Below are 54,835 nucleotides of genomic sequence, written 5' to 3'. Positions count from 1 at the left end.
CGGACAGCGCGTACTGCTCGGGGGTCTGGCCGATCAGGGCCAGTTGCCGGTGTGGCGGGCGCAGCCAGCGGGAGAGCCCGGTCAGAGCGTCCAGCCGTCGGGAGGCGGGAGTGGCTACCCGGCCGGTGCCCGGCGGCTGGTGCAGACGACGCAGCGCCGGGCCGAGCGCCGGCGTCGCCGGGACCAACTCCCGGACCACCAGGAACACGCCCAACCCGACCCCGGCGCCACCGCAGACCGCCATGGCGAGCTGCCAGTTCAGCATCATGCGATCACCTCGCCGGGATCGGGCGCCGGCAGGAACCGGGACGGCCGTTGCGGCTGGCTCATCGAGCGCACCCAGGCCAGCAGGCCGATGAAGGTCGCGCCGAGGGCGGCCATCACCACCTGACCCACCGGCGTGCCGTACGGCTTGATGTACTCGGAGTTGAGCAGCCCGTACGCCAGGGTCGCCAGGGTCATCCCGGTGAGGAAACGGACCGCGAACCGGGGTTGGGTCCGCTTGGCCTCGATCTCCCGACGGGTGGCCACCTCCGCTGATGCCGCGGTGGCGATCGAGCCGAGCACGTCGCCCAGCCGCTCGCCCCGGTCCGACAGGTGCAGGATCAGCGCCGCCACCACCTGGTCACCGACCGGGTCGGCGATCTCGTCGGCGAACGCCAGCAGCGCGGATCGGGCCAGCCAGCCGGCCTGGAGGCGAGCGGCGAGCAGTCGTACCTCGTCCTCGATGCCGGGTGGCACGCTGCCGATCGTGCCAATGATCGACTGTTGGAGGCCCTGCCCGGTGCCGGAGACGTCCTTGAGTCGGCGGGTCCACTCGCCCACCGCCTCGATCCGGGCGATCGCCCTCTTCTCGGCCTTGCCCACCCCGAACAGCCACGGGGTGCCGGGCACCGCCACCGCCACCAGCAGGCCCACCACCGGCAGCCCGGTCAGCAGGAACGCCAGTGCGCCGGCAACCACCGCGGCGACCAGCAGCATCTGGTAGGCCCGCTGCTCGGCCGGGGTGGCGCCCGGTCCGCGCCACAGTCGACCCGGACCCCGGCCGCCTCCCGGACGAGGCCCGGGGGGTCGGCGGGTGCCGACGAGCGCGACCACCGCCAACAGCAGACCGGCCACACAGGCGGCCCCGGAGACCACCGCGATCACCTCAAGGCTGCCCAGCATCAGGTCACCGCCGGGCCAGTCGGGTCTGTCGGGGCCGTCGCCAGGCACCGGCGCCGGCCTCGACCCAGCGGGTCAGCAACCGCGCGTCGTAACCGACCCGCAGCAACTGGTCGCGGACCCGCTCGGGCAGGTGCCGGGGGACCGCCCGACCGTCCGGGCCGGGGCCGAAGACCGTGGTGGTGGTGATCCGTCCGGCTTCACCGGCCCCGATCACCTCCTCCACGTGCGAGACGAACCGGTGTTTACGCCCGCCGATGGCGGTCTCGTCCTCGACGGTGACGTAGACGATCAGGTCGAGGGCGTTGCCGGCCATCCGACGGGCCTGGTCGACAGTCATCTCGCGGCCGTGCGCCAGCGCCAGCTCGACGATCCGTTCACCCACTCCGGCGGCCGTGCGAGCGTGGATCGTGCACATCGAGCCCCGGCTGGTCGTCATCGCCTGGAGCATCGGCACGATCTCCCGGGACCGCACCTCACCCACGATGATCCGCAACACGCCCATCCGCAGCGACAGGGGGATCAGGTCGGCGATCGTCACCTCACCGGCCGGACGCCCGTCGAAGCCGCGCTCGCCGTGCCCCTCCCGGGCCTCGAAGCTCATCACCGCCCGGTGCCGCTCCCTGCGGCGGGCCGGCAGCAACTCCCGGCTCTCCTCCAACAGCACATACGGCTCGTCGGGCGGGATCTCGTTCATCAACGCCCGGATGATCGTGGTCTTGCCGGCACCGGCCAGCCCGGCGACCATGATGTTCAACCCGGCGCGCATCGCCGCGCGGAGGAAGTCGCGCAACAGCGGGTCGATCATCTCGTCGAGGTCACCCCGGGCGCCCGCGATGTCGTCGAGGCTCACGTCCAGGGTGTTGTGCTTGCGGATCACCGCGTACGGGCGGTGGCTGACCAGGAACACCGCCGCCAGTCGACTGCCGTCGGGCAGTTGCAGGTCGAGGGTGGGCTTCACGGTGGACAGGGACCGCTCGGTCGCACCCGCCCGGCGGGCCGCCGCCTGGAGGATCTCCACCAGCTCGGCGTCGCTGTCGGCGATCGGTTCGGCCCAGTCCACCCCGCCGCCGTGCCGGGCGATGCGCACCTGGTCGCAGCCGAGGATGTGCACCTCCTCGATGGTGTCGTCGACGAGCAGCGTCTGTAGTCGACCCAGCCCCACCAGCTCGGCGGTCACCTGGTCGAGCAGCAGGCGCTCCTCACCGGCGGCCATCGGGGTGCCGGCCCGTCGGACGAAGTCCGCGTACGCGGCGACCACCATGACGGCCAGCCGGGCCCGCTCGGTGTCCTCCTCGTCGACTGTGAACTCCCGGCCGCGCTGCCACAGGGTGAGCCGTTCGGTGAGTTCCCGGCGCAGCTCCCGGACCACCTGGAAGTCCGTCCGGGGGCGGGGCGTGGACGCCGGCGGTGGCGTGGCGGTCGGCGTCGGCTGCGGCGTCGGCATGGACTGGTGGTGCCGGCCGTTCGGCACGGCCAGCGGCGGCTCGGTGGAGGTCGCGCCCGGCGGCTGTTGGCGAGGATCCGCGGAGACCGGCTCAAACCGCATCCGGGACTCCCTGCTGCACGGGCCAGGCCAGCCGGGCCTGCCGCCGCTCCAGGAGCGCGCCGATCGGCACCTCCAACGCGGTGGCCGCGCGCATCAGCGGCCGTCCGGTCCGTATGGTCCCGCCCAGGGCGAGCACCCCTGCGGTACGCGGATCGTGTGGCAGCCGTGCGATCACCGGCAGTTTCAGGGCGCGACTGATCTCGGCTCGCCCGTGCCCGCCGCCGACCAACAGCAGCCGCAGGGTGCCGGCTGGCACCCGATGCTCGGCGAAGTCCCGTTCGATCGCGGTGATCACCGCCCGGGTGCCGGAGAGGTCCGGCAGTTGCGCCCGGGTCACCAGCAGCACCACCGAGGCTGCCCGCAGCACCGGCCATGGGGGTGCGCCCACGTGCAGCCGGCCACAGTCGACAAGCACGTCGTAGCCGGGGATGCCGCGATCGAGGGCGTTGAAGTAGTCGGCGAACCGCTGCCAGAGCGGGGTGACGCTGCCACCCTGGGCCGGGTCGACGATCCCGGGCAGCAGCAGTCGTTCCCGGCGGGGCGCGTCCAGGTCGACAAGTTGCGACCAGAACGCGGTCTCCAGGTTGCCGTCGCGCAGCTCCCCGACGGCCAGTTCGCCGATGCCGCGGGGGCCGTCCAACTGGCCGCCGAGATAGCCGGCGAGGATCGACCCGCCGGCCGGGTCGCACTCGGCGAGCACCAGCCGTCGGTGCCAGGCAAGCGTGCAGGCCAGCGCGGAGGTCGTGACGCCGGGCGAACCCTTCGCCGACACCAGCGCGATGATCGCCATGCTCAGGCCGCCTCGGTCAGCACGACGGCGATGCGCGCCTGCGCGGTGAGGGCCACCACCGCGGGCACGTCCCGGGTGGAGAGCGCCAGGTACAGCACCTTGTCGGTGTTGGCCGGGCTGACCATGTCGATCACGATGGCGGGGAACCGGGTGCCGGCGGCGGCCGGGTCCCCGTTGGCGCTGCGGTTCGGGGTGCTGATCAGCAGGACCTTGTCCCCGGGGTGCAGTTGCCGAGCCGGCACCTGGGCGGTCTTCAGGCCGAGCGCGATCTGCTGCTGGTCGGGGCCGAGCAGCGGGTCGTCGGTGACCTGCCCCAGGGTGAGCAGCGTGCCCGGGACCAGCTTCACCGCGGCCCGTTTGCCGACCACCTCGTCGAGCCGGCCGGCGGGCACCGGGCGCAGCCCCTGCCCGCCGGCGACCTGCACGGTGACCAGGTCGGTGGCGCTGATCTCCCGGCCCACCTCCACCTGCCGGGCGACCGCGAGATAACTGCCGGTGGCCCGGACCGAGGTGACCGCGAACGCCGCGCCCAGCCCACCCAGGGCGATCAGGAGTACGGCGAGACCGAGCAACCCCGGGCGGACCCGACGTTGCCGGACCACCTTCGGCGGGCTGACCGGTGCGTCCACCGACCCGGTCCCGTTGTGCGTCGCGAGACTCATCGGGTCACCACCTGGAGCTCGTTGATCTGGATCTGTACGACGTCGCTGTTCCGGGTCACCAGGATCTCTCCGCTCTGCCCACCGCCGCTCCAGGTCACCTTCCAGTGGGTGGTGGCGGTGACGTCGTAGGTGCCGGCCTTCTGGTAGCCCTTGTGGTAGCCGCAGGTCGGGGAGGTGCGGCCGGCAAGGTCCTTGTTCGTCGCGACGTACGGGGTGCCGGCACCGGGGCAGGACACCTGATCGCCGTTGCCCATGTCCCAGACGATCCGGTCGACCTGCGCCGTGATCTCGACTGTGACGTCCCGATCGGTCTCGTCGGCGTAGAGCGGGCCGAAGTAGGCGTTTTTCGGGTCGGACCACATCCACACCGGCAGGCCGACCAGGCCGGGGCCGTTCCTCTTGCGGGGTGCGACAGCCAGCGGCGCCCGCTCCAGCGTGATCTTCGCCAGGGCGCGGCGGGCCAACTCCTCCGGGTTGGGCGGTGCGCCGAAGCCGGGCGGCGGCTCGCGCAGCACCACTGTTATGTTGCCCACGTCCGCGCCGCCGTTGCAGGTCTGCACGTACCAGTGTTGGCCCTCGGGTGCCTCGTCCTGCGGCTCGGCCAGCTTGTAGTAGCAGCCGTCGCCGCTGTTGAACCAGCCCTTGAACTCGTCGTAGCAGGGCACCGTCCGCCCGTCCCACCGGCAGACTCCACCACCACCGCCACCACCGTCGTCATCCCCGCCGCCGTTGTCCCCGCCGCCACCGGGACCGCCCGGCTTGCCGGGTTCGTCGTCCCAGACGCTGCAGTCGGGCTGGTCGGGCGGGCAGCTCGCCCCCGGGCCGGCGCGCCGGGCGGCGGCGGCCGGCAGGGTCGTGCCGACCACCAGGAGGAGCGCGAGCCCGATGCCGGCGAGGGCCCGCCGAGCTGTCGCGACCCCGGGGGTACGCGCCGGAGCGACCCCTCCTGCCCAGGTCAGCATGGCTGGTCCCGGTGCAGCGTGCCCGCGTTGATCAGCCAGCGGCCGTCGGGAAATCGGGTCGCCGTGGCGGTGGACAGGTGCCTACCGCCCCCGCTGCCCGGCACCACGCGCTTGTTCCTGGTGTAGACCAACCGGTAGCCGGTCATGTCCAGGCAGTCCTGGATCTCGACGGTGGCCGGGTTCGCGTCCAGGCTGACGGCGGTCACGGTCGGGTCGGACTTCAACGTCCCGGTTCGCACAGCACCGTGCTCCTTAGCATCACGAATGGACAATTGCACCCGAGTCAGAAGTGGATCAGCGAGAAACCGGGACAGTTCCGGCGCGTGTGGATCGCTGCGCCCACTCGCCGCCCGCGAGGCCGCCAGATAACCGGAGTACGCGTCGAGCGCCGCCTTTTCGGCAGCGCGCCGTTCGACGTCCGGCTCCGTCCGTTGCCCGTCGTCCTGGGCTGCCGCCGGCCCTTCGACGGCCTCCTGCCCGCCGGCGCAGGCGGTGACCGGCACCACCGCCACGACCGCCAGCAGGCAGATCGCCGCTCGTCTGAGCTGCCGTCCGCGCACCGTCGAGCCTCCTCGTGGTCGCCCGGCGCGGTGACGGATCACCGCCGCTGGGCATGCGGAAGCGCGCCCGGATCAGCACATCCGGAGCCGATCATTGCGCCTCCGCATTCACCGTTGCGGATCTTCTACAAAAACAAGGTCCCGTGTCGTCGGATTGTGAAGGTGAGGCTTGCATCACACCCAAGGGGCGAGCATAAGCTGACGCTCGCCGATGCAACAGAGGCAATCAAAGCGAATACACTGCGTGATGACAGGTGGTGGTGGCAGGTGCCCGCACCGCGTCCGGCCCGATGGCCCGGCGAAAGATCGTCAGTGGCCGGGTGCCGGTGGGCGGCTCTGGGTCGACGGCGCCTCGTCGGCGGTCCCGGGAGTGGGACATCGCGGTCTCATCCCGGCATCCGGACGGGGTTGCCGACCGATCGACGAGCTGTCGCGACCGGCGGGGTGCCCGGCCCCGATCCCGCCGGAGGCACCCTCGGATGGTCGACGGGGAAGGTCGGTTTCTGCGCCATCCGCCACACCACGGCGATCGTACCGTCACTATCCGTGTTTGCCGCTGCGGCGGGATGTCGGGGTGCCCTGGCGGTGACATGGCGCTGACCGGCCCCCCTGCGGCAGTCCCCGGTCGGGAAGATCCACCCGAGCGGAACCCGCCACCCCCGGCGTCCGGTGGCCCGACGACACCCGCCCGCCCGTCACCAGCCGCCCCCGGGGCAGCCGCGACGACGCCCGCCGGCTCGGCGCACACGACCTCCTCGCCCCCGGGGGGTCACACACCTTCGGCCGCACGCTCCCCATCCGTGGCCCACGCCCGGGGTTCGACCGTGCTCGCGTTCCTCACGGTCAGCCCGCTGCTGCGGATGGCCGCGCTGAGCCACGCCGTACCTCCGGGCCTGCCGAACCGGACCGGCTGCGACGCCTGCGGCGCGCCGGTCGGCCTGACCCGGCCCTGGCCCGCGCTGGGCCCGGCGGCCCGGTGCGGTCGCTGCCGCGCACGGACCGGCCCACCGCCGGGCACGGTCGAGCTGGCCGCGCTGACCGCGGTGCTGCTGCTGGCACTTGTCGGCCCGACGGGTGGGGCGCTGCCGGCGCTGGCCTGGTGGCTCGGCTGGACGATCCCGGCGATCTTCGTCGACCTGGCCGTGCACCGGCTGCCGGATCGACTCACCCTGCCAGCGGCGGCCGGGACGTGGCTGTTGCTCGGCGTCGCCGCCGCCCTCGCTGGCGAGCCGGCGCCGTGGCTGCGGGCTGCCGCCGCCGGCGCGGGGCTGGCGCTGTTCTTCGCCAGCACCACGTTGCTGCTGGGCAACCGCGGCTTCGGGCTGGGTGACGCCAAGCTGGCGCTCGGTGTGGGAGCGCTGCTCGGCTGGTACGGCTGGCCGGTGCTGCTGCTCGGGCTGCTGCTCGCCTTCGGGCTGTCCGCCGTGGTGAGTCTCGGCCTGTTGGCCACGGGTCGGGCCCGCTGGAGCACGCACCTGCCGTTCGGCCCGTTCCTCCTCCTCGGCACGGTGGGCGCGCTTCTGCTGCCCGGCTGACCGCCGGCTCACCGGCGGGTGCGGCTCGCCAGTTTCGGGCTCGGGCGGTCGGCGCGCTCGGATCGACGGCGCAGCACCTCGGCGGCCGGGCGGGCCAACAGCGGGGTCGCCACCACGGCCACCAGCGCACCGAACAGCACGCCCGCGATCACGTCGTGCGGGTAGTGCACGCCCACGAAGACCCGGGAGAAGGCACCCAGCGCGGCCAGGGGCAACGCGACCAGACCGAGTCGGCGGGAGAGCAGCAGCGTGGTCACCGCCAACGCGCCGGCCACCGTCGCGTGGTTGCTGGGAAACGACCAGTCGCCCGGGGGTGGGCAGGTGCCGGCGATGATCGCCCGGCCGACCATCCGACAGGGGCGGTCCTCGTCCACCACGGTCTTGAACCATTCGCTGCCGACGTACGCCAGAAGGGCCGGCAGCGGCGCGATCAGGGCGAGTGCCCGGTCGTGCGGACCGCCGGACCGGCGGGCCAGCGCGGCCATCAGCAGCAGCGCGCCGAGCAGCAGGATCACCCCCTCGGTGGCGTGCCCGACGAACCACTGCACCGGCTCTGGACTGCTGGCGGCGGCGTCGACGATGTCGCGGTACCACTCAACACTGATCTCTGGGACGTCCGTGCTGCCGTTGGCGGCCATGCCTCACCTCACCTCACGTTCATACCTCGTTCACCTTCGGAACACCCTAGGAACACGGCAGAGGGCACCACAGCTGACGAAGGTCGGCCGGGCCTCCTGCCCTTCGTCCAGCATTCGTTGAGCCTGCTCTGCGCGGCTCGGCCACCGACCAACCGCCGCCCGGTCGCCGCCCCACCCGCCGCGCGGCCGACTGAACCGCGCTGGCGGGCTCCGGTCCGCGCGGCTGGCTCGGTCCGCGCGGCTGGCTCAGGTTGGCGCGGGGCCGCCAGCCATACGTTCGCGGACGGCCTCCAGCGCCTCGAAGGTGTACGCCCAGTTGTGGCACTTGAAGCTGCGGAGGCCGTCGATCGCCGTGTGGCAGTCGGCGCAGCGCACACCGGCGATGGCGGCCGGGATCTCGGTGTTGACGTACTTCCGCTCGCCCAGGATGACGGTGGCGATCATGGTCTTGTCGTGCAGGCCGGAGAGCGCCGACGAGACGATGTCGTACCAGGTGACCCGGCGACCGCATTTCGGGCAGTCGGGTTCGTCGCCGCTGACCCAGAGCGGGGCGCCGATGCTGCGCGCCGGTATGCCGAGCAGTTTCTCCAGCCGCCGGACGTCCGATTCCGGGGTGGTCCAGCGATGCCGACCGGGCAGCGACGCGGGCGAGTCGTACACGGCGCGGAAAAGGTCGTGGTCGACCTGCACGGTCTCCCGCTGAGCGGTCATCGGCGTCCCTCCTCGTTGAGTCGGTGCCCCCACCGTGGTCAGCGACGACCATGGGCGCAGCCGGATCAACGACACGAGGGGGCGGTGGGTCGTCGTCGTGGGGTGGACATTCGCCGGCCGACCCGGTTTCGCCTCCGCCCGTCGGCGTCGGGTGGTACGACGGACGCAGGGCGTGCGTGCCAGCGGAGGGAGCGCCGATGGCGAGCAGGCCCGAACGGCTGCTGCGGCGCGGTGACTCGCCGCTGAGCGCCTCGTTCCTGGAGCTCTTCTTCGACCTGGCGTTCGTGCTCGCCCTCAGCCAGTTGGCCGAGCACCTGCTGCACAACCTCACCCTGGGCGGCGTGCTGCGTACCGCCCTGCTGTTGGTCGGGGTCTGGTGGATCTGGTTGACCACCACCTGGACCGCCGACTGGTACGACCCGGACACTCCGACCATTCGAGCGGTGCTGGTCGTCGCGACGCTGGGCAGCCTGCTGGCCGGGGTGGCGATCCCGCAGGGCCTGCACGGGCGCGCCGGGCTGTTCGCTGGCGCGTACGTCGCGGTCCACCTCGTCCGGGGCATGATCACCGTCTCGACGCTGCGCGGGCATCCGCGCCAGCGTCGGGCGCTGCGGATCCTCTGCTGGTACAGCGTCACCGCAGTGCCGTGGATGGCCGGCGTGTTTCTGCCGGAGTGGCGGGTGGCGCTCTGGGCGTTGGCCCTCGCGATCGACCTGTCCGGCCCACGGCTCGGCTGGCCCACGCCGGGGATGGGTCGCGCCCGGCCGGAGGAGTTGCACCTCGCTGGCGCGCACTTCGCCGAGCGCTACCAGCAGATCATGATCATCGCGCTCGGTGAGCTGGTCCTGGTCGCCGGCCTGTCGTACTCCGACACCCGCCTCGACCCCGCCGAGACCGCCGCATTCCTGCTGGTCTTCGCTACCGCCGTGCTGATCGGCCTGCTCTACGTGACGCCCGCCGGTCAGCACCTCGGCTCGGCCATCGAGCACGCCCCGTCCCGGCTCGGCGTCATCGCCGGGTACCTGCACCTGGTGATGATCTCCGGCATCGTGGTCACGGCCGTCGGGGCGGAACTGAGCATCGCCCACCCCACGGAGACCGGCGACAAGAAGGCTGTCATGGTCATCGTGGGTGGGCCGACGCTGTTCCTCGTCGGGCGGATCCTCTTCTCGCTGGCGATCCACCGGCGGCTGTCCTGGCCTCGCGTGGGTGCCCTGTTCGTACTGGGCGGCGCGGCGGCAGTCGTGCGGATGCCGCTGCTGGCGGTCAGCGCGATCGCCACGGCGGTGGTGCTCGTGGTGGCGGTCCTGGATCACGCAGGCATCATGTCCTACCGTCGACCCAGATCTACTGACTAAAGTCAGATATATGGACTCTGCCCTCGTCGCCGCCGTGCGGCGGTTTAACCGCACGGTCACCCAACGTGTGGGTGCGCTCGACGACGAGTACATGGCCCAGGGGCGCCCCCTCGGTCAGGCGCGTCTGCTCTGGGAGATCGGCCCGGCTGGCGCCGAGGTCGCCGCGCTCCGGGCCCGGCTCGGCCTCGACTCCGGCCACCTGAGCAGACTGCTGCGCACCCTGGAGAGCGACGGCCTGGTCACCGTGGCGTCGGCCGACCAGGCCGGGGGCGATGGCCGGGTACGCACCGCCACGCTCACCGACGCCGGCCGAACCCAGTGGGCCGATCTCGACAGGCGGTCCGACGATCTCGCCACCTCGATCCTCGAACCACTCACCGAGCACCGCCGGCAACGACTCGTCGCCGCCATGGCGGAGGTCGAACGGCTGCTCATGGGGTCGATGGTCGTCATCGAGGCGTGCCCGCCGAGCGACCCGCGGGCGCGGGCGTGCCTGCGGGCCTACGTGCGGGAGATCGGCCGACGACTCGACGACGGGTTCGACCCCGCACTGAGCAACCCGGTCCACGACGAGGCACTCGTCCCGCCCGCTGGCGTGCTCCTGCTCGCCACCCTCAACAGCGAACCGGTCGGCTGCGGCGCGGTCAAACTCCAGCCGGGCGGCCCGGCCGAGCTCAAACGCCTCTGGGTGTCCGACACCGTGCGCGGGCTCGGCATCGGCCGACGGCTCCTGGACGAGTTGGAGCGGTACGCCGCCGACCATGGCGCGACGGCCGTCCGGTTGGACACCAACCGCAACCTCACCGAGGCGATCGCCATGTACCGCGCGGCCGGTTATGCGGAGATCGAGCCGTACAACACCGAGCGCTACGCCCACCACTGGTTCGGAAAGCAGTTGGGGCGCTGAGGGCCGCATCGGGGCTGCTACCGCCGCTCGAAGCTCTCATTCGACGGAGTGGAGACGGTGCGCGATGCCGGCGAACGACCGGATGAGTTCCGTCTCGCTGCCGGTGCGCCAGATCAGCCCCCACCGGCCCGGCGGGGCGTCCGAAATGGGCACGTACGCGATGTCCGGCCGCGCGTAGTAGCGGGCGGCCTGCGCGTGCACCGGTGAGACGGCTTCGCCCGTGACGAGGATCGGGATCATCTCCTGAAAGTTGGAGACCGACGGGCCGATGCGGAGCAGACGCCCGCTGGGTGTGCGCAGCGGCACCAGGATCTCCCGCCAGTAGTCCGGCCGGGCCCCACCCATGACCGTCTCGTCGGCCAGGTCCTCGTAGCAGACCGACTCACGGCCGGCCAGCCGGTGGGATGTCCCGACGGCGAGCACGATGGGTTCGCTGTAGATGACCGGGCCGACGGTGAGGTCTGGCTCCCGGACGGGTAACCACACGATCTGCACGTCGATGTCGCCGGCGCGTAGCTGACCGAAGGGGTCGCCGAAGTCGACATGCCGCAGCTGCACCTCGCACTCGGGGGTGGCTCGCCGCGAACGCGTCGAACAACTCGCGGAAGTCGTGGAGGTTGACGGCGATCGACCCGACCCGCAGCACCCCGGTCCTGCCGCGGGCGGCGAGCCTGGCCCGCTTCATCCCCTCGCACAGCCCTCGGTACATGGGCCGAATGTCGTCGACGAGCCGTCGGCCGATCGGTGTCAGTGCCACCCGCCTGTTGTTCCGCTCGAACAGGGCGGCTCCGATCCCCTCGACCCCGACGAGTTGGTCGCGCTGATGGCCCGTGCACTGGGCGGCACCCTGGACGCGCACAGCCGTACCGACCTGGCGCGGATGTCACCCCACGAGGCCGCCGTCAAGCACTACGAGCAGGAACTCGCCACGTACTCCAGCCCTCGCGAATGGTGGCGGATCGGCACGTTCGGCGAGCGCGGTGAGCCTGTCGGTTTCGTCATCCCAGCTCGCAACGCCTACCACCCGGTGATCGCCTACCTCGGCGTCGTGCCCGAACACCGGGGCCACGGGTACGTTGTCGGACTCCTCGCCGAGGGCACCCGAATCCTCGCCGCCGAGGACGTCCCCCGCATTCGCGCCGCCACCGACCTGGGCAACGTGCCCATGGCGGCGGCGTTCGCCCGCGCCGGCTACGTCAACTTCGAGCGGGCCATCAACATGGCCTGGCAGTGACCGGCAACCTGTACCCCCGCTCGGCGGGATAGCGGCGCGCGCCTACCGGGGGCGGGGCTCTGTCGGGTTGCCGTGGGGTTCCCGGTGCGGGGCCGCTGGTGCCCGCTCGGCACCAGCGGCCCGTCGGTTCGCTCGATCAGCCCTTCACCGCGCCCGCGGTGAGCCCCTCGGTGAGGAAGCGCTGCCCGAAGGCGTACATGACCACCACGGGGATGCTGACGAGCAGCGACGCGGCGGCGAGTTGTCCCTGCGGCACGACGTCACCGGCGATCATCGACTGCATCCCCACCGGCAGCGTCTTGTACTCGTCCTTCGTGATGAACACGAAGGCGAAGAGGAATTCGTTCCAGGCGTTGGTCAGGGTGAAGAGCGCGACCGCCAGCAGCCCCGGCTTGGCCAGCGGCAGCACCACCCGGCCGAACGCCTGGATGCGGGTGCAGCCGTCGACGAGCGCGGCCTCCTCCAGCTCGACGGGGATCGACGAGAAGTACCCCACCAGCAGCCAGGTGGCGAACGGCAGCGTGAACGTCGGGTACGTCACCACCAGAGACCACAACGAGTCGGTGAGCCGCACGCCGATGAGCATCTGGTAGAGCGGGATGAACAGCAGCGCGCCCGGCATCACGTAGGTGAGCAGCACCGTGACGGTGAAGCCCTGCGCTCCGCGGAACCGCAGCCGGGCCAGCGCGTACCCCGCCAGGGCGGCGCAGACCAGTGCCACCGCCGTGGACGCCGCGGACACCAGCAGGGTGTTGAGATACCAGCGGCCGAACGGCTGGTTGTCGAACAGGGCACCGAACTGTTCCAGGGTCCACGGCGTCGGCCAGAGGTCGTCGGTGCGCATGACGACCTGGCCCTCGGACTTGAAGGCCGTGACGGCGATCCAGTAGAGCGGGCCCAGCACGAAGAAGAGCAGCCCGGCCAGCGCGACCCAGGATCCCAGGCCCGACACGATGGACGACGACCGGCGACCGCCCCGGGACTGGAGTGTCGAGACCACCCGGCCGACCGCTGCCGCGACCAGCAGGATCACCGCGAGGACCACCGCCGCCTTCCAGAAGATCCGGGGTGATGCCCAGGCCAGCAGGCCGGTGACCGCTGCGGCGACCACCCATGGCAGCGCCCTGCGCGCCGTCGGGGCCCACCGTCTCGTCCCGCTCCACCGCGCGGCTGCACGTCGCCGGGGCAGCTTGCTGGTGGTGTCCTGGCGCAACAACCGGACCAGCACGAACACCAGCCCGCCGATGATCGGCAGCATGACCAGCGTGGCCGCTGCCCCCGCGCCGTACTGCAACTGCAAGATCGCCTTCGAGTACGCATTGAGCACGTACGGCGCGGTCACGTCGCCCGGACCGCCCTGCGTCAGCAGCCAGATGAGGTCGAAGTTGTTGAACGTCCAGATCGACGACAGCGTCACCGTCACGGTGATCACGTGGCGCAGTCCGGGCAGCGTCACGTTGACGAAGCGCTGCAACGACGAGGCACCGTCGATGGTCGCCGCCTCGTAGAGGTCCGCCGGGATGGCCTTCAACCCCGCCAGGAAACACACGGTGAAGAACGGCACGCCCTTCCAGACGTTGACGAGGATCACCGACGGCATGGCCAGCGACGGGTCGGAGAGCCAGCCCGCGGGCCAACTGTCGACCAGGTGCGCGCTGGCCAGCAGCGGCCCGATCCCGGTAGCGGTGAGCAGCGTGTTGACGCTGCCGAAGATCGGGTCGAGCAACGCGCGCCAACTGAACGCCGTCACCACGGTCGGCACTACCCAGGGCAACAGGAGCAGCCCGGCCAGCACGGCCCGCCCACGGCGTCGGTGGTGCAGCAGCAGGGCCGCGGACAGCCCCAACACCACCTTGAAAACCTCCGCGTACGCGGTGAAGACGAACGAGTTCACCACGCCCGTGTGGAACTGCTCGTCGCCGACGAGAGAGAGGTAGTTGCCCAGGCCGACGAACACGGTGTCCTGCCCGTGCCGTTCGGTGGTGCTGGTGACGACCGAGCGGATGATCGGCACGATGACGAGACCGCCGACCAGCAGCGCCATGGGTGCCAGGAACAGCGCTGCCATCTTCCAGTCACGACCCAGCCGCCGCTGGGTCGCCGTGAGGGAGCCAGATCCCGGCGGCGGGGAATTCCTCGCCGCCGGGACCCGTGCCGGACGGACCGACCTCACTGCGGCAGCCCCTGCTGGTTGAAGATCTGCACCATCTTCGCGTGGGCGGCCGTCACGGCCTGCGCCGGTGCCGTGCCCTGAACAATCTGCTGCATCATGTCGGTGAGGACGTAGGCCGACCCCACCGCCTGCTGGCCCGCGCTGGCCTTCTGCGGGAAGGCCAGGCCGTTCTTCGTGTTCAGCGGCAGCTTCAGTTCGGTGATCCTGCGCAGCATGGGGAATGCCGGGTCGCCGCTGGTGAAGAACGGGTCGGCGTCCCAGACCTTCTCCCAGGCGGGCATCACCAGGCCGGGCGCCTCCTTCGCCACCCCGAGCAGCGCGGGCGCGCTGACCAGGTACTGCGCCAGGAGCTTGGCGAGCGCCGGATTCTTGGCACCCTTGAAGATGACGAAACCCTGCGACTGACCGAGCAACAGCGGATTGTTGGTCGCCGGGCCGATGCAGTCGGAGAACACGTGGGTGTTCGCGTGCACCGGGTTCTTCTTGGTCCGGGAGTCCGCGTAGACGCTGAACTGGTTGCGGGTGTAGCCGAGGACGCCGGCGAGCCAGTTCTCGTTGTTGCTGGTGTCGGTCCAGCTGGCCACCCCCGGTGGCAGCATCGGCTTGTACTTGGGATTGGTGTAGATATCGCCCAGGAAGGTCGCCGCCTGCACCGTTTCGGGGGAGTCGAACGTGACCTTCCTGCCGTCGTTGGAGGCGATCGACCCGCCGTAGGCGTTGATCAGCGCCTCGATCATGCCGTTACCGTCACCGGAGCGGTTCACCGTCATGCCCCAGCCGAACCGGCGCTTGGTCGGATCGGAGATCTCCAGGCACAGGTCCCGCAGCTCCTCCCAGCTGTAGATGTCCTTGGGAGTGATGCCCTTGTCCTGCATCCAGTCCTTGCGCAGGAACGACCCGATCCCGATGAAGTGGTACGGGATCGCGAACCACTTGCCGTCGAAGACGCAGTAGTTCTTGGCCTCGGCGCAGGGTTCGCCGTACTTGGCGGTCAGCGCCTGGACGACGTCCGTCACGTCCTCCAGGTCACCGAGCGCCTGGAACTGTGCGACGAACCGGGAGTCGGTCATGAACGCCAGGTCACGGGCCACCCCGCCCTTGACCTCGGCGTCGATCTTGGCAACCACGTCACCGGCGTCGGCCTGGACCAGGCTGTTCTCGATCTTCGTCCCGGTGGTCTCGGCGAACTTCTTGATCGAGCTGTCGAGGGCGTCGTTCGCCGCCGTCGAGTACAGCTTCTGCGACAGCATCCCCACCGAGGAGCCCTTCATCGACGCCGCGGCGTCGACAAGCTCCTGCGGAACGTCCGGCTGCACCTTGCTGGGTGAATCGGAGCTGCCCCCACACGCGGCCAGACCTGCCGCACCGAGCACCCCCACCCCCATCCCCAGAAAGCCGCGCCGGGACCACGCCGGATTGTCCTCCATGGACATTTGCCTCCTTCATCTCCCCGCACCGCTGCACGCCGAAGGCGCGCTTGACGAAAACCGCGATCCTCGTGTTCCAGGTGTGTCCCGATGCCGGCGACCTCGCGTGCGCCGCCCGCGTCGATCAATGCGTCCGCGTACTCGTCGGTGGGGTTGGTGGGGTTGCCCTGGTGGCGTCGCCGGCCGGGTGGCGCGACAAGCACGAGGCATGCGGCGACCGGGCCGAGTGAGTGGCGCTGGCGTTCCAGTTCGGTCGGGTCACGGACCACCGCCGTTCGAGATTTCGAACTGAGTTCGAGATACCGCATCGAGTGGACGCGACGCTAGAGCAGGCCGTAAAGGATGTCAATGTTTCGATACTGTTTCGGCCGAAACGGCAAGGTGCTATCGGCGCTGGGCCCGGTAGCCCATCCGGGCCGAGAGCGTGGCCGCGCCCTCGCGAACCAGCCCGGTCCACCGCACGTGCGCCTGCGGGGTCCAGCGGATGATCGGCGCGGACAGGCTCATCCCGGCGATCGTCGCACCGGAATGGTCCCGGACCGCCGCGGCGACGCAGCGCATGGCGCTGTCCGACTCGCCGATGTCCACCGCGACGTTCTCCGCCCGGACACGTTCGAGATGCGCGCGGAGGCGGTCCGGGTCGGTGATGCTGTCCGGCGTCATGCCCGGCAGGGCATCCTTCGTCAGCAGGGCGTCCAGACCCGCCTGATCGAGCTCCGACAGCAACACCTTGCCCACCGCCGTGCAGTGGGCCGGCAACCGCCGGCCGACCGCGGAGACCATCCGGACCGGGTGCGTGCTGTCGAACTTGACGAGGTAGATGACATCGGCGCCGTCGAGCACGGCCACGTGGACCGCCTCGTCGCACGCGGCGGCCACGTCCCGTGCGACACACTGTGCCTCGCGGACCAGGTCGAGCCGGCCGGCGAACGCCGCCCCGAGCTGGAACAGCGGCATGCCGAGCCGGTACTGCACCGGCTGACCCGGGACGGAGATCAGGTACGAGCGAGCCTCGAGCGTGACGAGCAGTTCGTGGACGGTGGTGCGGGGCAGGTCGAGCCGCTCCATCACCTGGCGGGCCGACAGTTGGGGGTGGTCCAGGAACAGTTCGAGGATGTCGAGTGCGCGGATGACCGCCGATACCACACGGGGCATGTCGATAGTCCCTTCGAAATGCCGGACCCGTGTCAGCGAGATCCACACGGACCAGCACCTGAAGAGGATAACTGCGTCAGCGCCCGACGCCAGGCTCCGGAGTTTGGCGCCGCGGGCGACGTGGAGTGTGGTCGACCGCGCGAGACCTGGTCGCGGACGGGTCGTGGCCCGGGCCGTCCGGCCTCTATCGGAGCACGGGAAGCTTCGACGTTCGCCGATCGGCCTGGGCCGCCGAGGCGTCTCGCCGGTCCTCCGGCACACGGCGACGTTGCAGGGCACCCGAGCGACTACCGGCCTGACGACGGGCCCGTCGGCACGGGCCGGACCATCGAGGGCCGCGCCATTCGAGGCCGACAGGCACCGGCGCTCGCGTCGGCTCCTTGCTGCCTGGCCCGCAAGTCCTGCCTTGTTCGCCCCGTCACTCACGCGCGTTAATGTGTCCCGTGATCGTATGGCTCAACGGCACCCACGGAGCGGGCAAGACGACCACCAGCTCGCTGGTGCAGCAACTGATCCCGGACTCCCGGGTGTTCGACGCCGAGAAGGTCGGCGAGACGCTGATGGACATCACGCCGGGGCTGCCCGAGACGGACAACTTCCAGCACTGGCCGCCGTGGCGGCAGCTCGTCGTCGAGACCGCCCGCCGCGTGCTCGACTACACCGGCGGCACTCTGGTGATACCCATGACCGTCCTGGTGGAGCAGTACTGGCGCGAAATCAGGGCGGGCCTCGCCCAGCACGCGATCCCGGTAAGGCATTTCGTCCTCCACGCTGACCAAGACACCCTTCGCCGGCGAATCGAGGGAGAACACCCCGTTCCGTCGCCGTTCCGTCTGAAGTACCTGGAGCCCTACGCCGAGGCGGCCCGCACGTGGCTGCACGCCGAGGCCGAGGTCGTCGACACCACGCACCTGACTCCCGCCCAAGCCGCCACGCAGATCGTGCGACGAGCCGCCGGGGAAAGCCCAGGGGCCTAGCCTCAGCGCCCGACGACCGGCACAGCCCTACGAATGACGGCAGACGTAGATCAGCTTCGCTCGTCTGGACCCGGGGGGCGGACATCAACCCGGGCACAGGTGGTCGGGTAGCCTGAAGCGCAGAGGGCTGTTAGCTCAATGGTAGAGCTGAGGACTTTTAATCCTTAGGTTCTGGGTTCGAGTCCCAGGCGGCCCACCAACGGCATGTGACCTGGGAAAAGCCTGCTTCTCCGGTGACCCGGCCGATCTGCCCCCTCACACGTTGATCGGCTCGACCCGCCGGCGAGGGGTCCAAGCCGCGCACCTGCGGCTCGGACCCCTTCCGCGGCCGGTCCGACGGCTGCTGCTCGGGCTCGATCTCGTCAGGGCGCCAGCGGTTGGCCGGTCACAGGAACTCGCTGCGATAGGTCGAGGCCAGTTCGGCACCGCGGCGGCGGCGTTCGGCGAGTTCGTCCGGTGAGAGCTGCGGCGGTGGTGCGTCCTTGCCCGCGACGACGTCGCCGACGCGGGTGAAGTACTCGTCCTGTCCGGCCGGGGTGCACATGCAGAGCATGTGGGCCGGCGCACCTGAGGTGTTGCGGAAGTTGTGCGGTGCGTTGGCCGGGATGTTGATCGTGGAGCCGGCCCGCACGACGTGCTTCTCGCCGCGGAAGGTGAACTCGATCTCGCCCTCGAGGATCGTGAACATCTCCTCGAAGTCGTGCCGGTGCGGCGGCGGGCCGCCGCCGTCGGGCACGCGCATGTCGATCAGGCAGTACGCGCCGTTGGTCTGCTCGCCCGTGATCAACATTCCGTAGGTGTTGCCCACCAGGGAGATGTAGGTCGTGGCGGGATCGTCGGGGTTCGCCACGGTCAGCGAACGAGTGGGATCGTCGTCGGGAATCATCGTGATCGTCTCCTGGGTGTGTGGTCGGTTGGTTCGAGCGGCCGGGCGACGGCGCGCCCCCCGAGGCAACTCGACGGGGCCGCTCGTTTGATGCTCGTGCAAAGCACCGCCACCTCGCGCGCTTTCCTGTGGCTGGCCGGGACTGCTACAGCCGCGGCTCCTGCGCCTCAGCCACTGCGCGCACCGGTGCGGGGCAGCCGCCACGTAACGACGCCACGGTGGGGCGAAGGGACCGGTGAGGATGGGGCGCCGCGGGTCAGGCCGTGGGCGCGAGAATGACGGTCTTGCCCGGCAGTTCGCCCGCGCCGGCCCGGGCGTGGAGTGCGGGCAGGTCGGCCAGCGCGACCCGCTGGGCGACCTCGACGCGCAACTCTCCGGTGCTGATCCGAGCGGCCAGGTCGGCGAGTTGGTCGGCGTCGCTGCGGACGAACAGGTCGATGCCACGCACATCGCGCGCCTCGTCCGAGGGGGCGGGCATCCAGACGGTGGTGTTGACCAGGGTGCCGCCGTCCCGGATCAGCGTGACCAGCGCGGCCAGCCGTTCCGGGGAGACGGGCGCGAGATTGAGTACGAGGTCGACCGGCTCGGTCACCGCCGCGGTCACGTCGGTGGTGGTGTGGTCGATCACCTCGTCGGCGCCGGCAGCCCTGACCCGCTCGGCGCTGCGTGGGCTGGCCGTGGCGATCACGTGGGCACGGACCTCCTTGGCCAGTTGCACCGCGTATCCGCCGACCGCTCCGCCGGCGCCGTTGATCAGCACCCGCTGGCCGGTGGTCAGCTTGCCGTGGTCGAACAGCGCCTGCCACGCGGTCAGGCCGACCAGCGGGAACGCCGCCGCGTCGGCCAACGGGATGTTCGCGGGTGCCCCCGTCAGGATCTCCGCCGGCGCGATCACGTATTCCGCGGCCGCCCCGGTCCCCGTCATCGGCAGGAAGCCGACGACCCGGTCGCCGACCGTGACGTCGTCCACGCCGTCCCCGAGCGCGTCGACGGTGCCGGCGACGTCGAGACCGGGAGTGTGCGGCAGCTCCACCGGGATCGGGCCCTGCATGTAGCCCGCGCGGATGTTGCCGTCGACGCCGTTGAACGAGGTCGCGGCGACGCGGATCCGGACCTGCCCGGCTCCGGGGGTGGGCTGCTCGACATCCTCGTAGTGGAGAACCTCGGGACCGCCGAACTCGTGGAAACGTACTGCCTTCATTGCTGAACCTGCCTCTGTGAGCGTCGTCGATGTACTTCGCACTCGGAGCGGCTGCGACGCGGGGATGCTCCCTGCGGTCTGCTTCGAGTTGCGAAGGCACCCAGCCCCGCCTCACCAGGTCCACCCGGAGGCAGCCACTGGATCAGCGCTTGCTGGAGACGTCACCCACCTTCACCGGTTCCGGCGCGGTTAGCCTGGGCCGGGCTGGCCCACCCTGATGATGGTCGGGTCCCCGGAGTCGCCGACGATCTCCGCGAGACGCGCCGCATCGGCCGATCCGGGAGCCGCGGTGAGCAGCAGAGCCGCCAGATCGTCGCCCGGGATGGCGAGCAGGCTGCCGACGAGCGTGACGGCACCGCCGTCCGGGTGAATGAACGCGGCACTGCTCTCGTAGGCCGTCACCGGTCGTGGCGCGCGCCACAAGGTGTCGAACAGGCGGCTTCGGCTCCGCATCTCGTCCACCAGCGCGGCGAGCGAGGCGTCGGCGGGGTAGCGCAACAGCGCGCTCTGTAGGCGGGCGGCGAGGATCGATTCATGATCGGTCGCGTCGTCCGTGGACTGCTTGAAGCCGTGGAACGGATCGCAGAACGTACGCCACGCGATGTTCCACTCCCAGGGTTGCCCGGTGAGCTCCCAGTGCCCGAGGGCCATGAACGCGCTGTTCACGGCGACGAGATTCATCGCCGCGTCGGAGACGAACATCGGCGTGTCCGTGAACCGCTCCAGCAGCCGCATCGCGCCCGGACCGATCTCGTTCGGCACCTGCCCGTCCGCAGCGGCGTACCCGGCCAGCGCGCAGAGCCGCTCGTACTCCGCCCGCCCGATCCGTAACGCACGGGCGATGGCGTTCACCACCCCGGCTGACGGATGGCTGCGCCCCTGCTCCAGCCGGCGTACGTAGTCCGCGGACATCCCCGCCAGCTCGCCGAGCTCCTCCCGCCGCAGCCCCTGCACCCGCCGACGACCGATCGGCAGCCCGACAGCCGCAGGCGCCGTGTTCTCCCGCAACTGGCGCACCGCGGCACCGAACGCGTGACGTTCCACCGCCCAATTGTGCCCGGACAGTTCGGACGTCGTGATCAGTCGGCGGCCCAGCGGTGTTCGGGCGCTCGTCGTGATCAACTCGCGTTCCCGGAAGTCGGGCGGTCCCGCCCGCTGCGACACCGCGAGTTCCAGAAAGTCGAGTGGATCAAGCCGCGTGGTCGTGCGCCCGCGCGGTCGCGGACCGGGAGTCCGCGAGACCGCCGGCAGGGGCGGCGTCGGTGGTTGAGCGGCGACTGGGCGGGTACGGGGTCGAGCATGCGGATCGTGGTGGTGGGGGCGAGCGGCAATGTCGGTACGGCGGTGCTGCGGCGGCTCCGTCAGGAGCGGGACGTGGAGCTGGTCGGGGTGGTCCGGCGGGTGCCCGCACCGGATGCCGGTGAGCCGTACGACCAGGTTCGGTGGCACTCCTGCGACATCGGGGCGCCGGGCGCGGCCGGGCAGCTCGCCGAGATGTTCGCGGGTGCGGACGCGGTGGTGCACCTGGCCTGGCAGATCCAGCCCAGCCACGACCAGCGGGTGCTGCGTCGGACAAACGTCGAGGGCAGTCGGGCGGTGTTCGACGCGGTGCTCCGGGCCGGTGTGCCGGCGGTGGTGTACGCCTCGTCGGTCGGCACCTACGCCCCCGGTCCGAAGGACCACCCGATCAGCGAGCGGTGGCCGGCCACGGGTGTGCCCGGCTCGTCGTACAGCGAGCACAAGGCGGAGGTCGAGGCACTGCTGGACGGGATCGAACGTGATCACCCGACGCTGCGGGTGGTGCGGATGCGACCCGGGTTGATTTTCCAGCGGGCGGCGGGCGCGGAGATCACCCGCTACTTCCTGGGCCCGCTGGCGCCGGTGCGGCTGCTGCGCTTCGGCCGGATCCCGCTGGTGCCGACGAACCGACGGCTGCGGATGCAGGCGGTGCACGCCGACGACGTGGCCGATGCGTACACCCGGGCGGTTTTGGGTGAGGTGCGCGGCGCTTTCAACGTCGCCGCGGACCCGGTGCTCACCCCGGAGTTGGTGGCTCGGCATTTCCACGGTTGGACGGTGCCGGTCGCCGCGCCGGTGCTGCGGGCGGCGGCGGCGCTGACCTGGCGGGCGCGGCTCCAGCCGGTCGACGCGGGCTGGGTGGAGCTGGGCCTGAACGCCCCGCTGATGTCCAGCGAGCGGGCGGAGACCGAGCTGGGTTGGCATCCCAGGATCAGCGCGCTCACCGCGCTGAAGGAACTCTTCGCCGGAATGGCCGACGGCGACCACACGGCAAGCCCACCGATGTCCGGCGCACGCGACCTGCCCGGCCGTCCCGCCGCCCTCCTGCACGCCCGCCCGCCCGGCGAGGGAAACCCCTACTGACCGCCGGTCAGGAGAGCGTGGACCCCGTCACCGTGGGGTTCTGGGCGCCCAGGAAGAAGATGCCGGGGAAGCCTCGGGTCTCGAACTTTCCGCTGGGGTTGCGGCGCAGTGTCGAGTTTTCGATCCGCATCGTGCCGGTGCGGTTGTTGCTGACGAAGAAGACCGCTCCGCCGCCCTCGTTTGCCCTGTTGTTCTCGATGATCGTGCCGGCGGTCCGGACGGTGAACTCGTTGCCGTCGCAGTAGATCGCGCCGCCGCTGCCGCCGCCGGGCGTGCCGGACTTGGCCGGGTTGGCGCCGCTGCCGATCGCCTCGTTGTGGCTGAGCACGCTGTTGAGCACCACCCAGGAAACGCCGATGCTGCTCAACGCGCCCCCGTTGGAGCAGGAGCCACCCTGGCCGGCCGCCCCGCCGAAGGTGCTGCTCACCACGTACACCGGCTTGTTCTCATACTGGCTGAGCACCCGGATGGCCGCGCCGCCCAGGTCGGGGCCGGTGCGGTCGCAGCGGTTGCGGACGAAGCGCGAGTTGACCACCTTGAGCCGCCCGCCGCGGACGAAGATCGCACCACCGCCACCACCCTCGGCCTTCTCGCCTGTGGAGTTGCCGTCGGCGAAGGTCAGGTTCTGCACGGTGAGTTGCGGATGGTCCTGGTTCTGGCAGTGCGAGGTGGTGAAGCCCTGGGCCTCGTCGCAGGTGTTCATATAGAGGATGCGGCGCTGGCCCTGGCCGCTCAGGGTGACCCGGCCGCCGCCGTCCAACACGATCTTCGGTCCGTTGGCGTTGCGGACCTTCGCGGTGGCGGTCATCTTGATCGTCACCGGGGCGGGGCCACAGTTGAACGTGATGACACCGCCGGCCGCGACGGCCTGCACGACCGCCGCGGAGGTGCAGCTCGCCGGGGTGCCGGTGCCGATGGTCCGGGTCGGCTTCGAGGTGTCCACCGCCCGTGCCTCGGCCGGAACGGTGGCGTGGCCGTTCGGGTTGCCGGCCGCGAGCACCTTCGCGGCGGGCTTCGGGCTCGCGCTGGCCCCCGGGCCGCCGAGGCCGTCGCGGGTCTGCGGCGATGCCTCGCCCGGCGCACCCGTCGGCGGGGTCACCGGCGAGGCGGACGAGCCGGCCTCGAAGGCCGGGGCCGGGTCGTTGGACGCGCACGCGGGCAGGGCCGCGGTGGCGACACCGAGGACGAGCAGAGCGGCAAGCGACGTCAGGCGCACCCCGTGATGCTAGGTGGTGTGTCAAAGCCCCCGGCCTGCCTGCCTCGGCTCGACGAAGACGGGGCACGCGGGTCAGGCGTGGGAGAGGGCGAAGGCGGTCAGGAAGCCGGCGACGGTGATGAGACCGACGAGCAGATGGGCGTTCTCGAAAGCCTCCGGGACCATGGTGTCGGTGATCATGGCGAGGATCGCCCCGGCGGCCAGCGCCGTGATTCCGGCCAGCACCTCCGGGGGTGCCCCACCCAGCAGCGTGTTGCCGAGCAGCGCCGCCGCCCCGCTGATCAGCGCGATCCCGATCCAGAGCAGGAAGACGTACCGCCGGGACCGGCCGGCCTGACGCATGCCGGCCGCGCTGGACAGGCCCTCCGGAACGTTGCTGAGGAAGACCGCCGCCACCGTGACCAGGCTGACCGTGCCGCCGCCGAGCAGGCTCGCGCCGATCACCACGGATTCCGGTACGCCGTCCAGCAGCGCGCCCACCGCGATCGCCGACCCCGAGCCGGGCTGCTCACCCTCGGAGGGCTGCTGGTCGCCGGAGCGCTTCCGGTGCCGTGCGCCGTGCCGGGCGAGGGCCAGGTTGGCAAGCGTGTAGATCACCGCGCCACCCGCCGCGCCGAGCGCGGTGGGCAGCAGCCCGCCCTGCGCGTGCGCCTCGGCGATCAACTCGAACGACACCGCGGAGAGCAGCACGCCCGCCCCGAACGCCATGATCGACGCGATGACGCGTTGCGGCACCCGGGCGAACCAACCGACTGCCGCCCCGACCAGCAGGGCCGACCCGGCCAGCAGCCCCCACCCACCCGCCTGTAACCACTCCGGCATTCGCGGGACCGTACCCACGGCCGCCGGGACGACAAACCCGATTGTGAGGAAGGCTCAGAAGTCGGCGAAGACGTACGGCACCCGGCGGGGGAAGATGTCCCGCAACTCCGCGGCGGCGTCCACCGGCACCTCGCCCAACCCCCGCAACGGCAGCTCGGCCGGATCCAGCACCCCGTACGCCAGGGCGGAGAGCCCGGCCGCGGTGAGGGTGGCGGTCGGCGCGCGGCCGGCGGTGTCGGCGACCAACTCCAGCGCGCCGGTCGTGCCGTCCAGCAGGTGGGTGCCGGCCAGCCAGCGGTCCCCGGTCAGCTCGATCCGCACCCGACCCGGGCCGGCCGGCAGCCCGCGCAACGCGTCAAGCGACAACAGCCGGGCCATCGGGGCGGACGTACCCGGCACGGCCACGCGTGCCTCGACGTGCACGTCCAGGTCGGTCAGCCACAGCTCCGGCAGCTCGTCCGGCGGGACCTGCACGGTGATCCGGTCGACCTGGTCGACGTGCCGGGCGAAGAACTGCAACAGCAACGCCCGCGCGAGCGGATCCGCGACCAGCAACTCGTTGCCGTGCAGCGTGCCGCCGTGCTCGTCGATCCGGTAGGTCACCGCGCCGGTGACCTCGCCGTCGACGCGGGCGGTGAGCAGCCAGTACTCGTCCCGCTCCCGCATCCCGGCCGCCCGGTAGTCCGGGAAGAGCGCGAAGCCGTGCCACTGCGTCAGGCAGCGCTCGGTGAACGCGCGCCACACCGGATAGCCGGTGCCGATGCGTTCCCAGCCGACGTCGCCGGGCAGCTCCGCGCGCAGCAGCGAGCCCAGGTGGGCCGGCGAGAAGGTGACCCTGCGCGGCTTGGGCAGCCCGACATAGCCGAACCGGGCGTAGAAGCTGGGCCGGAACGGGTAGAGCGTGCTGACCGGGTGGCCCTCGTCGCGTACCTCGTCGAGGAGTTGGTGCAGCAGTGTCCGGACGTGCCCCTGCCGGCGGGCCAGCGGGTGGGTGGCGACCCCGGCGACACCCGCCATCGGCAGCACCGTCCCGCGCAGGTTCTGCCGCATCGGAATGGACGAGGCGGCGGCCAGCGTGACGCCGTCCTCCTCGGCGATCAGCGTCCGGTTGCCCTCCTGGTAGGGCAGGTAGTCGCGGAACTCGTCGATCCGTGCGGCACCGAGTGGCGAGGACTCGAAGGCGTACGCGGCCAGCGGGAAGCTGGTGGTGAGACGCTCGTCGGCGGTCACCCGGCGGATGGTCATCCGCCCATCTCAACCCGTCGTGCTGGCCGGGGCAACCGGATTGGCGGTATCCGCCCCGGTCGCGCGGGCCGGCGGGCCGGTCAGCCCACCGGCAGGTGCCGCAGGTGTCGGCGGCGGCGCATCCGGACGCTCGCCACTGCCGCCACGCAGCCGGCGAGCAGGGCGGTGACGACAAGCCCGTGCAGCAGGCCACGGGAGAGGTAGCCCTGGTCGGTGTGGTCGACCGCCCAGGTGGCGATCTCCCGGGTCGACCAGAACGGCGTCAACTTCGCCCCCGACCCGGCCGGGTCGATGAGCATCTGCACCGTGATCACGGTGAGCAGCAGCAGCGTTCCCTCCATCTCGCGGGGCAGCAGCGCGCCGATCAGCATCCCGAACGGCGCCGCCACCCCGACCGCGCAGAGCAGCGCCGCGGCCAGCCCGCCGTAGCGCAGGTCCGCACCGTCGATCATGGGGAGCGCGAAGAACGGCACGGCGATGATCAGCCCCACCACCCAGAGGCCCAACATCCGACCGAGGTAGAGGTGGTGGGGCAGGTAGCCGGCCAACCGCAGTCTCGGCTCCAACTCGCGGGCCCCGGTGGTGGCGAAGAGCGCGGCGGTGCTCACCGCCCAGCCCACCCCGAGCAGCAGCGAGCGGACCGACTGCCCGAGGTAGACGTCCCGCCGGATCAGGTAGAAGGTCAACGGCATCAACAACAACAGCAGGAGTACGCCCCGACGCCGCAGCAGCTCCCGCAGGGTCATCTCGGCGACTGTGACGAGCCGGTTCACCGGTGGCCTCCCTGCGGCACGGGCGCCTGCCCCCGGGCCACCTGCGCCGGCGTCAGGTCGAGCACGAGGTCCACCCGGTCGAGTTGGTTGAGCAGATGGGTCACCACCACGATCGCCGTGCCGGTGTCCCGCAACCGGCTGAGCTGATCCCAGAAGTTGACGTAGGTGCCCTGGTCGAAGCCCTGGTACGGCTCGTCGAGCAGCAGCACGTCCGGGGTGTTGAGGGTGGACATCGTCAGGTTGAGCTTCTGCCGGGTGCCACCGGACAGGTGGCGGGCCTGCACGTCCCCGCTCGCCTCCCAACCGAGCTGGCGCGCCACCCCCCGACCGGCCCGGCGCGCTGCCCCCCGGGCCACGCCCTGGGCGGCACCGATGAGCACGAAGTGCTCGTCGGCGAAGAGGAAGTCGGCGGTGCCGCCGGCCTGCGGGCAGTAGCCGAGCCGCCCGGAGACGGTCACCGAACCGGCGTCCGGGGACATCAGCCCGGCGCAGATCCGCAGGAACGTGCTCTTGCCACAACCGTTCGCGCCGACGACGGCGGCGATCTGTCCGGCCCGGACGGTCAGCGTGGCGTCGCGCAGCACCGTTCGCCGCCCGTAGCGCTTGGCGATGCCCTCCGCGTGCAGCCGGACCGGCCCAGGGCGTGGTCCGGGTGCGGTGCCGATGCTCTCCACCACCGCGCCCGCGTACTGCTGGGGTGGACCGAAGACGACCCAGGGGTCGCCGCCCCCCTCGCGCAGGTGGGTGGCGGCTTCGGCGACCACGTGCCGGGCGGCGTCCGCCGCGACCCGGCGCTGGTGCAGCTCGACTGTGAGCGCGCGCAGCCAATCGTCGGCGTTCACCGGGTGACCCCCTTCGTGACGATGTCGTTCACCGGCCGGACGAAGGTGAGCCAGGCGTTGCCGCCCGTACGGAGTGCCGCGTACCCGTCGTCGGTGAGCCGGTAGTACTTGCGGGCCGGCCCGGCGGTGCCCTCCCGCCACTGCGCGGTCACCAGGCCGGTCTTCTGGAGTCGCAGCAGCACCGGATAGAGCGTGCCGCCCTGGATGGGCCCGACGCCCGCGGCGTCGAGCGCCTGGGCAAGCTGGTAGCCGTAGGACTCGTGGTCGGCCAGCAGGGCCAGCACGCAGATGTCGAGCACCCCGCGTAGCCACTGCCCGCGCCGGTCGGAATCCACAGGACCGGACAGTAGCGGCGCTAGCTAGATGGCGCAACTACCTAGTAGAGCGGCCCGGACCCGCCACGGCCGCCGCCGTGGACCGTCAGGCGGAATCCGGCGAGGTCAGCGAGCGACGACGTCGGAGACCACGACCGTCACGTTGTCCGGTGCGCCGGCATGGTGGGCGAGCTTCACCAACTGCTCGCCGCACTGCTGGCGATCGGCGTACATGCCCAGCGCCGCCGCGATGGCGTCGTCCTCGACGTAGTCGGAGAGCCCGTCGCTGCACAGCAGCAGCCGGTCGCCGGGGACCACGGTCAGCACACCGACCGCCGGTGGGGTGTCGGCGCCCTGCACGGCCCGGGTCACCAGGGACCGCTGCGGGTGGTGGCGGGCCTGCTCCGGGGAGAGGGTGCCCTGGTCGACAAGTGCCTGGACGAACGTGTCGTCCCGGGTGAGCTGGGTCAGCTCCCCGTCGCGCAACAGGTAGCAGCGGGAGTCGCCGACCTGGGCCAGGACCAGCGTCTCGCCGGCCAGCAGCGCCGCGGTGAGCGTGGTGCCCATCCCGTCGCGGCTCGGGTCGACCGTGATGGCGGCATGGATGCGCTGGTTGGCGGTGCTGACCACGGCACGCAGGGCGTCGGCGGCACCGTCGGGATCGGTGGGCGGGGCCAGCTCGTCCAGGATCCGGATCACGATCTCGCTCGCCACCTCGCCCGCGGGCAGCCCGCCCATGCCGTCGGCGACGGCGATCAGGCGGTCACCGGCGAGGGCGGAGTCCTCGTTGTTGGTGCGGACCAGGCCGATGTCGTTGAGGATGACCGAGCGGAGGATCAGCGTCATGGGGTCAAGCTTGCCAAGAACACCCCGCCTTCGTCTCTACGCCTCCTGCGTGCGTCGAGAAATGATTGCGATTTTCGTCGACGGTGCCGACGGTGCGTGACCGATCGGCCGCGCCTCAGCGGCGTGGATAGCGCAGCAGGAGGCTGGCGGCGACCTCCTCGTCACCCACCGCCGCGTAGCTGTGCGGCACGTCGGACACCCAGCGGAGGTGGCCGCCGGACGGCGCGGTGAGTGGCGCGTCGGCCGGGCCGGCGCGCAGCACCCCGGCGAAGACAGTGACGTGCTCGGTGACCCCGGGCTGGTGGGCCGGCGAGAGCTGCACCGGGCCGGGCGCGACCCGCATCCGGTACAGCTCGTAGGTCGCGTCGGTGTCGGTGAACACCTCCAGCAGGGTGGCGGTGACCGCGGTGCCGTGCGCGGTGGGCCCCGCGGCCGGCTCGGCCAGCAGGGCGGTGAGCGGTACGCCGAGTTGCGCGGTGACCGCCCAGAGCGTCTCCAGGGTCGGGTTGCGGGTGCCGTTCTCCAGGCCGGAGAGGGTGGCCTTTCCGACATTGGCGAGCCGGGCCAGGGTGGACAGTGAGATCCCCCGCTCCTCGCGCAGGGCGCGAACCCGGCGGCCGACGACGGCGGGGTCCACGTCGAGGCCGGGGCGGCGGGCTGGTGGTGACTGCGGCACCCGGCTATCGTGCTACACACTGTCGTTCCGTAAACGGAACGCTTGGGGAGGGTGGCATGGCCGGACGCGTCCAACCGGTGTTGGCCGGCGTGGTGACCGCCCTGGTCGGCTTCGCCAGCTCGTTCACCGTCGTGCTGGCCGGGCTCCGGGCGGCCGGTGCGTCGGACGCGCAGGCCGCCTCCGGGCTGCTCGCCCTCTGCGTGGCGTGCGGGCTCGCCGCCGCCTGGCTGGGCTGGCGGCACCGGATCCCGATGAGCGTGGCCTGGTCCACGCCGGGCGCGGCGCTGCTGGTGGCCACCGGTGCGCCGCCGGGCGGATGGCCTGTCGCGGTGGGCGCGTTCCTCGTCTCCGGAGTGCTGATCGTGGCGGCCGGGCTGTTTCCGCCACTCGGTCGTGCGGTGGCCGCCATCCCCAAGCCGGTGGCCGGCGCGATGCTCGCCGGGGTGCTGCTCCCGCTCTGCACCGCCCCGGTCCGCGCGCTTGTGGAGCTGCCCGCCGTGGCCGGGCCGGTGGTGGTCGGCTGGCTGCTGCTGCACCGCTTCGCCCGCCGCTGGGCGGTGCCCGGCGCGTTGCTGGTGGCGGTGGTCGCGATCGCGCTGACCTCGCCGCCGACCGGCCTGACCGGTGCCACGCTGGCCCCGTCGATCGTCCTCACCGCGCCGGCCTGGGAAGCGTCCGCCCTGGTTGGCCTCGCCCTGCCGCTGTTTCTGGTCACCATGGCCGCACAGAACGTGCCAGGCATGGCGGTGCTGGCCGGCTACGGCTACCGGCCGCCGTTCGGCGCCGCGCTGCGGGCCACCGGCCTGGCCAGCCTGCTCGCCGCGCCGGCCGGCGGGCACGCGGTGAACCTCGCGGCGATCACCGCCGCTCTGGCCGCGGGCCCGGACGCCCATCCGGACCCGGACCGCCGTTGGGTCGCCTCGGTCACCGCCGGTGCGGGGCTGGCCCTGCTCGGCCTGGGCGCCGGTGTGGCCACCGCACTTGTCGCGGTCGCCCCGCCGATCCTCATCGAGGCGGTCGCCGGGCTGGCCCTGCTGGGCGCCCTCGCCACCGCGCTCGCCGCGGCGGTCACCGACCCGGCGACCCGCGAGGCCGCCGTGGTCACCTTCGTGGTGACCGCCTCCGGGGTGACCCTGATCGGCGTGGGCGGCGCATTCTGGGGCCTGATCGCGGGCTGCCTGATGCTGCTGCTCTTCCACCGCCGCCGCCCATCCGCCGACGGGCAGGAAAAATCCACACCAGTTCAAGGAAACCGCGGTGTCCAGGCCGACCGGACACCGCAACATCACTGAACCCGAGTCGATCTCCGCTGTCCGCCTGCCGGCGTACGAAGGCACGATCCGCTTCTTCGGCGAACCGGACCGGGACAGTGGTGGCCTCGGTGACCCGCCGATCCGCGGCGGCCTGCCGGACGCAGTCGAGGTCACTCATCGTCCACGCTCGGAGCCGGACGCGGCCGCCGGTCAGTTCCGGCGCCGGTGGTGCCAACGACATCCCGCGACGGTACGCACCTCATCGGGCGCACCCCACGGCCTCGATCCACTCGGGTTCAATGAAGTCGGGCTGTCCCATGGCGCTGGATGCCCCGATTTCCTTGAACCCGTGTCGGTCAAGGAAATGGCCTACTCCTCGGGTGGCAGGTCCGCCACGCCCACGGCGAGGAGGACCCGGCCGTCGGCCACCGACCCGATCCGATCGGCCGGTACGTAGACCGCGCCGGTGCGGGTCAGCTCGGTCGAGACCTTCAGGTAGCCGCTGTGCAGCAGCCGCGCCGCCAGATCGGCCGGAACGTCCGGCTCCTCGACCGCGGTCGCCTCGATCAACTCGTTCAGGCTGCTGCCCGGGTCGGCGGTCGGTGCCTGGACGGTCACCGCGTTCGGATCGGCCCGCTGGACGAGGTCCACCGTGCCGACCTCGGTGCCGGTCGAGTCGATCACCGGCATCCCGGTGGTGATCCGTGAGATGGTCGTCTGCTGCTCGCCCTGCTGGTCCATCCCAGAGCGGTTCCCGGGGCGGTACGCCGCTAAACGCCACCGTCAGCCCGTCAGCCCGTCAGCCCGTCAGCCCGTCAGCCCCGGTGGGCGGCGGCGACCGCTCAGCTGTTCGGGAGGGTCCAGCTGCCCGGCGGGCGGGGGGACAGCTCCCGCCAGGTGTCCGGGCCGTCGAGGAGCGCCCGGACGGTCTCCTCGGCCTCGTCCGCACTGCCGTACTCGTAGAACCGGGAGATGCCCTCGGCGCCGCCTGCCCGCTGCTCGACGTGCCACCGGTCGGCGTCCACCCGCAGGATGACGTCCCGTCGGGCCAGTCGCCCCCACTTCCCGTTCCACCAGTGCTTTCGCTGCTCCATGGCGGGACTCTATCGAACACACGTACGAGAAGGTGCGGCCCCTGCGGGAATCCCACAGGGGCCGATGTGCATCCGTTCGGTCAGCGCTGCGTCGGCAGCTCGGGGCGGCGGCCCAGCACGTCGTCCAGCGCCCCGCGCTGCTGGCCGGGGGTGGTGTGACCGGCGGAGACCAGGGCGTCCCGGATCTCGGTGAGCAGCTTGACCTCCTCGCTCGGCGCCGCCGGCGGCGGCTCCTCGCCCCGACGCCGCCGCTCGGCCAGCTTGTTCATCGGGTACACCACGAAGAAGTAGAGCACCGCCGCGGTGAGCAGGAACGTGATCAGGGCGTTGATGAACCCCGCCCAGTCCATGTAGTTGTCCTCGCTGATCTTCCACTGGCCAGCGAACTTGTCGTCCCCGCCACCGACCAGCTTGATGATCGGCTTGAGGAACGAGGTGGTGAGGGCGGTGACCACGCCCGTGAACGCGGCGCCGATGACGACACCGACCGCCAAGTCGACGACGTTGCCGCGCATGATGAAGTCTTTGAAGCCCTTGAGCATTCGTACTCCCGAGGTGTCCGCTTTTCTGTCCGGCACAACCTATGCCCCGGCGGTGGGCTCCAGAAAAGCGCCGGCTTCGCTCGCCGCCCGGCCCGGATCGCCGGCCCGGATCGCCTCGACCAGCCGGGTGTGGTCGACGTACCGCTCGGGCGTGAGCGCGCCCCCCATCGCCTGCGCGACAGTGCTGCGCAGGGCGGTGCCGACCGAGGCGTACAGCTCGGCGAGCATGGCATTGTGCGCGGCGGCGACCACCGCGACGTGCAGCGCCGCGTCGGCCTCGACGAACGCGTCGACCCGGCCGCCGTGCCAGGCGGCCTCGCGTTCGGCGAGGAGGCCGTCGAGGGCCGCCAGGTCCTCCGGTGTACGCCGCAGCGCGGCGAGCCGGGCGGCCTCCACCTCGAAGGCGCGCCGAACCTCGATGACCTCGGCCATCCGGTCGTCGCCGAGTCGGCGGGCGACCACCGGCGCCAGCTCGTCGGTGGACACCACGTAGGTGCCGGAGCCCTGCCGGCACTCCAGCACCCCGGCGTGCACCAGGGCGCGGACGGCCTCGCGGACCGTGTTGCGCCCCACGCCCAGCGCGGCGACCAGTTGCGGTTCGGTGGGGATGCGCCCGCCGACGGGCCACTCGCCGCCGAGGATGCGGGCGCGGAGCTGCTCGATGGTCTGCCGGACCCGATGGCCGCGGGGCGGCACGGCGGGCTGACCGATGGGCGGCACGGCGGGCTGGCCGCGGGGCGGCGCCGGCGGTGCGGAGGGGGAATCGCCAGATGGTGGCACTGGTTACAACACCGGCCGATAATTCATCCCATGATTGTAGGTTAGCGGCTATGACCCCGCCACCCACCGCCGCTCCGGCGCCGCCCGCTCCCGTCCTCGTCGTCGACCCACCCTCGACGAGTGACCCGGGTCCGGGCCGACGGACGCACCCGGCGACCGGTGGCGCGCTCGTGCTGGTCGGGATGCTGCTGATCGCGCTCAACCTGCGCGCCGTGGTGACCAGCCTGGGCGCCCTGCTCGACGAGGTCCGCGACGGGCTGGGGCTCTCCGGCACGATGGCCGGTCTGGTCACCACCCTGCCGACCATCGCGTTCGCCGGCCTCGGCGCGCTCACCCCGTGGCTGGTCCGCCGGGTGGCACCCGCCCGGGTGCTGGTGGTCGCCATGCTCGCCCTCGCCGCCGGTCAGGTGCTCCGGGCCGCCACCGACTCGGCCTGGATCTTCGTGCTCACCAGCGCCCTGGCGCTGGCCGGGATCGCGGTCGCCAACATCCTGTTGCCGATGCTCGTCAAGCAGCACTTCCCGCACCGGACCGGGCTGGTCACCGGGGCGTACACGATGGCCCTGACCCTGGGCACGACTGTGGCCGCGGCCTCGGCGGTGCCGATCGCGCACGCCTTCGGCTCCTGGCGGGCGGGGCTGGGCGTCTGGGCCGCGATGGCCGCGGTGGCCGTACTCCCGTGGGTGCCGCTGGCGCTGCGGACCCGGGCGGGCGTGCGGCGCTCGACCCCGACGGCGGCCGGCACCGCGCCGGTGCGGGTCCGCCCGGCGCGGACCCGGCTCGGGTGGGCGATGGCCGTCTACTTCGGTGCGCAGTCCCTGAGTGGGTACGCGATCATGGGCTGGCTGGCCCAGTTGTTCCGGGATGCCGGCTACCAGCCGGAGTCGGCCGGGCTGCTGCTGGCCGGAGTGACCGCGCTCGGCGTGCCGATCGCACTGGTGATGCCGACCGTGGCCGGCCGGATGGGCAGCCTGCGTCCGCTGGTGCTCGGGATGACCACCGCGTCGACGCTTGCCTACCTGGGGCTGGCGCTCGCCCCGCACGGGGCCGCGCTGCTCTGGATCATCCTGCTGGCGATCGGCCAGGGCGCGTTCCCGATGATCCTGACCGCCATCGGCCTGCGCGCCCGCACGGCCGAAGGGACCGTCGCGCTCTCCGCGTTCGCGCAGAGCACCGGGTACGTGATCGCGGCTCTCGGCCCGCTGCTGGTCGGCATCCTCTACGAGGTCACCGGCGGCTGGACCGCGCCGATCGGGTTCCTGTTGGGCGCGCTCGCCGTGCAGACGGTGGCGGGTATGGCGATCTCCCGCCCCCGCTACGTCGAGGACGAGTGACGAACGGCAGCGGTCAGGAGGCCGACGTCGGTTCGCCGGCGACTGCCTCGTCCACCGTCGGGTAGGTGTGCAGCACCTCGACCAGCCCACTCACCTCAAGGATGCGCAGCACACCCCGCTGCGGGGCGGCCAGTCGCACCACGCCGCCGGCCTCGTCGCAGCTGTTCTTGGCGCGGACGAAGACCGACAGACCCGTCGAGTCGCAGAACGAGACGTCCGCCAGGTCGAACACCAGCCGGTTGCGGCCCTTGTCGAGCAGGTCGGTGATCTGGTCCTGAAGCTGCGGTGCGGTGGCCATGTCCAGCTCGCCCGCGACCGACACGACGACCACGTCGCCGCGCTGTTCCGTGTGCACCGTCAAGGACATTTGCCAGACCTCCTGTTATCGGGGGAACGGTATCCCACGACCGGGGGCGTACGCAGAACGGGAGCCGGGATCCGGTGGCCGTCATCATTCCGTTGCTGCGGGGCAAGTAGTTGGTCAGCCCCCGGTGATAGAGTCCGCCCGGTCCAGGTCAAGGGGGTTCCAAATGGCGTTGAGCACCGAAGAGAGTGGTCGGCTCGCCGCGCTGCTCAGCGGGCAGGCCGAACGGGTCACGTCTCGGTGGACCGAGATCGTCACCAGTTCGTTGCGGGGCCGGCTGAGCCAGGCCGAGCTGCGCCGGCAGGTCCAGGATCTGCACCGCGTCGTCGTCGCCGCCGGTGAGCAGGGCGAGGTCGACCTGTCCACCGACAACGCCGCCGAGTTGCGCGCCGCGCTCACCGAGCTGTCCCGTGGCCGGGCCCGGCAGGGCTTCTCCGCCACCGAGACCACGGTCAGCATCTTCGCGCTCAAGGACGTGCTGGCCGAGTTGGTGCAGGAGGCCGGCGGTGCCAACGCGCTGCACGACTACGTCGCCTTCTCGAAGCTCGTCGACGAGATGGGCCTGTTCACCTTCGAGAGCTTCGTCCGCACCCGGGAGAGCCTGATCGCCGACCAGGCCGAGCAGTTGCTGGAGCTCTCCACGCCGGTGGTCAAGCTCTGGGAGGGCGTGGTGGCCGTCCCGCTGGTCGGCACCCTGGACTCGGCGCGGGCCCAGGTCGTGATGGAGCGGCTGTTGCAGACGCTCGTCGACACCGGCTCCCCGTACGCGATCATCGACATCACCGGCGTCCCGGCGGTGGACACCCAGGTCGCCCAGCACATCCTGAAGACCGTGGTGGCCGCCCGGCTGATGGGCGCCGACTGCATCATCTCCGGCATCCGCCCGCAGATCGCGCAGACGATCGTCGCTCTCGGCATCGAGTTCGGCGACATCGCCACCAAGGCGAGCCTCGCCGACGCGCTGCGCCACGTGCTGCGGCTCACCGGGGTGGAGACCGCCCGCCGCCAGCCGCGTCGGGGCGTCTGATGGAACGGGTGCCGATCCTCAAGATCGGCGACATCCTGCTCGTCTCCATCCAGTTGGACATGTCCGACCAGACGGCGGTCCAGCTTCAGGACGATCTCGCCGAGCGGATCGTGGACACCGGCTGCCACGGCGTCATCATCGACATCACCGCGCTGGACATCGTCGACTCCTTCGTCGGGCGGATGCTCTCCACCATCGCGTCGATCTCCAAGGTGCTCGACGCGGAAACGGTGGTGGTCGGGATGCGCCCCGCCGTCGCCATCACCCTTGTCGAACTGGGGCTGTCGCTCAACGGCATCCGTACCGCGCTGAACGTCGAGCGCGGCATGGAGCTGATCGCGGCGGCCCACGCCGACGAACTGCTCGACTATCAGCTCGACGACGAGCCGGACGCCGAGACGGCCACGACGTGACCGCGGACATCGACCTGGGCCCCCCGCAGGCGCAGGCGGTCCGCAGCGACGAGGACGTGGTGCGGGTCCGGCAGTTGGTCCGGTCCGTGGCCGTCGCCGTCAAGCTGTCCCTGGTCGACCAGACCAAGGTGGTGACCGCGGCGAGCGAGTTGGCCCGCAACACCCTGGTGTACGGCGGCGGCGGCTCGGTCGAGGTGACGACCGTGGACAACGGGCGACGCAAGGGCGTGCGGATCGTCTTCGCCGACTCCGGGCCCGGCATCCCGGACCTGGACCTGGCCCTGACCGACGGCTACACCACCGGCGGCGGGCTCGGCCTCGGGCTCAGCGGGTCCCGGCGACTGGTCGACGAATTCGAGATCGAGACATCCCCGGAGGCCGGCACGCGGATCACGGTCACCAAGTGGTCCCGGTGAACGCCGACGCGGTCACCGACAGTGGCATCTGGTTCCGGGTGGAGGCCAGCAGCGCGGCGAGCGCCGTGCGGCGTGCCGCCGAACGCCTCGGCGCGCAGGTGGAGTTGAGCGCGGTACGCATCGCGGACCTGGCCATCGTCGCCGCCGAGCTGACCAGCAACCTGGTCAAGCACGCCGACGAGGGTGTCCTGCTGCTGCGGCCGGTACGCCGTGCCGGGGAGGCCGGCGTGGAGCTGATCGCCATCGACTCCGGGCCCGGCATGGCCGACCTGACCGTCTCGTCGCGGGACGGGCACTCCACCACCGGCACGCTCGGCATCGGTCTGGGCGCCATCGTCCGGCAGGCCAGTTGGTTCGACGGATACTCGCTGCCCGGCCGGGGCACCGTCCTCGCCGTGCAGGTCTGGCCGGCGGAGCCGCCGCCGCCGTCCTGGGTGGGTGCCCTCACCCGACCGCTGAACGGCGAGACGGTCAGCGGCGACGGGTACGCCGTCCGGGTCGCCGACGGGCGGCACCAGGTGCTGGTCAGCGACGGGTTGGGGCATGGTCCGCTGGCCGCCGCCGCCACCGACGCGGCGCTCGCCGCGTTCCGGAACGCCCCCGCCGGGCCACCGGCGGCGGTCGTCGGTCACCTGCACCGGAGCATGTCGCACACCCGGGGCGCCGCGCTCGCGGTCGCCGAGCTGGAGCCGGCGGCCGGCATGCTGCGCTACGCCGGCCTGGGTAACATCTCCGGCGTGGTCGTCGAGGGTGACGGTCAGCGCCGAGGGCTGGTGTCACTGCCCGGCATCGCCGGCCACCAGCGGCCGACGATCCGGGAGTACGACTACCCGCTCGGTCCGGGCGCCCGACTGGTGATGCACAGTGACGGTGTGGTCGACCGCTGGCGGTTGACCGACTACCCGGGCCTGGCGGAACGATCCCCGCTGGTGATGGCCGCGACACTGCTGCGCGACGCGGGTGTGCGACGTGATGACGCCTGCGTACTTGTCGCGAGGGCCTGGGCATGACCGCCGAGCCGGCGCTGCCGTTGCTGCAGATGGCGCTGCGGGTCGAGCAGGACATCTTCGTGATCCGCCAACGGGGCCGCGAGGTGGCCACCGTGGTCGGTCTCGAACGCCAGGACCAGGTGCGGATCGCCACCGCGCTCAGCGAGGTGGCCCGGGACCTGCTGCGGACGACCGGCGGCGCGGACGTCTCCTTCCACGTCGACGAGGGCGCAGACGGCCGGTTCCACCTGCGCGCCGACCTGGCCCCGGTGGCGGCGCTCCCGGACGGCGGTTACCAGCCGCAGTCCGGCGCGGTGTCCCGACTGGTCGACACACTGAGCGTGTCGACCGTCGAGGGGGTTACGGTCGTACGGATGTCCCGACGAGTTCCGGCCAGCGCGCCGACGCCGACCCCGGAGCGGCTCGCCGAGTTCCGTACGGAACTCGGCCGTACCGCGCCGGCCAGCGCGCTGGACGAGTTGACAGTGCAGAACGGGCAACTCATCGCCGCACTCGACGAGGTGCGCAGTCAGCGCGACGAGTTGGCCGTGCTGAACGAGGAGTTGGCCGAGACCAACCGGGGGGTGCTGGCGCTCTACAACCAGCTCACCGAGGAGTTGGAGGAGACCAACCGGGGTGTCGTCGCCCTCTACGCCGAGTTGGACGAGAAGTCGGCGCAACTGCGCGCGGCGAGCGAGTCGAAGAGCCGCTTCCTGGCCAACGTCAGCCACGAGCTGCGCGCCCCGGTCACCGCGATCATCGGGTTGGGGCGGCTGCTCACCGACTCCGCCTCCGACCCGCTCACCGAGGAGCAGGGTCGCCAGGTCGATCTGATCCGCTCGTCGGCGGCAGACCTGCTCAATCTGGTCAACGAACTACTGGACCTCGCCAAGGCGGAGTCCGGCCGGATCGAGCCGGATTGGGCGGAAGTCGACCTGCGGCCGGTCTTCGGCCAACTGCGCGGCACACTGCGTGCCCTGGCCACCCGCCCGGGGGTGGAGCTGGTGGTGGAGGAGCCGACCGCGCCGGCCACGCTGCGCACCGACGAGGTACTGCTCGGCCAGGTGCTGCGCAACCTGCTGCACAACGGGTTGAAGTTCACCGAGCGCGGCGAGGTGCGACTGCGGGCGCGCCAGCACGGCGACCGGTGGAACTTCGAGGTCAGTGACACCGGCCCCGGCATCGCTACCGAGCTGCACGACCGGATCTTCGAGGAGTTCTACCAGGTGCCGGGCGCCACCCGGGTCGGCGGCACCGGCCTCGGCCTGCCGTACGCCAGGCGGTTGGCGACACTGCTCGGCGGGACACTGGAGTTGACAAGCGTGCCGGGCCGGGGCAGCACATTCACCATCTCCCTGCCCGTCGGCGGGGCGTGACAGCATGGACGGCATGCCGGCAACCATCCTGGTCGTCGACGACAGTCGTACCAAGCGCTACCTGCTGGTCAGCTGGCTGACCCGGGCCGGGTTCACGGTGCTCGAAGCCGAGAACGGCGCCGAGGCGTTGGCCCGGGCCGAGGTGGACCGGATCGACCTTGTCGTCCTCGACGTGCGGCTGCCCGACCTGAGCGGGTACGAGGTCTGCGAACAGATCAAGGCCCGGCACCCGGTGATGCCGGTGATCCACGTGTCGGCGCACGCCGTCGACGTGGCCGACCGAGCCCAGGGGCTGACCCGGGGCGCGGACGCGTACCTGACCGAGCCGATCGAGCCGGAAGAGCTGATCGCCACCACCCGGGCGGTGCTGCGCTACTACCAGGCCCGGCAGCGCGCCGAACTGCTCGCCGAGCGGCTGCTCGGGCTGGCCGACACGACAGTGGCGGTGCACGCCGCGCCGACCTTCACACGCCTGCTGGAGGCCGCCGCCGAGGGCGCCGCGCAGATCTTCAAGAGCCCGGCGGCGGTGATCGCCGAAACCTTCGACGGTGACTGTCTCGCGGGGATCTGCGTCGGTCCCGGCGCGACGGCCGCCGTGGTGCCGTGGGTCGTCGACGACACCGGAGTGCCGACCGGCGCCACCGTCCGGGTGCAGGCCCCGGCGAGCTGGGCGCTCGTCGACTGGCCGGCGGACGACACGGTGACCGTCGCCGCCGCCCGGCTGCGCGAGGACCGGGCCCCGCTGTACGTGGTGGTCCCGACCGCCACCCAGACCGCTCGGACCCCGGTGCTCAAGCAGTTGGCCCAGGCGGTGGCGGCGGCCGTGGAGGGGCAACGCTCGTTCGACGAGGAGCACCGGATCGCCGTCACCCTCCAACGCAGCCTGCTCCCGCGCGGGCTGCCCACCGTCGCCGGCCTGGACCTCGCCGTGCGCTACGAGCCGGCCAGCGCGCAGACCGAGGTGGGCGGCGACTTCTACGAGCTGGTGATGCTCGACGGGCACCTGCTGCTGGCCATCGGCGACGTGGCAGGCCACTCGCTGCACGCGGCGACAGTGATGGCCGAGCTGCGGCACGCGGTGCGGGCGTACGCGGTCGAGGGGCACCAGCCCGGCGAGATCCTGCACCGGGTCAACGAGCTGATGCGGACACTGCTGCCCAACGAGATCGCCACGCTCTGCGTACTCCTGCTGCACCCGCCGACCGGGCGGGTCCGGCTGGCCAGTGCCGGGCATCTTCCGCCGGTGCTCAACCTGGGTGGCAAGGTCGAGTTCGTGCAGCACTCCGCGCCGCTGCTCGGCGTCCGCGCGCCTCGCCCGGCCGACCTGGAGTTCGTGCTGCCGGCCGGGGCCACGTTGGTGTTCTACACCGACGGGCTGATCGAGCGGCGGGACGCGACAATCGACGAGGGGCTGGCCGCGCTCGCCGCGGTCTGCGCCACCGTCGACGACGACCTGGACCGGTTCTGCGCCCGGCTGCTGGTGGAGCTGGCCCCACCGGAGATTCAGGACGACGTCGCCGTGGTGGTCCTGCGCCGCCGCTGAGGTGGCGCCGGCCTCAGTGCACCGAGCGGGCGTACGCGGCGGGAGACACCCCGGCCACGGCGGTGAAGTCGCGGACCAGGTGGGCCTGATCGCTGTAGCCCAGGTCGGCGGCGAGGTCCGCCCAGCTCAGTGGGCCGCCGGCGGCCTGTTCGACGGCCTCCTGGAGCCGGTAGCGGCGGATCACCCACTTCGGCCCGACCCCCACGTACTCCATGAAGAGCCGCTGCAACCGGCGAACCGGAACGTCGTGCCGCGCGGCGAAGTCGTCGACCCGCAGCACCGTCCGGTCGGTGCGGATCGCCTCGGCCAGTCGGACGGCCTCCTCGGCCATCGGATCCGGCTCCGGAGCCCAGGCGGTGAGCAGGGCGTCCAACGCGCGGCAGCGCTCGTCGTCGGTGGCGCCGCACATCATTTTCTGGGGTACGGCCAGCCGGCCAGCGGGCAGTGGCACCCGGCGGCCGGTCAGCTCGGTGACCGGCCGCCGCCAGAACGAGTGGAACCCACCGGGGCGGAACTGCACCCCGCACACCCGGCCGGTGCCGGTGAGCGTGATCCGGAACAGGTCGCGGCCCACCCCGGCCACCTCGCCGGACTCGGGCCCGTCACCGTCTCGCCGGAACACCACGTTCACCGCCGGATGGGGCACGACGCGCTGCTCGAACGGTGTGCCCAACGCCCAGTCGATCAGCCAGTAGTGCTCCACCCACGGGCGTAGCGACTCCACCGGCAGGTGCCGACGGAAGCGCACCTCGCGCAGCAGGCGCCCGGGGTCGAGGATGCCCCTGCTGTCGCCGCGCGGTCGATGTCGCATTTATTCAAGACCACCCTCATACGCTGGCCCTATGACCACTCAGACTAGCGACCTGCTGGCGGCTGCCGCGCCGCGAACCGTCGATGTGGTGCGGGGCATCACCGACGACCAACTCGACCTGGCCACACCGTGCCGGGACTACGTGGTGCGCGATCTGCTCAACCACCTGTTCGAGGTGGTGGTCAACTTCCAGGATCTGGCCGAGAAGCGGCAGGTGGAGTGGGCCGAGAAGCCCGATCACCTGGCCGACGGCTGGCGGGACCGGTTCAGGACGGAGACCGACAGGTTGGTCGCCGCCTGGTCGGACCCGTCCACCCTGGAGGGTGTGTCGCCGGGCATGGGCATGCCGCAGGCCGTCATCGGTGGGATGGCTCTGCTGGACCTGACCGTGCACGGCTGGGACCTCGCCGTCGCCACCGGCCAGCCGTACCAGCCGGCCCCGGAGGTGGTGGCCGAGCTGCACGGGCTGGTCGAGCAGTTGGGCCCGACCGCCCGCAAGATGGGCGTCTTCGCCGAGCCGGTGCCGAGCCCCGCTACCCCGACCTCGACTCCCGACCTGGCCCACCTGCTGACCCAGACCGGCCGCACCCCCACCTGGCCCACCACCCCGTAACCCCCACCCCACCCACCCCGACCCCCACCCCCTCTGCGCCCATTGATCATGGAGTTATCGCGCGTCTCTGCGGCGTGTCGTGGCAATAACCTCATGATCAACGGGGGGAGGGGGAGGGGGAGGGGGAGGGGGGAGGGGGTGGGGGAGGGGGGAGGGGTGGGGTGTTGACTTGTCTATTCGCTCGGTGAATAGTGGGGCGGGTGTCTACGCCGCATGTTCTGCTCGGGTTGTTGGCTGCTGGCAGCCGGCACGGCTACGAGCTGAAGCGTGCACACGACGAGCGACTGCCCCGGGCTCGCCCGCTGGCCTTCGGGCAGGTCTACGCCACCCTTGGCCGACTGGAACGTGACGGCCTGGTGGCCACCGCCGGGCAGGACCGCGCGGCCGGGCCGGATCGCACGGCGTACGCGCTGACCGACCAGGGGTGGGCCACGCTCGACCAGTGGCTCACCACTGTCGAACCACCCATGCCGTACGTGGCCAGCACGCTCTTCGCCAAGGTCGTGGTGGCGCTCCTGGTCGCCGACGTCGACCGGGCCCGGTCCTACCTGATCGCCCAGCGCGCCGCGCACACCGCACGACTGCGTGAGCTGACAGCGGTCAAGGTCGATCCGACCGCCACCCTCAGCGACGTGGTAGCGGTCGACTACGCGATCACCCACCTCGACGCGGACCTGCGGTGGCTGCACGCCACCCTGGGCCGGGTCTCCGACTGGCACCGGGAGGTGCATCCGTGACGCAACTCCAGGCTCGCGGCGTGGTTCGGGCGTACGGCCCGACACCCGCGCTGCGCGGCGTGACGCTCGACGTGGCCGAGGGTGAGATCGTCGCCGTCACCGGCCCGAGCGGCTGCGGCAAGTCGACGCTGCTGCACTGCCTGGCCGGGATCCTCCGACCGGACGTCGGCGAGGTCACCTGGCGCGGGCACCGCATCGACACCTGGTCGGAGAAGGCCCGGTCCCGACTGCGGCGCTCCGAGTTCGGGGTGCTGTTCCAGTTCGGCCAACTGGTCGCCGAGTTGACCGCCGCGGAGAACGTCGCCCTGCCCCTGCTCCTCGCCGGCACGGGGCGGCGAGAGGCACGGACGGCGGCGCTCACCTGGCTGGCACGGTTCGGCGTGGAGGAGGTGGCCGACGTGCGGCCGGGTGAGATGTCCGGTGGCTAGCAGCAACGCTGCGCCACCGCACGGGCGTTGGTGACCGAGCCGCGGGTGCTCTTCGCCGACGAGCCGACCGGCGCACTGGACACGCTCACCGGCGAGCAGGTGCTCACCCATCTGGTCCGCCTCGCCCGTGAGCAGCGCACCGCCGTCGTGCTGGTCACCCACGAGCCGCGGATCGCCGCGTACGCCGATCGGGAGATCGTGCTGCGCGACGGCCTGGTGGACCACACCGGCCTGGGGCTCGACGTGCCGCTGGCCGGTGGCGCCCGGTGAGACCGGCGACGCTGGTCCGCCTCGCGCTCGCCGGCACCCGCACCGACACCGCGCGGGTGGTGCTCACCGCGCTCAGCGCCCTGCTGGCGACCCTGGCCGGGCTCGCGGCGCTCACCGTGCTGGCCATCCCCACGCCTGCCGCGACGGATGAGAACCCGAACAGGTGGTCGGAGCAGTACCACAACGCTCTGCTCGTGGAGCCCGGGTTGCGGGGCGGGACGGCGTTCGCGCTGCTGATGCTGATGATCCCGGTGCTGGCGCTGGCCGGGCAGTGCGCCCGGCTCGGTGCGCCGGCACGGGACCGCCGGTTGGCCGCGCTCCGGCTGGCCGGTGCCACCCCCGGCCAGGTCACCCGGCTGGTGGTGCTGGAGACCGGCATGGCCGCCCTGCTCGGCACGCTCGCCGGGTTGGGTGTCTACCTGCTCGGCCGCGACCTGCTGCACCGGCCGGACGTGCGAGATCGACTGGCCCTGCCCACCGACGTGCTGCCGTCGACAGGCGTACTGGCCGCGGTGGTGCTCGGTCTGCCGGTCGTCGCGGCGCTGGCCACCGCACTGATGCTGCGGACGGTCACCACCAGCCCGCTCGGGGTGACCCGTAAGGCCGCCCGCGAGCGTGGTCCGGGTCCGTGGGCCGGGCTCCTGATCGGGCTGGGCCTGACCTCGTTCCTCGCGGTCCGGCCGGCCATGTACCAGCTCGACGGCAACGCCGAGGTGCTCGGCTGGCTGGTGCCGCTGCTGTTCGCTGTGGGTGCGCTCGCGGCGATGATCGGGGTGGTGATCGGCACCGGCTGGATCTCGTACCACTGCGGGCGGTTGTTGCGTCGGCACGCCCGCCGGCCCGCGGCGCTGCTGGCGGCGGGCCGGTTGATGGCCGACCCGTGGGCGGGCAGCCGCACGTTCGCGGCGCTGCTCGCCGCCCTGATCTTCGGCGGGGGTGCCGCCGCCCAACGCGCCTACTTCGTCGCCAGGGAGCAGCTCGATCGGGACCAGGGCCAGCTCGTCCGTGCGAACGGTGGCGCGGACACCTTCTATCTGTCCACGATGAATCTGGTCGACGCCGCGGTCGCGGTGGCCATCCTGATCGCGACGGGCGGGCTGATCGTCGCGCTGGTCGAGGGGATCGTCGCCCGCCGACGCGCCTACGCCGCGTTGGTTGCCACCGGGGTGCCCCGAGCGACCCTGAGCCGGTCGGTGGCCTGGCAGGCGCTGACCCCGGCGGTGCCGGCGATCCTGCTGGCGCTCACCGTGGGCACCCTGCTCGGCCGAGGGCTCGTCTCGGAGGTGTCGACGGGCGTCTCGTCGACGGAGATCTGCGAGGCCACGGCAGCGCTCTGTGACGACCCGGCCACCCGCGAGCAGTACACCCGGATCGTGTACACCCCCGAGATCCAGCGAGCCGTTGCCGTACCACTGGAGCAGTTGGCCTGGCTCGGCGCCGGCGCGTTGGGCGCGGTGCTGGTGACGGTCGGTGTCGGCCTGCTCTTCCTGCGCGCCAGCACGGCGCTGGACGAGCTGCGCACGGCCTGAGTCGATGTAACACCGCTGGTGGCGGTGTCGCTGTGTGCACCAGAGGCCCGGACGGTCGGGTCTCCGGTGTCGGACCGGACGGTCCCGGCACGGCAACAGTGGGAGTTCGCCAGATGCACAACCAACCGGGCTCCGCCCCGCCGGTGTTCGTCGACGGCACCGGGCGTCGTCGGCGGCTGACCGTCCTCGCGGGCACCGCCATGGGCCTTGGCCTGCTCACCAGCCTCGCCTTGATCGCCGCGGGGCTCTTCCTGGACTCCTCGGTGCCGCTGCCCGGCTGGTCGGACGACTCCCGGGGGACGCGCCCGGTGGAGGCCGGCGTGGACGGGGTCAACCAGCCCCGGGTGGCCACTTCGCCGTCGCCGTCGTCGGCCACCAGCACGTCGGCGCCGCTGCCGCGGGCCACCCCGACCACCGGAAGCCGACCCCCCACCACGACCGCCACGGCCACCGGAGCGCCGTCCGCCACCGATCGTCCGGGTCGTGGCGACGAGCACCGCAACACCGCCAAGCCGAGCAAGTCACCCGGTAAGCCGCAGTGACGATGGCGAGACACGTGGCCCGGCGTGACCCTCGGGCCCACTGGCTGCTGCTCCTGCTCGGGCTGCTCCTGCTGCTCGCGGCGCTCACCGTCAACGGCCTGGTGAGTGGCCTCGCCGGTGGCTCGGGCAACGCCACCGCGCGGGCCGCGCCGGACGTCCCGGCCGCCGTCACCTCGGGCGGCCCGGTGCTGCGGCTGGATCGCGCCGAACCGGCCAGCCGGGCGCTGCCGGACCGCACCATCGCGCTGACCTTCGACGACGGGCCGGACCCACGCTGGACGCCGCAGGTCCTGGACGTGCTGCGCCGGCACGGCGCGCACGCCACCTTCTTCGTGGTGGGCGCCCGGGTCAACGAGCATCCCGAACTGGTCCGGCGGATCCTCGCCGAGGGGCACGAGATCGGGTCGCACACGTTCACCCACGCCAACCTCGTCGACGTGTCGCCCTGGCGGCGTGATCTCGAACTGTCGCTGACCCGCAAGGCGGTCGCCTCGGCCACCGGCCGGGAGGTGACCCTGCTGCGGCCACCGTTCTCCTCGGTGCCGACGGCGCTGACCGGGTCCGAGTACGCCGCGTTGCGCGCCGCCGCCGGCACCGGGCACGTCGCTGTCCTCGCCGACCTGGACACCAAGGACTGGCAGCGCCCCGGGGCCGACCAGATCGTGCGGGCGGCCACCCCCAAGCGCGGGCGGGGAGCGGTGGTGCTGATGCACGACGGCGGCGGTGACCGGGCGCAGACCCTCGCCGCGCTGGACCGCCTGCTGCCCGCGCTGGGCGATCAGGGCTACCACTTCACCACCGTCTCCGCCGGCATCGACGCCTCGCCGTCGATGGTCCCGGCCGGCGGCGCTGAACACCGGCATCCGGGCCGCCCGGGCGAACCTGCTGGTACTTGTCGACGGTGACACCGTCTTCCAGCCGGACACGGTGCACCGCCTGGTGCAGGGCTTCGCCGACCCGTCGGTGGGTGCGATCAGCGGCAACACCAAGGTCGCCAACCGGCGTCGGCTGCTCGGCCGGTGGCAGCACCTGGAGTACGTGATCGGCTTCAACCTCGACCGACGGATGTACGACGTGCTGGAGTGCATGCCGACCATCCCCGGCGCGATCGGCGCGTTTCGCCGCGAGGTGCTGCTGAGGGTGGGTGGGGTGCCGTCGGACACGCTGGCCGAGGACACCGACCTGACCATGAAGGTGCTCCGGGCCGGCTGGCGGGTCGTCTACGAGGAGTCGGCCATCGCCTGGACCGAAGCTCCGTCGTCGTTGCGCCAACTCTGGCGACAGCGCTACCGCTGGTGCTACGGCACGATGCAGGCGATGTGGAAGCACCGACACGCGCTGCGTGAGTCGGGCGCCGGCGGCAAGCTGGGCCGACGCGGGCTGCCGTACCTCACGGTGTTCCAGATCGTGTTGCCGCTCACCGCGCCGGCGGTCGACGTGTTCGCCGTGTACGGCCTGCTCTTCCTGCCCTGGTCGACCCTCGCCCTGGCCTGGGCGGGGCTGCTGCTGCTCCAGGCGGCCACCGCCGCGTACGCGCTGCGACTGGACCGGGAGCGGTACGGGCCACTGTGGACGCTGCCGTTCCAGCAACTGGTCTACCGGCAGCTCATGTACCTGGTGGTGGTGCAGTCGGTGGTCACCGCGCTGATCGGCAACCGGCTGCGCTGGCAACGGATAGTGCGCACCGGCGAGGCGGCAGCGCTGATCGGCGCCGGGCGCGGCTGAAGCCTCCTCGGCGTCAGCCGCGGGCCGGTCAGGCTGCCGCGTGGAAGAGCCCAGCCGACCAGGAGATCGCCAGGCCCACGGCGGCGGAGCAGCAGCAGACGAGCAGGGCGGCGGCGACCACGGCGAGGATCATCCACGCGGAGGCACGGCGGGGTGCCGACCCCTGCCCGTCCTCGTCGGTCATCGCCGCCGCCCCCGTCGTCAGGCGCGGCCGATGCGGTCCAGGATCCAGGCGTTGATGAACGCCTCCTCCCGCCAGGCGTCGTAACGACCGCTCGGGCCACCGTGCCCGGCACCCATCTCGGTCTTGAGCAGGTAGTCGCCACCCGGGGCGACCGCCCGCAGCCGGGCGATCCACTTCGCCGGCTCCGAGTAGAGCACCCGGGTGTCGTTGAGGCTGGTCACCGCGAGGATCGCCGGGTAGTCCACGGCGGCCACGTTCTCGTACGGCGCGTAGGACTTCATGTACGCGTACACCTCGGGGTCTTCCAGGGGGTTGCCCCACTCCTCCCACTCGGTGACGGTAAGCGGCAGGGACGGGTCGAGGACCGACGTGAGCGGGTCCACGAACGGCACCTGCGCGACGATGCCGGTGAACGCGTCCGGTGCCAGGTTCGCCACCGCGCCCATCAACAGGCCACCGGCCGAGGCCCCCCGGGCGACCAGCCGGTCGCTGGCCGTCCAGCCGGCCTTGACCAGGTGTCGGGCGCAGGCGACGAAGTCGGTGAAGGTGTTCTTCTTGGCCAGCAGCTTGCCCTGGTCGTACCAACGCCGACCCAGCTCGCCGCCGCCCCGGGTGTGTGCCACCGCGAAGACCACGCCCCGGTCCAGCAGCGACAGTCGGGCCACCGAGAACCACGGGTCCATGCTGGCCTCGTACGAGCCGTAGCCGTACAGCTCGCAGGGCGCCGAGCCGTCGCGGGGGGTGCCGACCCGGCAGACCAGGGAGATCGGCACGCGGGTGCCGTCGTCGGCGAGCGCCCAGTCCCGGTGCTGCTCGTACTCGGCCGGGTCGTACGGTCGGCCGTCCGGCCCGGGCAGCACCGGCTTCTGCTTGCGCAGCACCATCTGCCGGGTGACCAGGCCGTAGTCGTACACCGAGTCGGGCGTGGTCAGCGAGGAGTAGCGCAGGCGGACCTGCCCGGTGCGGTACTCCGGGTTGGCGTCCAGCCCGACGCTGTACAGCGGCTCGGGGAAGTTGATGTCGTACGCGTCGTCGCTGCCCACCGGCAACACCCGCAGCCCGGTCAGCCCGTCGGTACGCAGCGACACCACGAGATGGTTGGCGAAGGCGTCCACGGCCTCCAGGCGGGTGCCGGGGGAGTGCTCGATCAGCGGCACCCAGTCGCCCGGCGTGTCCGCCGAGGTGAACGCCAGCGCGAAGTCCTCCGCGCCGTCGTTGTGCAGGATCAGGAAACGGTGGCCGTGGTGCTCCACCGCGTACTCGACGCCCTGCCGGCGGGGGGCGATCACGGCCGGCGTGCCGGTCGGGTTGCCGGCGGGGATCACCAGCACCTCGCTCGTCACCTTGCTGTGGATGTCGATCAGGATGAACTTCTCCGACCGGGTTAGCTCGACGCCCACCCAGAACCGCTCGTCGTCCTCCTGGTGGACCACCACGTCGTCGGCGGCGGCGGAACCGACGGTGTGCCGCCAGACCCGGTTTGGTCGCCAGGCGTCGTCCACGGTCACGTAGAACAACGCCGATGCGTCGGCCGACCAGGCCGTGCCGTAGGACGTGTCCGGGACCTCGTCCGGCAGCAACTCGCCGGTGGTCAGGTCCTTCACGCGCAGGGTGAACCGCTCGTCGCCGGAGAAGTCGGTGGAGTAGGCCAACCAGCGACCGTCCGGGCTGACGTCGAACGTGCCAAGCGAGAAGAAGTCGTGCCCCTCGGCCAGCAGGTTGCCGTCGAGCAGCACCTCCTCCCCGTCGAGGGGGGCGCCCTCCGCGCTGACCGGCGGGTCGACCTCACCGTCGCGCACGGCGCGCCGGCACTGCACCCCGTACTGCTGCCCCTCGACCGTCCGGGTGTAGTACCAGTGCCCACCCTTGCGGGTCGGCACGGACAGGTCGGTCTCCCTGGTGCGTTGGCGGGTCTCCTCGAAGAGGTCCGCGCGGAGCGCGGCCAGGTGCGCCGTGCGTGCGTCGGTGTACGCGTTCTCGGCGGTCAGGTAGGCGATCGTCTCCGGGTCGTCCTTGGTGGCGAGCCAGGCGTACTCGTCGACGACGGTGTCGCCGTGGTGGCTGCGCTCGCTGGGCACCCGCTTCGCCGCGGGCGGGGCAGTCTCGGTGGTCACGGCGGCCACGTTACCGGCCAGCACCCGCTGTACGCCGTACCCGTGACAACCGGGTCCGCGTCGGCGCCTTCTTCGAACACATGTACGATAGCCGGCATGGCGGCAGCAGCGAGTTCCCTCGGCCGGTCCGGCGCTCACGAGATCACCCGGCGGCTGGCGGCGATCTGCGGTCCGCCGTTCTCCCGGCTCGGCGGCGCGGCCGACGAGGTGGCGGGGCGGCGGGCGCGCTGGGTGGCGGTGCCGGGCGGTCCGCACGCCGCCGCCGAGGTGCTACGCCTGGCTGCCGCGCACGACCTGGCGGTGGTCCCCCGAGGTGCCGGCACGAAGATCGACTGGGGTGCGACGCCCGTGCAGGTCGACATCATGCTCGACACCGGCCGACTGGCCGGCATCGGTCACGAGCCGGCCGGCGCGCCGGTGGCCGAGGTGGGTGCCGGCACCCCGCTTCGAGCCGTGCAGGCCACGCTGGAGCGCACCGGGCAGCGGTTGGCGATGGATGCACCGTCGCCCGGCGCGACCCTGGGCGGGGTGCTCGCCGCCGGCGAGACCGGCCCGTTGCGCCACCGTCACGGCAGCCCCTGCGACCAACTGCTCGGCGTCCGTTACCTCGCCGCCGACGGTGAGTTGGTCAGCGCCGGGGGTGGCGCACCCGGTCTCGACCTGGCCCGGCTGCTCTGTGGTTCCCAGGGTGCGCTCGGTGTGCTGGTCTCGGCGAGTCTGCGGGTGCAGCCGCTGCCGGCGAGCCGGCTCTGGGTGTCCCGCCCGGTGTGGACGCCGCTGGAGGTGCACGAGCTGATCCGGACGATCCTCGCCGTCCGACTGGAGCCGGCGGCTGTCGAGCTGGACCTGCCGGGCGGCACCCTCCGGCCACGTTCGCCGTACCCGCCCGGCCACCCGTCCGCGACGGCCCGGGAGCGCCACCCGTCGATGTCCGGCCGGGCCGGTGTCCCGTCCCGGGCGGGGAGCCTGGTGGTGCTGCTGGAGGGCGGTCCCGCCGACGTCACCGAACGCGCCGAGCGCCTGGTCGGCCTGCTGGACGGCGAGGCGACGATCGCCCACTCCGCGCCGACGTGGTGGCGTCGTTACCCGTTCGCTCCGGGCGACACGGCGCTGCGTCTGGAGGTGCCGATCGGCGATCTGCACGCCGCCGTCTACGCGTTACGCGACGCCACCGGCACGCCGGTGCCGGTGCGCGGGTCCGCCGGGCTGGGTGTGGTGCACGCGGCACTGCCCGGAGCGTTGGCCCCCAGCCGCGTGGCGTCCATCCTGGCCGCCGTCCGAGGGGTGTTGCTGGCCCGGCAGGGCCGCTGCGTGGTGGTCTCCGCTCCGGCGGCCGTCCGCCAGGCCGTCGACCTCTGGGGCGACCTGGCCGGCCTGGCCCAACTGCGCGAGGCCAAGGAGCACCTCGATCCGGAGCACCGGCTCGCCCCCGGGCGTCTCCCGGGCGGCCTCTGACATCGCCGCCGCCGATCGCCCCGGTCAGGTCGCGTCGTTGCGGAGCACCAGGATGGCGATGTCGTCCCGGGGCGGCTCCACCGAAAAGTTGATCGCGACGGAGCGCAGCCGGGCGGCCACCACGTCGGCCGAATAGCCGGCCAGAGGGGCGGCCGCGTCCCGCAGTCGGTCCGTGCCGAACAGCTCCCGGCCGCGCCGTCGTTCGGTGACACCGTCGGTGTAGAAGATCAGTGAGTCGCCCGGCGCGAGCGTGATCTTCGCCGTTGGCGAGGTGATCGTGTCGAGCAGGCCGAGCGCGGTGCCGCCGGTGCCGACGAATTCCGCTCCGCCCGCGCCGGCCAGCAGCAGCGGCTGGTCGTGCCCGGCCAGATGCAGCGACACGTCCAACTTGTCGCCCTGGCCCGGCCCGACCGCCGCCAGCGCCAATGTGCAGTAGCGTCCGCCACCCCGCTCGACGAGCGTCTCGTTGAGCCGCGCCAACGCCTCCGGCAACGGTTTGCCGTCGCCGACCAGCACCCGGATCACGTCCCGGACCAGCCCGGTCACGGCGGCGGCCTGGACACCCTTGCCCGAGACGTCACCGATCACCACCAGCCAACGCCCGTCGGGCAGCGGCACCAGGTCGTAGAAGTCGCCCCCCACCTCCGCGTCGTCACCGGTCGGGACGTACTCGGCGGCGAAGCCGATCCCGTCCACGAACGGCAGCACCGGCGGCAACAGGGACTGCTGAAGCGTCTGCGCCACGCGGCGGCGTTCGGCGTGGATGCGGGCGTTCTCGATGGCCAGCGCGGCCCGTCGGGCCACGTCCTCCAACACGGCCACCTCGTCCGGGTCGTGTCGGTGCCGCTGGTGCCGCCCCACCGCCAGGGTGCCGAGCCGCTGCCCCCGCGCGATCAGCGGGACCGCGAAACCCTCCATCGGCCCGCCCAGGGGGATCTGCGCCGCGCTGCGGGACGCCTCGCGCAGGCGAGCCTGGATCGAATCCGGCCCGGTCTCGGCCAGCACCTTGTGCAACTGCGGAAGCATCGACTCGTCGGCGTGGCTGGCCGCCGCCAGCCGGAGCCGGCCCCACTCGTCGGCGGTGTGCACCGCGCACCACTGGCCGAGCCGGGGCACCACCAACTGCGGCACCAGGGCCATCGTCAGGTCGACGTCCAACGACTGGGCGAGCAGCTCGCTCGCCTCGGCCAGGAACGTCAACCACACCTGCCGGCGGACGTCGGCCCGGCGCAGCCGGTCGTTCTCCAGGTGCAGCGACAGCCGCTCGGCGGTGAGCACCGCCAACGGCTGGGCGTACGCCGACGGCGCGGCGTCCAACTCCAGCTCCCCGGCGTACGGGCGGTGCACCGTCAGCGGCACCCGGAGCAGCTCACTGCCGGGGCGGGGCGGTCGGCCGAAGCGGGCCAGCACCTGGCGGCCCTGCCCGTCGCCCCGGTCCAGGCGGATCGTGCCGCCGGCCGCTCCCACCACTTCGGCGAGACGACTGAGCAGGCTGGTGGCGAAGTCGGGCAGCGGATCGTCCGCGTACAGGTCGGGGGCGGTTTGCATGAGTTCGCTCATCGCGCTGGCGCTCGGCGCGGACGTGTCGGTGCCCACCCGGGCGCCCCCGGCCGGCGGGTCGGCGCCGGGGCGGTCCAGCCGGAACCAGACGCCCTTGCCGGTGGGCAGGTACGTGGTGCCCCAGCGGCTGGCGAAGTGGTCGACAAGCAGCAGACCGCGACCCCGCTCGGAGACCTCGTCGATCTCGGTGGAGTCGTTGCGGGCCCCCACGGTCAGCTCGTCGCCCGAGCCGGGCGCGAAGTCGGAGACGGTGACGGTCAACCCGACCTCGTCGGCGACGACCTCGATGTCCAACTCGGTGCGGGCGTGCTCGACGGCGTTGGTGGTCAACTCGGTGGTGAGTAGCAGGGCCTCGTTGGCCAGCTCGTCCAGGTGTGACTCGATCAACACTGAACGGACCACGGCACGCGCGGCGGCCGGCGTACGGCGGTCGGCTGGCAGGCGGACGCGCCGGGTCGCCCCGTCGCGGGCCCCGGCCGTCGCGGGCCCCGCCTCGGCTGACACCCTCGTATCCTCCACCGTTCCCCCACCGGGTGCCAAGCCGATCATCATCCGCGCGTCCCCTCATCCCCAACCGGGAGGAAGGGTCCCTTGTCGGCACCAACCGAACACGCCGCGTCGCGTTGCGTCCTTGGGTGGCGTTGGCGAACTCTGCGAGGTGTGCGACCCCCGGGGCCAGCCTCGCGTCGATCGGGCGGATCGGACGGCGCCCGGGGCCACCTGGCGGGTCGCGCACCCTGGCACTACGGCGCGCGCGGGCACAATATGGGGTGCCGGTGTGTCCGCACGGACCGGCAGCCCCCGAGTGGAGCGAGGAATGATGACCACGGCGAAGCAGTCGGTGGCGGATCCGTCCGTGCCCGACCACGAGGCGCTCCTCGGTGAGTTGACCGAGGCACTGCGACAGATCGGTCGCGGCGACCTGAAGGTCCGCCTTCCCCGCCGCGCCGGCGCGGCCGGTGCGGTGGCGGACGCCTTCAACGAGGTGGTCTCGCTCCAGGAACGGCAGTATCTGGACCTGCGGCGGATCAGTCGGATCGTCGGTCGCGACGGTCGGCTCACCGAGCGGCTCGACGACGAGGGGCTGGACGGCTCCTGGGCGGAGGGGCAGCGGGCGATCAACTCGCTGATCGACGACCTGGGCCGACCGACCACCGAGATCGCCCGGGTCATCGTGGCGGTCGCGGACGGCGACCTGTCCCAGCACATGGCGTTGGAGATCGACGGTAGGCCGCTGCGCGGTGAGTACCTGCGGATCGGGCGCACCGTGAACACGATGGTCGACCAGTTGTCGTCGTTCTCCAACGAGGTGACCCGGGTGGCCCGTGAGGTGGGCACCGAGGGCAAGCTGGGCGGCCAGGCCGACGTGCGGGGCGTCGCCGGCACCTGGAAGGACCTCACCGACTCGGTGAACACCATGGCGTCGAACCTGACCGGCCAGGTGCGGTCGATCTCGCAGGTGGCGACGGCGGTGGCCAAGGGTGACCTGTCGCAGAAGATCACCGTTGGCGCACGCGGTGAGGTCGCCGAGCTGGCCGCCACGATGAACTACCTCACCGACACGCTGCGGCTCTTCGCCGAGCAGGTGACCCGGGTGGCCCGCGAGGTGGGCACCGAGGGCAAGCTCGGTGGCCAGGCCGAGGTGCCGAACGTGGCCGGCACCTGGAAGGACCTGACCGACAGCGTCAACTCGATGGCGTCGAACCTGACCGGCCAGGTCCGCAACATCGCCCAGGTCTCCACGGCGGTGGCCAAGGGCGACCTGTCGCAGAAGATCACCGTGGCGGCGCAGGGCGAGATCCTGGAGCTGAAGGACACCGTCAACACGATGGTGGACCAGTTGTCGTCGTTCGCCGACGAGGTGACCCGGGTCGCGCGTGAGGTCGGCATCGAGGGCAAGCTCGGCGGTCAGGCGCAGGTCCGCGGCGTCTCCGGCACCTGGCGGGACCTCACCGAGAACGTCAACCAGCTCGCCGGCAACCTGACCAGCCAGGTCCGCAACATCTCCCAGGTCTCCACCGCGGTCGCGAAGGGCGACCTGTCGCAGAAGATCACCGTGGACGCCCAGGGCGAGATCCTGGAGCTGAAGAACACCGTCAACACGATGGTGGACCAGCTCTCGTCGTTCGCCGACGAGGTGACCCGGGTGGCGCGTGAGGTGGGCACCGAGGGCAACCTGGGCGGTCAGGCGCAGGTCAAGGGCGTCAGCGGTACGTGGCGGGACCTGACCGACAACGTGAACTCGATGGCGTCGAACCTGACCAGCCAGGTCCGCAACATCGCCTCGGTGACCACGGCGGTGGCGAAGGGTGACCTGAGCCAGAAGATCACGGTGGATGCGCGCGGCGAGATCCTGGAGCTGAAGTCGACTGTCAACACGATGGTGGACCAGTTGTCGTCGTTCGCCGACGAGGTGACCCGGGTGGCGCGTGAGGTGGGCACCGAGGGCAAGCTCGGTGGTCAGGCTCAGGTGCGCGGGGTTGCCGGCACCTGGCGGGACCTGACCGACAACGTGAACTCGATGGCGTCGAACCTGACCGCCCAGGTCCGCAACATCGCCCAGGTCTCCACGGCGGTGGCGAAGGGTGACCTGAGCCAGAAGATCACGGTGGACGCGCGGGGCGAGATTCTGGAGTTGAAGTCGACTGTCAACACGATGGTGGACCAGTTGTCGTCGTTCGCCGACGAGGTGACCCGGGTGGCGCGTGAGGTGGGCACCGAGGGCAAGCTC

General features: G+C 71.8%; 53 protein-coding genes, 1 tRNA gene and 3 pseudogenes (1 of these 57 running past the window's edge). 24 read left to right on the top strand and 33 right to left on the bottom strand.

Annotated elements, in window-relative coordinates:
* The 7 genes and pseudogenes from ACGFIW_RS10010 to ACGFIW_RS09980 all read right to left on the bottom strand — a co-directional run.
* Window positions 1-265: the beginning of a type II secretion system F family protein gene (locus ACGFIW_RS10010; RefSeq protein ID WP_393312796.1), read on the bottom strand. The gene continues 605 nt to the left of window position 1, outside the view; only the first 265 of its 870 coding nucleotides appear in the window; the start codon lies at window positions 263-265; its stop codon lies beyond the left edge, outside the window.
* Window positions 265-1,211 (bottom strand): annotated as a pseudogene (locus ACGFIW_RS10005) (type II secretion system F family protein). Before ACGFIW_RS10005 ends, ACGFIW_RS10010 begins: the two are co-directional and overlap by 1 nt.
* Window positions 1,172-2,713: a CpaF family protein gene (locus ACGFIW_RS10000; RefSeq protein ID WP_393312523.1), complete on the bottom strand. Its 1,542-nt coding sequence runs from the start codon at window positions 2,711-2,713 to the stop codon at window positions 1,172-1,174. The pseudogene ACGFIW_RS10005 and the gene ACGFIW_RS10000 overlap by 40 nt, the downstream one beginning before the upstream one ends.
* Window positions 2,703-3,503 (bottom strand): ParA family protein, encoded by an 801-nt coding sequence (locus ACGFIW_RS09995; RefSeq protein ID WP_393312521.1) that lies wholly within the window; start codon window positions 3,501-3,503, stop codon window positions 2,703-2,705. Before ACGFIW_RS09995 ends, ACGFIW_RS10000 begins: the two co-directional genes overlap by 11 nt.
* Window positions 3,504-3,505: 2 nt before the next feature.
* The gene (locus ACGFIW_RS09990) at window positions 3,506-4,165 is read right to left on the bottom strand and encodes an SAF domain-containing protein (RefSeq protein WP_393312519.1); all 660 of its coding nucleotides are present in this window, start codon (window positions 4,163-4,165) and stop codon (window positions 3,506-3,508) included.
* The gene (locus ACGFIW_RS09985) at window positions 4,162-5,127 is read right to left on the bottom strand and encodes a hypothetical protein (protein ID WP_393312517.1); all 966 of its coding nucleotides are present in this window, start codon (window positions 5,125-5,127) and stop codon (window positions 4,162-4,164) included. Before ACGFIW_RS09985 ends, ACGFIW_RS09990 begins: the two co-directional genes overlap by 4 nt.
* Window positions 5,121-5,687, bottom strand: coding sequence for a hypothetical protein (locus tag ACGFIW_RS09980; RefSeq protein WP_393312515.1), 567 nt, complete (start codon window positions 5,685-5,687; stop codon window positions 5,121-5,123). The genes ACGFIW_RS09985 and ACGFIW_RS09980 overlap by 7 nt, the downstream gene beginning before the upstream one ends.
* An 860-nt stretch (window positions 5,688-6,547) precedes the next feature.
* Here ACGFIW_RS09980 and ACGFIW_RS09975 point away from each other — a divergent pair.
* Window positions 6,548-7,222, top strand: a complete 675-nt coding sequence (locus ACGFIW_RS09975; protein ID WP_393312794.1) for a prepilin peptidase — start codon at window positions 6,548-6,550, stop codon at window positions 7,220-7,222.
* An 8-nt stretch (window positions 7,223-7,230) separates the two neighbouring features.
* On the opposite strand, the gene ACGFIW_RS09970 is transcribed toward ACGFIW_RS09975, so the two are convergent.
* Window positions 7,231-7,860, bottom strand: a complete 630-nt coding sequence (locus ACGFIW_RS09970) for a phosphatase PAP2 family protein (RefSeq protein WP_393312513.1) — start codon at window positions 7,858-7,860, stop codon at window positions 7,231-7,233.
* 246 nt (window positions 7,861-8,106) lie between these two features.
* A complete protein-coding gene (locus tag ACGFIW_RS09965; protein ID WP_393312511.1) occupies window positions 8,107-8,571 on the bottom strand; it encodes a hypothetical protein in 465 nt (154 codons plus the stop codon).
* A gap of 197 nt (window positions 8,572-8,768) precedes the next feature.
* Between ACGFIW_RS09965 and ACGFIW_RS09960 the strand changes: the two genes are divergently transcribed.
* Together ACGFIW_RS09960 and ACGFIW_RS09955 are read left to right on the top strand one after the other, a co-directional pair.
* Window positions 8,769-9,929 (top strand): low temperature requirement protein A, encoded by a 1,161-nt coding sequence (locus tag ACGFIW_RS09960; RefSeq protein WP_393312509.1) that lies wholly within the window; start codon window positions 8,769-8,771, stop codon window positions 9,927-9,929.
* Window positions 9,930-9,939: 10 nt separating this feature from the next.
* Window positions 9,940-10,836, top strand: coding sequence for a GNAT family N-acetyltransferase (locus ACGFIW_RS09955; protein ID WP_393312507.1), 897 nt, complete (start codon window positions 9,940-9,942; stop codon window positions 10,834-10,836).
* Window positions 10,837-10,872: 36 nt separating this feature from the next.
* Here ACGFIW_RS09955 and ACGFIW_RS09950 read toward each other — a convergent pair.
* Window positions 10,873-11,406 (bottom strand): annotated as a pseudogene (locus ACGFIW_RS09950) (LysR family substrate-binding domain-containing protein); the annotation flags it as partial.
* A 253-nt stretch (window positions 11,407-11,659) separates the two neighbouring features.
* Here ACGFIW_RS09950 and ACGFIW_RS09945 point away from each other — a divergent pair.
* A complete protein-coding gene (locus tag ACGFIW_RS09945) occupies window positions 11,660-12,070 on the top strand; it encodes a GNAT family N-acetyltransferase (RefSeq protein WP_393312505.1) in 411 nt (136 codons plus the stop codon).
* Window positions 12,071-12,206: 136 nt separating this feature from the next.
* On the opposite strand, the gene ACGFIW_RS09940 is transcribed toward ACGFIW_RS09945, so the two are convergent.
* From ACGFIW_RS09940 to ACGFIW_RS09930, 3 genes are all read right to left on the bottom strand, one after another.
* The gene (locus tag ACGFIW_RS09940) at window positions 12,207-14,243 is read right to left on the bottom strand and encodes an ABC transporter permease subunit (protein ID WP_393312503.1); all 2,037 of its coding nucleotides are present in this window, start codon (window positions 14,241-14,243) and stop codon (window positions 12,207-12,209) included.
* Window positions 14,240-15,676: an extracellular solute-binding protein gene (locus ACGFIW_RS09935; RefSeq protein ID WP_393312501.1), complete on the bottom strand. Its 1,437-nt coding sequence runs from the start codon at window positions 15,674-15,676 to the stop codon at window positions 14,240-14,242. The genes ACGFIW_RS09940 and ACGFIW_RS09935 overlap by 4 nt, the downstream gene beginning before the upstream one ends.
* 378 nt (window positions 15,677-16,054) lie before the next feature.
* A complete protein-coding gene (locus tag ACGFIW_RS09930; RefSeq protein ID WP_393312499.1) occupies window positions 16,055-16,825 on the bottom strand; it encodes an IclR family transcriptional regulator in 771 nt (256 codons plus the stop codon).
* 443 nt (window positions 16,826-17,268) lie between these two features.
* Between ACGFIW_RS09930 and ACGFIW_RS09925 the strand changes: the two genes are divergently transcribed.
* Both ACGFIW_RS09925 and ACGFIW_RS09920 read left to right on the top strand, forming a co-directional pair.
* Window positions 17,269-17,802 carry an AAA family ATPase gene (locus ACGFIW_RS09925; protein WP_393312497.1) on the top strand — a complete coding sequence of 178 codons (534 nt, stop codon included), beginning with the start codon at window positions 17,269-17,271 and terminating at the stop codon, window positions 17,800-17,802.
* Window positions 17,803-17,926: 124 nt separating this feature from the next.
* A tRNA-Lys gene (locus ACGFIW_RS09920) sits at window positions 17,927-18,001 on the top strand.
* A 186-nt stretch (window positions 18,002-18,187) separates the two neighbouring features.
* Here ACGFIW_RS09920 and ACGFIW_RS09915 read toward each other — a convergent pair.
* The 3 genes from ACGFIW_RS09915 to ACGFIW_RS09905 all read right to left on the bottom strand — a co-directional run bounded on the left by ACGFIW_RS09915 (window position 18,188) and on the right by ACGFIW_RS09905 (window position 20,933).
* Window positions 18,188-18,688, bottom strand: a complete 501-nt coding sequence (locus ACGFIW_RS09915) for a cupin domain-containing protein (protein WP_393312496.1) — start codon at window positions 18,686-18,688, stop codon at window positions 18,188-18,190.
* A gap of 256 nt (window positions 18,689-18,944) precedes the next feature.
* Complete coding sequence (locus ACGFIW_RS09910; protein WP_393312494.1) at window positions 18,945-19,889, bottom strand: NADP-dependent oxidoreductase; 945 nt, start codon at window positions 19,887-19,889, stop codon at window positions 18,945-18,947.
* Between the two features lie 189 nt (window positions 19,890-20,078).
* The gene (locus ACGFIW_RS09905; protein WP_393312492.1) at window positions 20,079-20,933 is read right to left on the bottom strand and encodes a helix-turn-helix domain-containing protein; all 855 of its coding nucleotides are present in this window, start codon (window positions 20,931-20,933) and stop codon (window positions 20,079-20,081) included.
* A gap of 255 nt (window positions 20,934-21,188) precedes the next feature.
* Between ACGFIW_RS09905 and ACGFIW_RS09900 the strand changes: the two genes are divergently transcribed.
* Complete coding sequence (locus tag ACGFIW_RS09900) at window positions 21,189-22,271, top strand: NAD-dependent epimerase/dehydratase family protein (RefSeq protein WP_393312490.1); 1,083 nt, start codon at window positions 21,189-21,191, stop codon at window positions 22,269-22,271.
* Between the two features lie 7 nt (window positions 22,272-22,278).
* Here ACGFIW_RS09900 and ACGFIW_RS09895 read toward each other — a convergent pair whose 3' ends face one another.
* From ACGFIW_RS09895 to ACGFIW_RS09860, 8 genes are all read right to left on the bottom strand, one after another.
* Window positions 22,279-23,487 carry a hypothetical protein gene (locus ACGFIW_RS09895; RefSeq protein ID WP_393312488.1) on the bottom strand — a complete coding sequence of 403 codons (1,209 nt, stop codon included), beginning with the start codon at window positions 23,485-23,487 and terminating at the stop codon, window positions 22,279-22,281.
* Between the two features lie 72 nt (window positions 23,488-23,559).
* Entirely contained in the window at window positions 23,560-24,309 is a 750-nt protein-coding gene (locus ACGFIW_RS09890; protein ID WP_393312486.1) for a ZIP family metal transporter, read from the bottom strand.
* 54 nt (window positions 24,310-24,363) lie between these two features.
* Entirely contained in the window at window positions 24,364-25,554 is a 1,191-nt protein-coding gene (gene eis / locus ACGFIW_RS09885) for an enhanced intracellular survival protein Eis (protein ID WP_393312484.1), read from the bottom strand.
* An 80-nt stretch (window positions 25,555-25,634) separates the two neighbouring features.
* Entirely contained in the window at window positions 25,635-26,327 is a 693-nt protein-coding gene (locus tag ACGFIW_RS09880) for a hypothetical protein (RefSeq protein WP_393312482.1), read from the bottom strand.
* Window positions 26,324-27,169, bottom strand: a complete 846-nt coding sequence (locus ACGFIW_RS09875; RefSeq protein WP_393312480.1) for an ATP-binding cassette domain-containing protein — start codon at window positions 27,167-27,169, stop codon at window positions 26,324-26,326. Before ACGFIW_RS09875 ends, ACGFIW_RS09880 begins: the two co-directional genes overlap by 4 nt.
* On the bottom strand, window positions 27,166-27,504 hold the full coding sequence (locus ACGFIW_RS09870) for a PadR family transcriptional regulator (RefSeq protein WP_393312478.1): 339 nt from the start codon (window positions 27,502-27,504) through the stop codon (window positions 27,166-27,168). The genes ACGFIW_RS09875 and ACGFIW_RS09870 overlap by 4 nt, the downstream gene beginning before the upstream one ends.
* Before the next feature lie 105 nt (window positions 27,505-27,609).
* The gene (locus ACGFIW_RS09865; protein WP_355029233.1) at window positions 27,610-28,329 is read right to left on the bottom strand and encodes a protein phosphatase 2C domain-containing protein; all 720 of its coding nucleotides are present in this window, start codon (window positions 28,327-28,329) and stop codon (window positions 27,610-27,612) included.
* A gap of 115 nt (window positions 28,330-28,444) precedes the next feature.
* Entirely contained in the window at window positions 28,445-29,005 is a 561-nt protein-coding gene (locus tag ACGFIW_RS09860; RefSeq protein WP_393312475.1) for a helix-turn-helix domain-containing protein, read from the bottom strand.
* A gap of 56 nt (window positions 29,006-29,061) precedes the next feature.
* On the opposite strand from ACGFIW_RS09860, the gene ACGFIW_RS09855 reads away from it, so the two are divergent.
* Window positions 29,062-30,297 (top strand): benzoate/H(+) symporter BenE family transporter, encoded by a 1,236-nt coding sequence (locus ACGFIW_RS09855; protein ID WP_393312473.1) that lies wholly within the window; start codon window positions 29,062-29,064, stop codon window positions 30,295-30,297.
* A 330-nt stretch (window positions 30,298-30,627) separates the two neighbouring features.
* On the opposite strand, the gene ACGFIW_RS09850 is transcribed toward ACGFIW_RS09855, so the two are convergent.
* The 4 genes from ACGFIW_RS09850 to ACGFIW_RS09835 form a co-directional block, all read right to left on the bottom strand.
* A complete protein-coding gene (locus ACGFIW_RS09850; protein WP_357555857.1) occupies window positions 30,628-30,999 on the bottom strand; it encodes a hypothetical protein in 372 nt (123 codons plus the stop codon).
* A 101-nt stretch (window positions 31,000-31,100) separates the two neighbouring features.
* Window positions 31,101-31,352, bottom strand: a complete 252-nt coding sequence (locus ACGFIW_RS09845; RefSeq protein ID WP_393312471.1) for a hypothetical protein — start codon at window positions 31,350-31,352, stop codon at window positions 31,101-31,103.
* Window positions 31,353-31,432: 80 nt separating this feature from the next.
* The gene (gene mscL, locus ACGFIW_RS09840; RefSeq protein WP_393312469.1) at window positions 31,433-31,894 is read right to left on the bottom strand and encodes a large conductance mechanosensitive channel protein MscL; all 462 of its coding nucleotides are present in this window, start codon (window positions 31,892-31,894) and stop codon (window positions 31,433-31,435) included.
* A 39-nt stretch (window positions 31,895-31,933) separates the two neighbouring features.
* Entirely contained in the window at window positions 31,934-32,614 is a 681-nt protein-coding gene (locus ACGFIW_RS09835; protein WP_393312467.1) for a FadR/GntR family transcriptional regulator, read from the bottom strand.
* Between the two features lie 110 nt (window positions 32,615-32,724).
* On the opposite strand from ACGFIW_RS09835, the gene ACGFIW_RS09830 reads away from it, so the two are divergent.
* Window positions 32,725-34,008: a CynX/NimT family MFS transporter gene (locus ACGFIW_RS09830; protein WP_393312465.1), complete on the top strand. Its 1,284-nt coding sequence runs from the start codon at window positions 32,725-32,727 to the stop codon at window positions 34,006-34,008.
* A gap of 13 nt (window positions 34,009-34,021) precedes the next feature.
* Here the strand turns inward: ACGFIW_RS09830 and ACGFIW_RS09825 are convergent, their stop codons facing one another.
* Entirely contained in the window at window positions 34,022-34,375 is a 354-nt protein-coding gene (locus ACGFIW_RS09825) for an STAS domain-containing protein (protein WP_357526143.1), read from the bottom strand.
* A 163-nt stretch (window positions 34,376-34,538) separates the two neighbouring features.
* Between ACGFIW_RS09825 and ACGFIW_RS09820 the strand changes: the two genes are divergently transcribed.
* Genes ACGFIW_RS09820 through ACGFIW_RS09795 form a run of 6 tightly spaced genes read left to right on the top strand, consistent with a single transcriptional unit; the run spans window position 34,539 to window position 40,136 of the window.
* Window positions 34,539-35,399: an STAS domain-containing protein gene (locus ACGFIW_RS09820; protein ID WP_393312463.1), complete on the top strand. Its 861-nt coding sequence runs from the start codon at window positions 34,539-34,541 to the stop codon at window positions 35,397-35,399.
* Window positions 35,399-35,812, top strand: coding sequence for an STAS domain-containing protein (locus ACGFIW_RS09815; protein WP_393312461.1), 414 nt, complete (start codon window positions 35,399-35,401; stop codon window positions 35,810-35,812). The genes ACGFIW_RS09820 and ACGFIW_RS09815 overlap by 1 nt, the downstream gene beginning before the upstream one ends.
* Window positions 35,809-36,228: an anti-sigma regulatory factor gene (locus ACGFIW_RS09810; RefSeq protein ID WP_393312459.1), complete on the top strand. Its 420-nt coding sequence runs from the start codon at window positions 35,809-35,811 to the stop codon at window positions 36,226-36,228. The genes ACGFIW_RS09815 and ACGFIW_RS09810 overlap by 4 nt, the downstream gene beginning before the upstream one ends.
* Complete coding sequence (locus ACGFIW_RS09805; RefSeq protein ID WP_393312792.1) at window positions 36,225-37,238, top strand: SpoIIE family protein phosphatase; 1,014 nt, start codon at window positions 36,225-36,227, stop codon at window positions 37,236-37,238. Before ACGFIW_RS09810 ends, ACGFIW_RS09805 begins: the two co-directional genes overlap by 4 nt.
* Window positions 37,235-38,593 carry a sensor histidine kinase gene (locus ACGFIW_RS09800; RefSeq protein ID WP_393312457.1) on the top strand — a complete coding sequence of 453 codons (1,359 nt, stop codon included), beginning with the start codon at window positions 37,235-37,237 and terminating at the stop codon, window positions 38,591-38,593. The genes ACGFIW_RS09805 and ACGFIW_RS09800 overlap by 4 nt, the downstream gene beginning before the upstream one ends.
* A gap of 4 nt (window positions 38,594-38,597) precedes the next feature.
* A complete protein-coding gene (locus ACGFIW_RS09795) occupies window positions 38,598-40,136 on the top strand; it encodes a SpoIIE family protein phosphatase (RefSeq protein ID WP_393312455.1) in 1,539 nt (512 codons plus the stop codon).
* A gap of 13 nt (window positions 40,137-40,149) precedes the next feature.
* On the opposite strand, the gene ACGFIW_RS09790 is transcribed toward ACGFIW_RS09795, so the two are convergent.
* Window positions 40,150-40,947, bottom strand: a complete 798-nt coding sequence (locus ACGFIW_RS09790; RefSeq protein ID WP_393312453.1) for a DUF6597 domain-containing transcriptional factor — start codon at window positions 40,945-40,947, stop codon at window positions 40,150-40,152.
* Between the two features lie 31 nt (window positions 40,948-40,978).
* Here ACGFIW_RS09790 and ACGFIW_RS09785 point away from each other — a divergent pair, with 31 nt between their 5' ends.
* From ACGFIW_RS09785 to ACGFIW_RS09755, 7 genes and pseudogenes are all read left to right on the top strand, one after another.
* Complete coding sequence (locus tag ACGFIW_RS09785; protein ID WP_393312451.1) at window positions 40,979-41,560, top strand: TIGR03086 family metal-binding protein; 582 nt, start codon at window positions 40,979-40,981, stop codon at window positions 41,558-41,560.
* A 200-nt stretch (window positions 41,561-41,760) separates the two neighbouring features.
* Window positions 41,761-42,297, top strand: coding sequence for a PadR family transcriptional regulator (locus tag ACGFIW_RS09780; RefSeq protein WP_393312449.1), 537 nt, complete (start codon window positions 41,761-41,763; stop codon window positions 42,295-42,297).
* A pseudogene (locus tag ACGFIW_RS09775) lies at window positions 42,294-42,995 on the top strand (ABC transporter ATP-binding protein). The gene ACGFIW_RS09780 and the pseudogene ACGFIW_RS09775 overlap by 4 nt, the downstream one beginning before the upstream one ends.
* Window positions 42,992-44,524, top strand: a complete 1,533-nt coding sequence (locus ACGFIW_RS09770; RefSeq protein ID WP_393312447.1) for an FtsX-like permease family protein — start codon at window positions 42,992-42,994, stop codon at window positions 44,522-44,524. The pseudogene ACGFIW_RS09775 and the gene ACGFIW_RS09770 overlap by 4 nt, the downstream one beginning before the upstream one ends.
* Before the next feature lie 113 nt (window positions 44,525-44,637).
* Complete coding sequence (locus ACGFIW_RS09765) at window positions 44,638-45,066, top strand: hypothetical protein (protein ID WP_393312445.1); 429 nt, start codon at window positions 44,638-44,640, stop codon at window positions 45,064-45,066.
* Window positions 45,067-45,068: 2 nt separating this feature from the next.
* On the top strand, window positions 45,069-45,971 hold the full coding sequence (locus ACGFIW_RS09760) for a polysaccharide deacetylase family protein (RefSeq protein WP_393312443.1): 903 nt from the start codon (window positions 45,069-45,071) through the stop codon (window positions 45,969-45,971).
* On the top strand, window positions 45,916-46,791 hold the full coding sequence (locus ACGFIW_RS09755; protein ID WP_393312790.1) for a glycosyltransferase: 876 nt from the start codon (window positions 45,916-45,918) through the stop codon (window positions 46,789-46,791). Before ACGFIW_RS09760 ends, ACGFIW_RS09755 begins: the two co-directional genes overlap by 56 nt.
* A 28-nt stretch (window positions 46,792-46,819) precedes the next feature.
* Here the strand turns inward: ACGFIW_RS09755 and ACGFIW_RS09750 are convergent, their stop codons facing one another.
* Both ACGFIW_RS09750 and ACGFIW_RS09745 read right to left on the bottom strand, forming a co-directional pair.
* Window positions 46,820-46,975, bottom strand: coding sequence for a hypothetical protein (locus tag ACGFIW_RS09750; RefSeq protein WP_393312441.1), 156 nt, complete (start codon window positions 46,973-46,975; stop codon window positions 46,820-46,822).
* A 17-nt stretch (window positions 46,976-46,992) separates the two neighbouring features.
* Complete coding sequence (locus ACGFIW_RS09745; protein ID WP_393312439.1) at window positions 46,993-49,089, bottom strand: S9 family peptidase; 2,097 nt, start codon at window positions 49,087-49,089, stop codon at window positions 46,993-46,995.
* A 96-nt stretch (window positions 49,090-49,185) separates the two neighbouring features.
* Between ACGFIW_RS09745 and ACGFIW_RS09740 the strand changes: the two genes are divergently transcribed.
* Complete coding sequence (locus ACGFIW_RS09740) at window positions 49,186-50,544, top strand: FAD-binding oxidoreductase (protein ID WP_393312437.1); 1,359 nt, start codon at window positions 49,186-49,188, stop codon at window positions 50,542-50,544.
* A 24-nt stretch (window positions 50,545-50,568) separates the two neighbouring features.
* Here ACGFIW_RS09740 and ACGFIW_RS09735 read toward each other — a convergent pair whose 3' ends face one another.
* Window positions 50,569-52,608 carry a SpoIIE family protein phosphatase gene (locus tag ACGFIW_RS09735; protein ID WP_393312435.1) on the bottom strand — a complete coding sequence of 680 codons (2,040 nt, stop codon included), beginning with the start codon at window positions 52,606-52,608 and terminating at the stop codon, window positions 50,569-50,571.
* Between the two features lie 316 nt (window positions 52,609-52,924).
* Here ACGFIW_RS09735 and ACGFIW_RS09730 point away from each other — a divergent pair.
* A partial coding sequence (locus ACGFIW_RS09730) for a HAMP domain-containing protein (RefSeq protein WP_393312788.1) occupies window positions 52,925-54,835 on the top strand: 1,911 nt, incomplete at its 3' end.

It is taken from the genome of Micromonospora sp. NPDC048935 (genome assembly GCF_043197875.1).
Classification (GTDB): domain Bacteria; phylum Actinomycetota; class Actinomycetes; order Mycobacteriales; family Micromonosporaceae; genus Micromonospora.
Note: the sequence above shows the minus strand (reverse complement) of the source record. Positions and strands in the feature narration are given on the sequence as shown.

Excerpts from the sequence above, each read along its gene's own strand:
- ACGFIW_RS09995 (WP_393312521.1), bottom strand. The coding sequence starts at position 3,503 with ATGGCGATCATCGCGCTGGTGTCGGCGAAGGGTTCGCCCGGCGTCACG.
- ACGFIW_RS09990 (WP_393312519.1), bottom strand. The coding sequence starts at position 4,165 with ATGAGTCTCGCGACGCACAACGGGACCGGGTCGGTGGACGCACCGGTC.
- ACGFIW_RS09795 (WP_393312455.1), top strand. The coding sequence starts at position 38,598 with ATGGACGGCATGCCGGCAACCATCCTGGTCGTCGACGACAGTCGTACC.
- ACGFIW_RS09765 (WP_393312445.1), top strand. The coding sequence starts at position 44,638 with ATGCACAACCAACCGGGCTCCGCCCCGCCGGTGTTCGTCGACGGCACC.
- ACGFIW_RS09965 (WP_393312511.1), bottom strand. The coding sequence starts at position 8,571 with ATGACCGCTCAGCGGGAGACCGTGCAGGTCGACCACGACCTTTTCCGC.
- ACGFIW_RS09855 (WP_393312473.1), top strand. The coding sequence starts at position 29,062 with ATGGCCGGACGCGTCCAACCGGTGTTGGCCGGCGTGGTGACCGCCCTG.
- ACGFIW_RS09930 (WP_393312499.1), bottom strand. The coding sequence starts at position 16,825 with ATGCCCCGTGTGGTATCGGCGGTCATCCGCGCACTCGACATCCTCGAA.
- ACGFIW_RS09900 (WP_393312490.1), top strand. The coding sequence starts at position 21,189 with ATGCGGATCGTGGTGGTGGGGGCGAGCGGCAATGTCGGTACGGCGGTG.
- eis (WP_393312484.1), bottom strand. The coding sequence starts at position 25,554 with ATGACCATCCGCCGGGTGACCGCCGACGAGCGTCTCACCACCAGCTTC.
- ACGFIW_RS09915 (WP_393312496.1), bottom strand. The coding sequence starts at position 18,688 with ATGATTCCCGACGACGATCCCACTCGTTCGCTGACCGTGGCGAACCCC.
- ACGFIW_RS09850 (WP_357555857.1), bottom strand. The coding sequence starts at position 30,999 with ATGGACCAGCAGGGCGAGCAGCAGACGACCATCTCACGGATCACCACC.
- ACGFIW_RS09845 (WP_393312471.1), bottom strand. The coding sequence starts at position 31,352 with ATGGAGCAGCGAAAGCACTGGTGGAACGGGAAGTGGGGGCGACTGGCC.
- ACGFIW_RS09865 (WP_355029233.1), bottom strand. The coding sequence starts at position 28,329 with ATGACGCTGATCCTCCGCTCGGTCATCCTCAACGACATCGGCCTGGTC.
- mscL (WP_393312469.1), bottom strand. The coding sequence starts at position 31,894 with ATGCTCAAGGGCTTCAAAGACTTCATCATGCGCGGCAACGTCGTCGAC.
- ACGFIW_RS09785 (WP_393312451.1), top strand. The coding sequence starts at position 40,979 with ATGACCACTCAGACTAGCGACCTGCTGGCGGCTGCCGCGCCGCGAACC.
- ACGFIW_RS09960 (WP_393312509.1), top strand. The coding sequence starts at position 8,769 with ATGGCGAGCAGGCCCGAACGGCTGCTGCGGCGCGGTGACTCGCCGCTG.
- ACGFIW_RS09740 (WP_393312437.1), top strand. The coding sequence starts at position 49,186 with ATGGCGGCAGCAGCGAGTTCCCTCGGCCGGTCCGGCGCTCACGAGATC.
- ACGFIW_RS09825 (WP_357526143.1), bottom strand. The coding sequence starts at position 34,375 with ATGTCCTTGACGGTGCACACGGAACAGCGCGGCGACGTGGTCGTCGTG.
- ACGFIW_RS09830 (WP_393312465.1), top strand. The coding sequence starts at position 32,725 with ATGACCCCGCCACCCACCGCCGCTCCGGCGCCGCCCGCTCCCGTCCTC.
- ACGFIW_RS09790 (WP_393312453.1), bottom strand. The coding sequence starts at position 40,947 with ATGCGACATCGACCGCGCGGCGACAGCAGGGGCATCCTCGACCCCGGG.
- ACGFIW_RS09910 (WP_393312494.1), bottom strand. The coding sequence starts at position 19,889 with ATGAAGGCAGTACGTTTCCACGAGTTCGGCGGTCCCGAGGTTCTCCAC.
- ACGFIW_RS09945 (WP_393312505.1), top strand. The coding sequence starts at position 11,660 with ATGGCCCGTGCACTGGGCGGCACCCTGGACGCGCACAGCCGTACCGAC.
- ACGFIW_RS09975 (WP_393312794.1), top strand. The coding sequence starts at position 6,548 with ATGGCCGCGCTGAGCCACGCCGTACCTCCGGGCCTGCCGAACCGGACC.
- ACGFIW_RS09955 (WP_393312507.1), top strand. The coding sequence starts at position 9,940 with ATGGACTCTGCCCTCGTCGCCGCCGTGCGGCGGTTTAACCGCACGGTC.
- ACGFIW_RS09760 (WP_393312443.1), top strand. The coding sequence starts at position 45,069 with ATGGCGAGACACGTGGCCCGGCGTGACCCTCGGGCCCACTGGCTGCTG.
- ACGFIW_RS09890 (WP_393312486.1), bottom strand. The coding sequence starts at position 24,309 with ATGCCGGAGTGGTTACAGGCGGGTGGGTGGGGGCTGCTGGCCGGGTCG.
- ACGFIW_RS09970 (WP_393312513.1), bottom strand. The coding sequence starts at position 7,860 with ATGGCCGCCAACGGCAGCACGGACGTCCCAGAGATCAGTGTTGAGTGG.
- ACGFIW_RS09815 (WP_393312461.1), top strand. The coding sequence starts at position 35,399 with ATGGAACGGGTGCCGATCCTCAAGATCGGCGACATCCTGCTCGTCTCC.
- ACGFIW_RS09985 (WP_393312517.1), bottom strand. The coding sequence starts at position 5,127 with ATGCTGACCTGGGCAGGAGGGGTCGCTCCGGCGCGTACCCCCGGGGTC.
- ACGFIW_RS09935 (WP_393312501.1), bottom strand. The coding sequence starts at position 15,676 with ATGTCCATGGAGGACAATCCGGCGTGGTCCCGGCGCGGCTTTCTGGGG.
- ACGFIW_RS10000 (WP_393312523.1), bottom strand. The coding sequence starts at position 2,713 with ATGCGGTTTGAGCCGGTCTCCGCGGATCCTCGCCAACAGCCGCCGGGC.
- ACGFIW_RS09800 (WP_393312457.1), top strand. The coding sequence starts at position 37,235 with ATGACCGCCGAGCCGGCGCTGCCGTTGCTGCAGATGGCGCTGCGGGTC.
- ACGFIW_RS09750 (WP_393312441.1), bottom strand. The coding sequence starts at position 46,975 with ATGACCGACGAGGACGGGCAGGGGTCGGCACCCCGCCGTGCCTCCGCG.
- ACGFIW_RS09820 (WP_393312463.1), top strand. The coding sequence starts at position 34,539 with ATGGCGTTGAGCACCGAAGAGAGTGGTCGGCTCGCCGCGCTGCTCAGC.